This is a genomic window from Brevibacterium sp. R8603A2 (assembly GCF_023072605.1).
Classification (GTDB): domain Bacteria; phylum Actinomycetota; class Actinomycetes; order Actinomycetales; family Brevibacteriaceae; genus Brevibacterium; species Brevibacterium pityocampae.
In genome coordinates this window covers 1-57,085 of the sequence record NZ_JALLGN010000004.1, presented here as the reverse complement: position 1 = coordinate 57,085, position 57,085 = coordinate 1, and the positions used below count along the sequence as shown (strand labels likewise).

The window sequence follows — 57,085 nt, the reverse complement described above, 5'->3', positions numbered from 1 at the left end:
GGGAGCGCCTCACCGTGCTCGAGCTGCTCTCGATCTACCTCGAGCGGGCCCGCGCGCTCGTGGCCGCCGGCGACCACAGCCTCGGCTCCGACGCGTCCGCCGCGCGGGTCATCGACCTGTGGACGCGGATCCTCGCCGCCGTGGAGAGCGGGGACTTCACCGGCGTCGACACGGAGATCGACTGGGTCATCAAGTGCGGCCTCGTGCAGCGCTACCTGCAGCGCTCGGAGGCCGGGCTCGCCGACCCGCGGATCGCGCGCCTCGACTTCGCCTTCCACGACCTCACCCCGGGGTCCGGCATGCTCGCCCGCCTCGAGGCCGCGGGGCTCGCCGCCCGTGTGGTCCCCGAGGACACGGTGCGCGCCGCCGTCGACGCCCCGCCGGCCACGACGCGCGCGGCGATCCGCGGCCGGTTCGTGCGCGCGGCGCACGCGGCCCGCCGCGACTTCACCGTCGACTGGGTGCATCTGCGGCTCAACGACCAGCTCCAGCGCGCCGTCGTCCTCAAGGACCCGTTCGCGGCGTCGAACGACTCCGCCGACGCGCTCATCGCGGGGCTGGGGGAGGCTCCGGGCGCGCACTCAGTGTGAGCCGCTAGGATCGTGGGGGCTCTTCGCCCTGCCCCGCCCCTCGTGGAAAGGACGCCTTCGTGCGCACCACTCTCATCAGTGCCCTGAGCATCGCCGTGCTGGCCCTCGCCGGCTGCGGCGACTCGGGATCGGATCCGGCCGGCGAGACCCAGGCGGTCTCCACCGCCGAGGCCAAGACCACCTCGCTCGACGGCGTCACCGTCGAGGGCGAGCCCGACGCCGAGCCGACGGTGTCCTTCGAAACCCCGCTCGTCATCGAGGAGTCCGCGCACACCGTGCTCTCCGAGGGCGACGGCGAACCGGTCGCCGAGGGACAGCAGGTCACGGCGAACATGACGATGGTGTCCGGGACGAGCGGTGAGGTCATCGAGTCGAGCTATCAGGCCGAATCGCCGTCGGGCTTCCCGATGGACACCGCGCAGATCAACCAGGCGCTGTTCGACGCGCTCGTCGACGTGCCGGTCGGCTCCCGCGTGCTGCTGAGCCTCAACGGCAGCCCGCAGTCCGGGCAGCCTGCCGAGACCCTGATCTACGTCGTCGACCTGGTGAGCGCCGAGGAGATCCCGGAACCGCTCGAACGCGCCTCCGGTGAGCCGCAGGAGCCCGCCGAGGGCCTGCCCGAGGTGTCCACCGACGACGCCGGCGTCCCGAGCATCACCCAGCCCGAGGGCGACGCCCCAGCCGAGCTCGTCGTCGAGCCGACGATCCTGGGGGAGGGCGCGGAGGTCTCCGAGGGCCAGACCGTGAGCGTCCACTACTCCGGCTGGCTGTGGGACGACGCCTCGCAGACCTTCGACTCGAGCTGGGACCGCGGCGAGCCCTTCGCCGTCGAAGGCGTGGGCGCGGCCCCCGTCATCGACGGCTGGAACGAGGCGCTCATCGGGCAGAAGGTCGGTTCCCAGATCCTCGTCGTGATCCCGCCGGAGAAGGGCTACGGGGCGCAGGGCTCCCCGCCGTCCATCCCCGGCGACGCCACCCTCGTGTTCGTCATCGACATCCTGTCGGCCGTCGGCTGACCGGCAGCCGCCGCACCCATCCACCATCTCCCGTCCCGGAAGGACAGCAGACATGGCCAAGAGCAAGCCCGAGATCGATTTCCCCGGCGACCAGCCGCCCACCGAGCTCGAGATCGTCGACGACGAGATCGGCACCGGTGCCGAGGCGAAGGCCGGCGACACCGTCGCCGTCCACTACGTCGGCGTCGCCCACTCGACCGGTGAGGAGTTCGACTCCTCGTACAACCGCGGCGCCCCGCTCGAGTTCCGGCTCGGCGTCGGCATGGTCATCGCCGGCTGGGACCAGGGCGTGCAGGGGATGAAGGTCGGCGGTCGACGCACCCTGCGGATCCCGCCGCACCTCGCCTACGGCGACCACGGCGCCGGCGGCGTCATCGCCCCCGGGGAGAGCCTGATCTTCGTGTGCGACCTCGAGAACGTGCGCTGACACCGCGCTCGCAGCGGCACTGAGCCGAGACCGCGCACGGCGCCGTCGTCCGCCCCCTCCGGGCAGGCGACGGCGCCGCTGTCATCCGGCGAGCGCGCGGGCCGCCCAGCGCCCGGCGGCCGCGGCGGAGAGGAACGAGGCGGCATCCGCGGTGAGACCGCGGCCCATCGTCGACAGCCGGACGGGGGAGCCCTCGAGCGCTTCGAACAGCCCGTCGAGCTCGACGTCGACGAGCGTGTGGGCGGTGAGTTCGGCGCGCTGGGAGGCGAGCGCCTCGGCGACGATCCGCGGGTCGGGGTCGCACGCGGCCGCCACGGAGTCCGGCAGGGTGGCGAGGCCGGGCAGCGGCACCGTGCAGCCCGGTCGAGCGCCCCGGCCGACTGCGGTGAGCGTGTGATGGGAGATCCCGAAATGGCGCCCGCGGGCATCGGCGTTCGACATCCGGGCCACCGCCACGGGCAGCCCGCCGAGCAGCGCGGCGGCGTCGAGGTGGTCGCCGACGACCATGCCGGAGAACCCGAACGGGGTCCCGGTCCCGAGGTTGCCCGGGCCCTGGCTGACGATCGTGATGTCCGCGCCGGCGACGTGGCGGGCCGCGAGCAGGGCGGAGTGGACGGTGACGGCCTCGTGGTCCCCGCCCCACGCCTGGCCGACGCTCAGCGTGTCGGCGAGCCAGCCGGCCTCCTGCAGCCCTGCGACCGCCTGGGAGAACGGCAGCGGGAGCGCCGCCCCGTCGGTCATCGCATAGGCGACCCGCAGCTCCGGGTCCTCCGCCCGGATCCCGGCGAGGATCGCGGGCAGCGCCGAGTGGAGGTCGGCGACGAGCACCGGCATCCCGTCGATGCCCGTCGCCCGGGCGAGCGTCGCATGGTGCTCGGACTCCTGGTCGTCGACCCCGAGCACCATCGTCTGGGTGGGGGAGTAGCGGTCCTTGACGAGGTGCCCCGGAGCCGGAGGCGGGTCCGCGGGGAGCGCCTCGGGCAGGGCGACGACGAGCGCGAATCCGCCGGTACCGAGCCCGCGGGCGAGGGCGGAGACGTTGAGGATCACGGTGTCGCCGGGCTCCGGGGTGCCGACGAGCCCGGTGTAGGCCACTGCGTGGACCTCTCCGGCACCGGTTGCCCCCGGGCTGCCGTCAGCGCCCGGGAGGGGTTCGGTGAGGGCCGCGCGGACCTCCCTCACCCCGGGCCGATCGCTGCTCACGGACACGACATGCGCACGACGCCAGTGGATCATATGCCCACCGTACCCGGTGCGTGCCTGTAGCGTGGTGGGCGTGAACGATGCCGACAGCCGCGTGCGCGAGCAGACCGAGCGGATCCTCAACCTGCTCATCGCGCTGCGCGCCGCCTCCGGGTGGATCGACCGCGATTCCCTCAAGGCGTGCATGGACGAGTACGCCGGCCTCAGCGACGCCGCCTTCGACCGCGCCTTCTCCCGTGACAAGCGCCTGCTCCGCGACCTCGGGATCGAGATCAGCACCGCGACCTGGGACGACGAGTTCACCGGACGCAACGGCTACGGTTACCGGATCACCTCCGACGACTACGAGCTGCCCGAGATCGACCTCACCCCGCAGGAAGCCGCGGTGCTCTCCGTCGCGAGCCGCTTCTGGCAGGACTCGGCGCTCGGCGAGGCGAGCGGGCGGGCGCTCCACAAGCTCCGGGGTCTCGGCATCGACCTCGCCGAGAGCACGGACCCGCTGCCTGCCCGGATGCGGTTCGGCACCGAGACCTTCGCCGCGGCGCTGTCCGCGGTGAACGCCCGGCGCGCCGTGCGCTTCTCCTACCGCAAGCCCGGCGGCGTCGCCGGGGAGCGGCGGCTCGAGCCCTATGCGCTGCTCACCCGCGGCGACCGCGTCTACCTGCTCGGCCGCGACCTCGACAAGGAGGAGATCCGGACCTTCCGGCTCTCCCGCATCTCCGGCACCCTCTCCCGAGTGCACGGCCGGAAGGACGGGGACTACACGGTGCCGGAGGACTTCCGGCCCGGCGACTGGTTCCGGCCGGTCCACGCCTCCGGAGCGAGCACGACCGCGCACCTGCGGCTGCGACCCGGCAGCGGCGACCCGCTGCGCCGCGCCGGCACGCCCGCCGGCACCGACGATGCCGGCTGGGACCTCCTCGCACTCGGCTACGACGATCCGGAGGAGCTCGCCGCGACGCTGGTGGGCTTCGGGCGGGCCGTCGAGGTCGACTCGCCCGCCGACCTCGCCGACGCCCTGGAGCGGATGCGCGGGACCACGCTGGCGGCCCTGACCGCCGCACAGGACGCCCCCGTGGCACCGAGCACACCCGTGGAGACCGAGGCACCCGACACGGAGGAGCGCGCATGACGACGACCGCCTCGACGCGCCTCGCCCGCCTGCTCGGGCTCGTGCCCTACCTTATCGAGAACCCCGGCGCGGATCTTCACCGGACCGCCGCGGTGTTCGGCGTCACCGTCGCCGAGCTCGTCGACGACCTCGAGCTCCTCTTCGTCACCGGCCGGCCCGGCCGCATGCCCGACGACCTCATCGAGGCGAGCTGGGAGGACGGCCGCATCCACCTCGGCAACGCCGACGAGGTGTCCGTGCCCGTGCGTCTCACCCGCGATGAGTCGACGAGCCTCCTCGTCGCCCTCGACTACCTCGCCTCGCTCGATCCGGACCGCCAGGCCGCGATCGCCTCCACCCGGGACAAGATCCGCACCGCCGCCGGACTCCAGGACGAGCGGCCGAGCATCGACGTGGGCGTCCCCGAGCTCGACCGGGAGCTCGCCGCGGAGATCCGCGGCGCCGCGGCCGCCGGCACCGGCCTGGACATCCGCTACTACGTGCCCTCCCGCGACGAGCTCACCGCTCGCACCGTCACCCCGCGCTCCCTGCGGCTCACCGGGCAGTGGTACATGGACGCCTACTGCCACACCTCCGGCGGGGAGCGGTCCTTCGCCGTCGACAACATCCGCAGCGCTGCCCCGACGACAGCACCCGCCGCCCCGCCCGCGCCGACGGACGAGGCCGATGCGGGCTCCGGAGCCGGTGCCGGCCCCGATGAATCCGGCACCGCGGTCACCCTAGCGCTCGCCCCGGCGGCGGCCTGGCTCGCCGACGAGCTCGATCCGCTCGACCGCGCCCACGACACGCACGGCCCCGGCACCGTGACGATGACGCTCCGAGTGCTCTCCGACACCTGGCTCACCCGCCTCCTGCTCCAGCACGGGCGTCACGTGCTCGCCGTCTCCCCTCCCGAGGCCGCCGACGGTGCCATCTCAGCGATCGCCGGCACCGCTCCGGGCGCGGATGATTCCCACGTCGGCAGGGACTAGACTGGATCCCTGAAACCGCTTCCTGAGGAGTCCGCATGCGCCCCGAGCCGATCCACATCATCATCCTGCTCGTCGTCATCCTGCTGATCTTCGGCGCGCCCAAGCTCCCGATGATCGCGAAGAACCTGGGCAAGTCGATGAAGATCTTCAAGTCCGAGGTCAAGGATCTGCGCAACGACGACGACCGCGGCACCGCCGAGCGGCACGAGATCACCGACGCCCCCGAACGTCCCGCAGACCCGACCCGGTCCGCCGAGCGCACCGCCGAGCCCGTCGATTCCACCCGCACCCCCGGCGACGAGCAGCGCCCCCGTCCCTGACCGGTGGTGAAGATCTCCCGTCCCGGCGGTCTGCCGGGAGGCGGCCGTGCCCGTGCGGCCAACCCCGAGAAGCGGATGCCGCTGGCGGGGCACCTCGTCGAACTCCGCAACCGCGTCCTCCTCTCCGTCATCGCCCTCGGGCTCGGCGCCGTCGTGGGCTGGTTCCTCTACGATCCGGTCCTCCAGTTTCTCCAGGCCCCGGTGATGGAGGTGTCCGCGCAGGACGGCCGCGTCGCGGAGGTCAACTTCGCCGGCGTCGCCTCCCCCTTCGACATGAAGGTCAAGGTCGCGGTCTTCATCGGCTTCTTCCTCACCTCCCCGTTCTGGCTCTACCAGGTATGGGCCTTCATCGTGCCGGGCCTGACGAAGAAGGAGAAGCGCTACTCCCTGGGCTTCCTCGCCGCCGCGATCCCGCTGTTCCTCGCCGGCGCCGCACTCGCCTCGTTCGCCCTGCCGAACGCCGTGCGCACGCTCACCGCATTCACCCCCGAGGGTGCGACGAACATCATCCCGGCGCAGGACTACCTCAACTTCGTCATGCTCATCATCGTCGTGTTCGGCATCGCCTTCGTGCTGCCGGTCCTCATGGTGGGCCTCAACCTGCTCGGGCTGCTGTCGGCCGACACCATCCGCAAGTCGTGGCGCTGGGTCGTCGTGCTGATCTTCGCCTTCGCCGCGATCGCCACCCCGACCCCCGATGCGATCTCGATGTTCTTCCTCGTCATCCCCATGACTGCACTGTTCGTCCTCGCCTGGGTGCTGTGCTGGCTCGGCGACCGGCGGCGGAAGGCGCGGATGATCGCCGAGGGCACCTGGGAGGATCCCGCCGAGCTCGACGACTGAGCCGCGAGCGGCCCGGAGGGCGGCGGACGCGCACCTCGAGGCGGTAGAGTCGAGGGCATGGACGACCGCATCCCGCCTGCTCAGGCCTACGCCGCATCGCGGAAGCGCGCAGCGGAGGCGGCCACCCCGTTCGGACGCTTCACCGCCGCGCTATCCTACGGACTCGACCCGTTCCAGGAGCAGGCGTGCCGGGCGCTGGCCGACGGGAGATCCGTGCTCGTCGCCGCCCCGACCGGCGCCGGCAAGACCGTCGTCGCCCAGTTCGCGGTGCTGCTCGCCACCGAGCAGGACGTGCGCGTCTTCTACACCACCCCGATCAAGGCGCTGAGCAACCAGAAGTTCGCAGAGCTCAGCCGGGAGTACGGGGCGGACCGGGTCGGACTGCTCACCGGCGACGTCTCGATCAACCGGGACGCGCAGATCGTCGTGATGACGACCGAGGTGCTGCGCAACATGATCTACTCCGGCACCGACCTCAGCTCCCTCGGCTACGTCGTGCTCGACGAGGTCCACTACCTCGGCGACCGGTTCCGGGGACCGGTGTGGGAGGAGGTCATCATCCACCTGCCCGCCCATGTCGCACTCGTCAGCCTGTCGGCCACCGTGTCCAACGCCGAGGAGTTCGGCGCCTGGCTCCGCGAGGTGCGCGGGCACACCGAGGTCATCGTCAGCGAGCACCGGCCGGTGCCGCTGTACAGCCACGTCGCCGTCGGCACCGACCTCCACCCGCTGTTCCAGGCCGGGGCGCCCGGGCAGGTCAACCGCGACCTCGAGCTGGCGGTGCGGCCCTTCGTCTCCCGGGGCTCCCGGCGGGACCGCCGCCGGCCCATGCACGCACGCTTCCAGCGGCCCTCGCGCACCGCGCTCATCCGCGAGCTCGACGAGGACGACCTGCTCCCGGCGATCTTCTTCATCTTCTCCCGCAATGGCTGCGATGCCGCCGTCGAGCAGTGCCTCGCCGCCGGCCTCGACCTCACCGACAAGGCGGAGAAGCGTCACATCATGGCCCGCCTCGAGGAGCTCCACGACGAGCTCGGCTCCGAGGACCTCTCCGTGCTCGGCTACCACACCTTCTCCACCGGTCTCATCCACGGCTTCGGAGCACACCACGCGGGTCTGATCCCGCAGTTCAAGGAGCTCGTCGAGGAGCTGTTCGTCGACGGCTGCCTGCGCGCGGTGTTCGCCACCGAGACCCTCGCGCTCGGCGTCAACATGCCGGCGCGCACCGTCGTGCTCGAGAAGCTCACGAAGTTCAACGGCGAATCCCATGTGCAGATCACCCCGGGGGAGTACACCCAGCTGACCGGGCGCGCCGGACGGCGCGGGATCGACGTCGAAGGCCACGCCGTCGTCGTCTGGCACCCGAGCACCGAGCTCGCCGACATCGGCTCGCTCGCCTCGAAGCGCACTTACGCGCTGCAGAGCCGATTCACCCCGACGTACAACATGACGGCGAACCTGCTCGCCCGGCTGACCGAGCACGACGCCGCGAAGGTGCTCGAGACCTCGTTCGCCCAGTTCCAGGCGGACAAGGGCGTAGTCGGCCTGGCCCGGCGGGTGCGCCGCAACGAGGAGGCGCTCGCAGGCTACCGGACGTCGATGGAGTGCGAGCGCGGGGACTTCGAGGAGTACGTGCAGCTGCGCCGCACCCTGTCGGAGATGGAGAAGCGGGCCAGCCGCTCACGCACGAAGATCAAGCAGCGGGAGACGATCGAGTCGCTCGGCCGGCTCAAGCACGGCGACGTCATCGTGCTGCCCTCGAAGCGGATCGACGGCACCGCCGTCGTCATCACTCCGATGAGCAACCGGGACGGCGAGCTGCGGCTGCCGACCGTGCTCACCGAGCAGGGCAAGGTGTGGCACCTGCGGATGCACGAGATCACCGAGCCCGCCGTGGTGCTCGGACGCCTCAAGATGCCCAAGCGCTTCAACCACCGGCAGGCATCGGAGCGCCGCGCGCTGCGCGATTCCCTGCTCGCCGCGATCGCCGACGGCCGTGTCGCACAGCCCAGCGAGGCCGCGCAGCCGGCCAAGGGTGCCCGGGTCCAGTCCGAGGAGATCGCACTCGTCCGCGAACAGCTCCGCAGCCACCCCTGCCATTCCTGCCCCGACCGCGAGCACCACGCCCGGTGGGCGGAGCGGGCCGCGAAGCTGCAGCGCGACACCGCCTCGCTGACGAAGCAGATCGAAGGGCGCACGACCTCGATCGCGCAGGTGTTCGACCGGGTGCGCCGCGTGCTCACGACCCTCGGGTTCCTCCCCGACGACGCCCGAATCCTGCGCCGCATCTACGGGGAGCGGGACCTCCTCACCGCGCTGAGCGTGCGCGCCGGGCTGTGGGACCCGCTGTCGGAGCCGGAGGCCGCGGCCTTCGCCTCGAGCCTCGTCTACCAGGCCCGGCGCACCGAGGGGTACTTCAACCCGCGGATCCCCTCCGCGAGCCTCGAGCACGCGCTCGTCGAGCTGCGGAGCACCTGGCAGAACCTCTACCGGCTCGAGGTCGACGCGGACCTGCCGGTGACCCCGGAGCCCGAGTTCGGCCTCGTCGAACCGATCTTCCGATGGACCGAGGGGAAGTCGCTGTCGGCGGCACTGGCCGGATCCGACATCGCCGCCGGGGACTTCGTCCGCTGGGCCAAGCAGACCCTCGACCTGCTCGGCCAGGTCGCCGACGTCTGCGAGCCCGCGACCGCGGTGGTCGTGCGCCGCGCGGCGGACGCGATCCGCCGTGGGGTCGTCGCGGATTGAGACCCCGCGGGGCGGCTGTCAGCGACCGATGCGCCGGACCACGGACTCGATGTCGGAGCCGAAGGTCGAGTCCGTCGACAGGTAGGTCCACGTCGAGGACGGCCGCTTGAGCCCGTATGCGGGCAGGTCGATGCCCGCGTCGGTGAACTCCGCCTCCTCCACGACCTCGGTCGCGCGCTCGAGGACATCGGTCCAGAACCCGGAGAACGCGCCGATCGACTCGGAGTTGAATGCCTCGTGCGGCTTCTCCCGGGCGAGCGTGCGCAGGTGGATGCCCTCGCGCAGATCGTTGAGGAACGCGAGGTGCTCGACCCACCGGTTGTCGAGGGTGAAGAGCAGGACGTCGCGGATCGCGGCGTCGACGGTGTCCTCCCCGTGCGCCTCGTCGAGCTCCTCGACGCGCTCCGGCAGCTCCGCGCGGACCTCGGAGATCCCCGCCTCGCCCTCCCGGATCGCCTTCCGGCGCTCGAGGACGAGCTCGCGCTGCTGGGCCATGAGCTCGTTGAAGCGCCAGGTGTCGCGGTGGACCGCGGTGTTCTCGCCCTCGGCCATGCGCTGGGCGTGCTCGACGAGCTGGGCGGCGCGCTTCGAGGCGATGTGGCCGTGCTCGTCGCCTTCCTCGATGAACCGCTGGGCCTCCGGCACGCGGCTCATGAGCTCGTCCTCGAGGCTGGTGAAGAACACCGAGGAGCCCGGGTCGCCCTGGCGGCCGGCGCGGCCGCGCAGCTGGTCGTCGAGGCGGGAGGACTGGTAGCGGCCGGCGCCGATGACGAGCAGCCCGCCGGATTCGGCGACGGATTCGTCGGCGAGCCGGATGTCGGTGCCGCGCCCGGCCATCTGGGTGGACACGGTGACCGCCCCGGCCCGCCCGGCGCCGGCGATGATCTCCGCCTCTGCGGAATCGTCCTTCGCGTTGAGCACCTGCGCATCGATCCCGCGGGTGCGCAGCCGCTCGGCGAGGCTCTCGGATTCCGCCACCGAGCGGGTGCCGATGAGCACGGGACGGTCCGCGGCATGCTGCTCGACGACCTCGTCGACGATCGCGCGCTCCTTCGACTCCTGGAAGGTGTAGAGACGGTCCGGCTCGTCGACGCGGATGACCTCGAGGTGGGGGTCGACCGGCACGATCTCGAGCCCGTAGAACTCGCGCAGGTCGTCGCCCACGGCGACCGCGGTGCCGGTCATGCCGCACACCGTGTCATAGCCGTGGATGAGCTCCTCGACGGTCATCTGGTCGAGGATCTCGCCGCTGTCTGTCGTCGACAGCTGCTCCTTGACCTCGACGGCGGCCTGCAGCCCGTCGGGCCAGCGCTGAAGCTCGGCCACCCGGCCGCGGGAGTCGGAGATGAGCTTGACGGCGCCGTCGACCACGAGGTAGTCGACGTCGCGATGGACGAGCGCGGAGGCGTAGAGCGCGAGGTTGACTGCGGCGAGCGTCGCCGAGTCGTCCCCGAACAGGTCGACGTCGAGCTCCTCCTCGACCCGGTCGATCCCGGTGTCGGTGAGCGACACCGCCTTCCGGTCGGGGCTGATCTCGTAGTGCTCGCCGGCCACGAGTCCGGCGACGAGCGCGGCGATCTCCGCGTCCCCCGCCTCGTGGCTGGTGGACCCGGCGAGGACGAGCGGGACGCGCGCCTCGTCGATGAGCACGGAGTCGGCCTCGTCGACGATGACGACGTCCCGGCCGGGCACCCGGATCTCCGCGTCGTCGAGCACGAAGCGGTCCCGCAGCACATCGAACCCGACTTCGGTGACGGAGGCGTAGACGACCTCGGAGCGGTAGGCGGACCGGCGCTCCTCCTCGGTCTGGGTGCCGGAGATCGCGGCCGACTCGACACCGAGCAGATCGAACAGCGGCCTCATCCAGGCCTCATCGCGCACCGCGAGGTAGTCGTTGACGCTGACGAGGTGCACGCGGCGCCCCTGCAGGGCGTAGCCGGCGGCGGCCATCGCGCCGACGAGGGTCTTGCCCTCACCGGTGAGCATCTGCACGATCGAGCCCTCGAGCAGCCCGATGAGGCCGGTGATCTGCTCGTCGTAGGGGCGCTCGTCAAGGGTGCGCTCGGCGGCCTCGCGGGCCAGCGCGGCGAACTCGGTGAGCTGGGTCCGCCGCTCGCCGGTCTCGAAGATCTCCCCGGCCTTCACGGTGATCTCCGCGTCGCTGAGCTCGGCGTACTCCTCGCCGAGTCGTTCGATCTCCGGACGGCTCCTGCTGAGCCAGCCGATGCGCCTGTCGGCCTGGGCGCCGGGCCGGTTGAGCAGTCGGGCGAAGAATCCCATCGCGCATGTCCTCCACAGGGGTCGGGTGTCGGTCCCAGTGTACGCAGGGGACGAGGTGTCCCCGCGCATCCTCCGGGCGGTCGGGGGCGCGGTCAGGCGCTGTGCCGGGGAGCGGGTCCGCGGCGCGGCTCGAAGGGCCACGAGGGGTCGACGACGGCATTCGGACGGCCGCGCCCGCGCAGGTACTCCTGGAACGAGGCGGCCTGTTCGCGCTTCCACCCGATCTGCGCGGCGTGGAGCGCAGCGGGGGAGTGGGCGGCGATGTCGGGATGGACCGCGGCGATCGCGAGGGCGATCCGGACGGCCGCCTCGGCGTCGGCGAGGGCCTCGTGCGCCTGGGAGAGCTCGACGCCCCAGTTCTGGGACACCGCGGTGAGCGTGCGCGGCCCCCTGCGGAACTGCTGGGCCCGCTTGTCGAGGACGAAGGTGTCGATGACGGGCGGGCAGACTGCGCGCGCGTCAAGTTCGGCACCGGCGCGCTCGGCCTCGTACTGGAGGATCGTGAGGTCGTAGACGACGTTGTGGCCGACGAGCATGCCGCCGGCTCCGCGGATGGCGGCGACCTTCGCGAGGATCTCCGGCACCGCTTCGGCGACCGGCCGACCGTGGGCGCGGACGTGCTCGGGGGTGATGCCGTGGATGCGGACCGAGGCGGCCGGGATCTCCACGCCGGGATCGACGAGCCAGGTCAACCGTTCGACCGGGTCGCCGCCCGCGAATCGGACGAGCGCGGCGCTGACGATGCGCGCGGTGTGCGGATCCGTCCCCGTGGTCTCGAGGTCGAATCCCCACAGGGGGGCCTCGGTCCAGACCTCCCCGGCGGACTGCTCCCCGGTATGGGCGGCGGCCGGGACACCTGCGGGTGGGGCGACGTCTGCCGGCGGGGCACCGAGCGCGGCGAGCAGGCGCTCGGCGCTCTGCGTCAGACCGTGGCGGGCGGCGAGCTCGCGCAGGGCGACGGGATCCGGATCACCGCCAGCGGCCTCGACGAACCCGGCCACCGGGAGATCCTCCCGGCATGTCATCACCGTGTGGTTGGCCTCGACCGCGGCGCGGTGCTCGAGGATCGCCGCGGCGCGACGCGGGGACAGCCCGTGGGCCCGCTCGCCGGCTTCGGCGGCGGCGAAGATCCCCGGCAGGTCGCCGTAGCCGGAGAGCAGGGCGGCCGCGGTCTTCTCCCCGATGCCCGGCACCCCGACGAGCCCGTCGGAGGGGTCGCCGCGCAGCGCGGCGAGCGCCCGGTACTGCGCGCCGTCGACGACGCCGTAGGACCCGGGCAGGTCGGCGATGCGCAGCGTGTCCCAGACGCCGGCCTTCTTGGGCCTCATGACCACGAGATCGCGGCCCGGGGCGAGGAGGGAGAGGAGATCCCGGTCGGAGGACACGATGACGACGGATTCGTGCGCAGCGGCGGCGATCGAGGCGATGACGTCGTCGGCCTCGGTGCCGGGCACCTCGGCCACGGGGATCCCGGCGGCGGCGAGGAGGGCGGTGATGAGGGGGAGCTGGACGGCGAGGTCCGGCGGGGTCTCCGTGCCGGCGGCCTCGTCGGTGACGCGCTGCGCCTTGTACTCCGGGACGACGGCGGTGCGGAACGCCGGTCGCCAGTCCGCGTCCATCGCCGCGACGATGCGGGTGGAGCCGGTGAGCTCGACGAGGGAGGCGAGTGTCTGGGTCATCCCGCGGGCGGCGTTGATCGGCATCCCGGCGGGGTCGCGGAGCGAATCCGGGAGGGCGTGGAACGCCCGGTAGTACAGCGTCGGGGTGTCGAGGACGACGAGCGGTTGAGTCACGGTGTCACCCTACAACGGCCCTCGGACACGGGTCCGGGGGAGCATCGCGCCCCGCCCGCCGTGGCAGAATGACCGGGTGACTTCCAGGACAGTTCTGCATCACGGCGACGTCTACAGCAGCGCCGATCCCTTCGCCACCGCCATCGCCTTCGAGGGCGACACCGTGACCTGGGTGGGGTCCGATGAGGCCGCCGCCGAGCTCGGCGGGAACCAGGTCGACCTCGCCGAGGACTTCGTGACCCCGGGGTTCGTCAGCGCCGGGGTGGACCTCCGGGACGTCGAGGTGTCGCCCGCGGAGCTCCTGGCCGCCGGCATCACCACCGCGCACGTCGTGGGGGAGAGCACGACGGTGGAGAACTTCGCCGCCGCCGCGCCCCCGGGGCTCGACATCGTCGCCTACCCGCTCGGGCGCACCGACGCGACCGGCGCGGTGGGCATCGCCGAGCTCGACCCGCAGCACCTGCCGGAGCACCCGCAGTTCGCGCTCGTCGACTCCCCGGAGCAGCTCCGGACCGCCCTCGAGCTGTTCCAGGATCCCGTGGTGCGCACCCACGCGCAGCGCCACGGCTACCGGCTGCTCGTCGGCTGCCCCGTCCCTGCCTCAGGTGTGGAGAAGCTCGCCGGTCACGGCATCCCGGTCACCCTCGACCCGACCCGCCACGAGCAGCCGCTCGGCACCATGCTCTCCGCCGGAGTGCAGCTGAGCTTCGCCCTCGATCCCGCATCCCCCTGGCGCTCGCTCAGCGCAGCGGTGTACGGCGCGGCCGACGGCATCTCCGCACGCGCCGCATTCAACTGCGCGACCCGGTTCGGGCTGCGTGCGCTCGGTCGGTTCGAGGCCGGCGTGCTCGCCCCCGGCGCGCTGGCGACTGCGGTGCGCTGGGAGGTCGACGGGCTCGCGGTGCAGGTCGCCGACGAGCGGGTGGCGGCGTGGAGCACCGATCCGCGCTCCGGCACCCCGGGGCTGCCCGATCTGACCGATCCGGAATCGCTGCCCCGGCTGCGCACGGTGTGGGTGCGCGGCACCGAGGTGTGACCGCTTAGCCGAGCGGCGCGGCGCGGACATGCGCGACACGCCGGGAGTGCTGAGATTCTTCGACCTGTTTTCTGCTCCCGCAACCCGCTGTTCACCTGGGCGGATAGGCATCGTCCCAGGTCAGAGCGATTTTGCGGAACCCTGCTCGGCGGGTAGGTTCGACTCTGACGCTCCCGTTGCGGGAGCGCGACCCGGTTCCCGCCGGCATTAGAAAACGTGGGCCTCTCGGTTCCACGGTCCGAAGTCGGTGGGGCCGGGTCCATCGATTCACGCCGGAGTGCCTCACCGGCCCGCCCGCCGGTGTCCTCTAGGGTGGGGGAGTGCCTATGAAGACCCTCATCGTCATCCCCACGTACAACGAGCGGGATTCTCTCCCGCACACCATCGAGTCGATCCGCACCTGGGTGCCCGCGGCCGAGATCCTCGTCGTCGACGACGCCTCGCCGGACGGCACGGGGGAGTGGGCGGACGAGGCCGCGGCGGCCGATCCGCGCATCTCCGTGCTCCATCGCACTGCGAAGAACGGCCTCGGTGCCGCGTATGTCGCCGGCTTCACCTGGGCCCTCGAGCGCGACTACGCGGTGATCTGCGAGATGGACGCCGACGGCTCGCACCGCGGCCGCGACCTGCCGCAGCTGCTCGCGGCGATCGAGGGCGGCGCGGATCTCGTGATCGGCTCCCGCTGGATCCCCGGGGGAGCGGTGGTCAACTGGCCGCGCAACCGCCACCTGCTGTCCCGCGGGGCGAACCTCTACGTCAACGCGGCGATGGGTCTCGGGGTCGGTGACGCGACCGCCGGCTTCCGCGCGTACCGGCGGGAGGCACTTGCGGCGATCGCGCTCGACGACATCGAGTCCCAGGGCTACTGCTTCCAGATCGATATGACGAAGCGGGTGGACGAGGCCGGCTTCCGGATCGCCGAGGTGCCGATCACCTTCGTCGAGCGCGAGCTCGGGGAGTCGAAGATGCACGGCGGAATCATCTCCGAGGCGATGACAAACGTCGCCCGCTGGGGCCTCGAGCGCCGCGGGCGTCAGGTCCGGCGCCTGCTCCGTCGCTGACGCGACATCGGGCGGCGGTCGGCGACCACCACTGAATGCGACGATCCCTGAATGCAGCGATCCCGCCGAGTCCTCTCGGCGGGATCGTGCGCTTTCAGGGGGTCAGCTCTGCGGCGGGGCCTCTCCACGCCGCACTGCCAGCCGCTCGTCGAGCAGCACCTGGAGCTCTTCGAAGGAGCGGCGCTCGAGGAGCATGTCCCAGTGGGTGCGGACGTGCTTCTCCGGCTCCGCCTCGGGCTCCTCGCCGCCCACCCGCATGCCGATGCCGTGGGTTCCCGAGTCCCAGGTCGCGGGCACATCGGCCTCGACGGAGAACGGGACGGTGAAGGTGTGCCCGTCCTCGCAGGCGTACTCGACGACCTGACGCGGCGCCGGCTCGACGCCGACGTCCGATTCGAGGCTCCGCGAGCCCAACTGGGTCCCGCGCAGGCTGCGCTCACTCATTCCTGGTCCACCTTCCGGTCGTGCACGATCGAACAATCCAGTCCAACAGTCTACCGGGCGCTTTCATTCCTCAGGAACGAGGATTCCCCGGCGACGGCGGGTCACCCGCAGGCAGGTGATTCCCGAGCACGGCGAGTGCCCGGGCCGGGTGATCGGTGACGATGCCGTCGACCCCGAGCGCGGCGAGCTCGCGCATGTGCGCGGGTTCGTTGACGGTCCAGACGTGGACGAGGAGCCCGGCGGCATGAGCACGGTCGACGAAGCGGCGCGTCACGACGGTGATGCCGGACCGCCGGTGCGGTACCTGGAAGGCATCGAGGTCCGGATCGAAGCGGTGGGCGGCCCGGCGGCCCGCGAGCAGGAACGCGGCGACCTCGGCGGTGCCCGCGGAGCTGCGCACGCCCGGAAGCGCGGCACGCAGCCGGGCGAGCCGTCGGGTGGAGAACGACGCGAGGCGGATCCGGTGGCCGATGTCCATCGCGCGGATCAGGCGCACGGTGGAGGCGGTGGACCGGTCGGCCTTGACGTCGATGTTGAAGGACACGCCCGGGAGCTCCTCGAGCACGTCCGCCAGGCGGGGGAGTCGACCGCCGCCGGTGAGCTCGATCCGATCGAGGGTCCGGGCGTCGAGGTCGCCGAGGCGTTCGGGGCGGCCGGCGAGGCGCGCGAGGTCGGGATCGTGGACGGCGTAGAGGACCCCGTCGCGGGAGGCGTGCACGTCCGTCTCGATCCAGTCGAGCCCGAGGTTCGCGCAGCGTCGGAAGCCCTCGATGGTGTTCTCCGCGGCGTCGTCCCACAGTCCGCCGCGGTGGGCGATCGTCTCCGGTCCGGTCATCGCACCCACAGTAGCCGAGCGTCGACCCGCGGGCCCGCCGGTCCACCGGCGCCCGCCTGAGGATCGCCTGTGTGGGTGCGACGAAGCGCTCCCTGACGTTGACCACGGCGGCCGTGACCGGGGACAATCGGCGTATGAGCGATCATCGTGAACCCGTGGAACCGACCGAAGTGTACGACTCGACCCATCGCAGCGCCTCGGATCGCATCCGGGCCGCGGCGGACCAGGTGATCTCCGGCGGCGTGCGCGCCGCCGATGCCGCACGGCTGCGGGCGGAGTCCGCCCGCAGCGGCGTGCGCGACTTCGCCGAACAGCCCGTCGATCGGGTCCGCTCCTACTCCGAGCGCGCCCGTACGGAGAGCGCTCGGATCGGCGACCGGGCGAAGTCCCAGGCCCACCGCGCCGCCGCCCCCGGTGGACCGGTGGACTGGACCGAGACGAAGATCAACGGCCTCATCGCCGGCATCGGCACGCGCCTCTCCGACGCGGTGCGCACCGGCAAGGTCGACCGCGTGTTCCAGGTCGCGCAGGAGGGTGTCACGAAGGGCGCCGGACAGGCCCGCCGCCTGCTCCGCCGCTGACGGACCCAGCACCACCCGCCGGGCATTCAGTCGGCGGAGACGACGAAGGCCCCGATCATCCGATCGGGGCCTTCGTGCGTGCGGTCACTCGCCGCTGTCGATGTCCGGGGTGCGGCTGCCGAGCTGGCTGTCCATGCGGAGCAGTCCGGAGCCGTCGTCGCCGACGATGGTGAGGCGCCCGACGATCTCGCCGACGCTCGCCTCCTCCTCGAGCTGCTCGTCGACGAACCAGTTGAGCAGCGGCAGGATGTCGATGTCGCCCTCGGCCTGGGCGGTGCGGTAGAGCTCACGGATCGCCTCGGAGACCTTCTCCTCGTGGGCGAGAGCGGCCTCGAAGAGCTGCACCGGCGTGCGGCCGGAGAAGCTCGGCGCCTCGATGGTGCCGATCTGCGGGGCGGATCCGCGGTCGAGGGAGTGGGAGATGAACTTGGCAGCGTGGACCTGCTCCTCCTCGGCCTGGGCGCGCATCCACGAGCTCATGCCGGTGAGATCCTGGTTGTCGAGCTCGATGGCGAGCTGGAGGTAGACGATCGACGCGGTGAGCTCGAGGGTGACCTGGTCGCTGAGGGCGCGGGCCATGGTGTCGGACAGACGCATGGAGGCTTCCTTTCGGGTCCGGAACGGTGGAGCATGACGCGAGTCACGCTGTGCTCACATCGTAGTCCTGCAAGGGGAGCGCGGCATGTGTGGATAGGCTGACCTCAGCCTGGGGCCCGGATGAGCAGGCGTTGCGGGCTCCCGTTGCCATAGAAGATGTCGGAACTTCTCCGTCAGATGAGTCGGAACGTCACCCCGCACAGTTCACTATGGCGGTCACTGCGTGCGTACCGTGTCGACGACGATCGCCAGGGCGAGCAAGAGGTAGACAGCCCCGGCGAACTGGTGAAGATGGCGGCTGGCACGTCGATTCTGTGCGAAGCGGGCGGCGAAAGCGCCCGCCAGGAGGCCGATTGCCCCGTACAGCAGAACCTCGGTGGCGACGTTGACCGCGCCCAACATCGCGAGCTGCAGTTCTGGGCTCTCCGCTCTGCCGATGAACTGGGGGAGGACGGCGACGAAGAACAGGATGAGCTTGGGGTTGGTCAGGCTGATGATCACGCCCCGCACGTACCACCGGCCGGCGCGCACCTGATCGATGTCGGTGCTCCCTCGACGCGCGTCGCGCAGGCTCGTCCAGGCCATCCACACCAGAAAGGCCGCCCCGCCCAGTCGCACGGCGTCCAGGACTGCAGGGTTGGCCTGCATGAGCCTGGCCAACCCGAGGACCACCGCGGCGGCGTAGACGCTCATCCCGGTTCCGATCCCGAGGATGGCGCGGGCGGCTGCCCGCCGGCCCCCTTGCAGGCCCACGGCGATCATGTAGGTCATGTCCGGCCCGGGTGGTGCCAAGAAGGCTAGGATCACCCCGACGAAGGCGGGGAGGACCAGCAGGTCAACCACGGGCTTGCCCGTCTATCAGGATGGCCCAGGTGGCAATCGATGCGGGGGACCAGACCGTTGGCAGCCGGGTTGCCGTGAGGTGCGAGCGACAGAAGGCGGGCAGGGGCATGTTCACTCCGCTCGATAGGAACCGTCATGGGTAGTTCTAACAGCCGGTCGCCGTCCGTGCAACCAGCAATGTCGGTTCCGAATTGGTAGACTCGCAGTCATGTCGGCGACCAGATACCCGCCGTTCCGCCCGGGAACGGAACTGGCGATGTGCTTCACCGGAACACTCACCGAGCGTCACGGGGACCGCGTGGAACGCATTCCCGTGCCGTCGCGCCTTGCAGACTGGTTCATCGCCAACGGTCTTGACGTGGTGGCCTGCAGTGAGGCCGATCTTGACCGTGCTCGCGAGCTGCGCGAGGCCGTCCACGTATGCGGCACAGCGGCGGCACGGGGTGAGCCGCTTCCGCCTGAGGCTCGCGAGGTCATCAACATGGCCAGCATCAACGGGTCCGCTTCAGCTCTCCTCACTACGGAGGGTGGCCTTGGTTGGCAGTTGGGACCCGGGGGCCCAGTGGCCGGCGCCCTGGGGGTCGTAGCGCTGAGCGCGATCGGCATCATCTCCGGAGCGCGCGACGGCAGGCTCGCACTCTGCGCATCCCCGACGTGCCGGGCGGCCTTCTTCGACACCAGCCGCAGCCGGACCCGAAAATGGTGCGACATGAACACCTGCGGCAACCGCGAGAAGAAGGCACGTTTTCTGGCCAACAGGCGAAGCGCCGGCGGTTCGTCCCGCGACACGTGATCGGCAGGATCCTCCCGGGTTGAAATGATGGGATGGTGAGCTCGACCGGTCCGGGGCCCACCCCGCGGGTGCGGTTCAATGAGTCGACCTCGGGTGGTCGTTCGGGCCGTTGTGCTCGCTCCGGTGATCTCCTCGGCCCGCTCGGCGAGCATGTTCGCGTCGTTGATCCCCGTGGACACGGCCCGATTCGCGGAGCAGAGGCATCGGCCGATCTCGCAGGTGGCGTGGGCGCTGGAGTTCAACGAACGCCGGGACGGCGTTGCTCTCCCGCAAAGCCGATAATATACATTATGTTAACTCATGACGAAGAAGCGCGGGAAGAGGCGCAGACGTACCCTTCCCGGTTCCGTACGTCTGCGCCGGCCCCGCTCCCCGTTCAGCTGAACTGCGAGAAGTCGGGCTTGCGCTTCTCCGCGAAGGCGGTGAACGCCTCCTTGGCCTCCGGGCTCGTCAGACGTGCGGCGAACTCCTCACCCTCGACGCGCATGTGCTCGGTGATCGCCGTAGTGTCGCGCATGAGCTGCTTCGTCGCGCGGACCGCGCCGAGCGGCAGCTGTGCGATCCGGGCGGCGACGGCCTCGATCGTGGGCACGAGCTCGGCGGCGGGAACCGCCGTCGTGGCGAGTCCCCAGTCCACGGCCACGTCGCCCCTCACGGTCTCCCCCAGCGCGAGCATGCTGAATGCGCGCAGGTGGCCGATCCGGGCCGGCAGGAGCATGCTCGAGGCGGCCTCCGGGACCAGGCCCAGGCTGACGAACGGCGTCGAGAGCTTCGCGTCCTCGGCGATGGCGACGTAGTCGCAGTGGAGCAGCATCGTCGTCCCCACGCCGACCGCCCGGCCCTGGACGGCGGCGAGCAGCGGCTTGGGGAACTCCGCGATCGCGTGGACGAACCGGCGCACGTGGCGTGGTCCGCTGTCCGGCGTGCTCGCGGCGAACTCGCCGACGTCGTTGCCCGCGGTGAACATGTCCCCCTCACCCCGGATGACGACGACGCGGACCGCAGGATCGTCCTGGGCCGCCTCGAGAGCGTCCGCAAGGATTCCGTACATCTCGTTCGTCAGCGCGTTCTTCTTCTCGGCGCGGTCCATGACGAGCGTGAGGACGCCGTCGGATCGCTCCGTTCGGATGCTGCTGTGCTGCGTGCTGTCATTCATCGTTCTTCTCTCCTGGTGAGAATCGGGTGGTCACGGTTTCCAGCCAGCGCTCGACGAGGGCGAGCTCGCTCGCGTCGAAGCCCTCGCACAGCCGGTTGTTGATGGTGCGGGCGGTGCGGACCGCCTCGGCCCGGGCGGCCTGACCCTCCGCGGTGAGGGCGATCGTCGCGGCGCGCCCGTCGTGCGGGTCGGGACGGCGTTCGACAAGTCCGTCCCGGCTCATCCGGTCGAGCAGACCGGACAGCGCGGAGGGGCTGAGCCGCAGCTGCGCGCGGAGCTCTTTCGTCGGTCGCCCCGAATCGTCGTCCCCGACGGCGAAGAGGATGCCGGCCCGGGCGGAGTTCTGCTTCCCCGCGTCGTCGTGGAGGGCGGCCTGGAGCGAGCGTTGCGCGAGGTTGAGCAGATAGATGAAACGGGGCTTCCACTCAGGGGCGGGCGCGGATCCCGCGAATTCATTTCGCATACGAACAATACTAGGTCACATACGAAGCATCTGTCGAGCGTCGGGTCCATCATTCCGTCACCGCTGTGACGCGAGCACAGTGGTGCACGGTCATGGGCGGTGAGCCCGCACCTCCCGCCGCCTGACTGCAGGCCGAGGTCGGGCCGCCTCTCCCCCAGTCCCTCGAGGACCTCGGCCTGCGGGTGGTGCACAGCGCGTGAATGACAGAGCCCGCCCGTCCGGAGCGGGCACTGGAAGGTTCGGATCCGATCAGCGGTCGGTCGAGCGACGCGAGGACTTCTGGTCGGCCGTCGGCAGTACGACGATCGCGAGCAGGGGCAGCACCAGCATCCCGCCGATGATGGCCATCGAGAGCAGCACATCGATCATGTCTTTCACCTCCCACCGAGTCGTCGTGGACAATCCTAACCCGAGGTCAGGACTGCTCCGCACCCGCGTCCGGGCGCGTCGGCACCGCACATCCGTCCGGCCCGCACGCGGCGGCATCGGGCTCCCCCAGCGGCGTCAGTCCGACCTGCGGATGCACCTCCGCCCACACCTGCTCGAGTGCCTGGGTGAAGACCTCGGCCGGCTGAGCGCCGGACACCCCGTACTTCTGCTCGAAGACGAAGAACGGCACCCCGGAAACGCCGATCTGCTGGGCCGCGGCGAGGTCGGCCTGCACCGCGCGCATCACCGTGGGGTCGGTGAGTCCGGCGCGCACCGCGCCGGCGTCGAGGCGCTGCGCCGCCCCGATCCGCACGAGCACGTCCGCATCCGCGATGACCTCGCCGTCGCGGAAGTGCGCGTCGAACAGCGCGTCCTCCACTGCCCCGACGTCCGCACCCGTGGCCTCCGCATATTTGAGCAGCGCGTGCGCGGCGAGCGAGGACGAGGGCACCACGGAATCGAAGTCGAAGTCGAGCCCCTCCCCCGCACCGGCCTGCGCGATCTGCTGCGTCATCGCCTCGACCTGGGCGCGCGGCATGCCCTTGCGCTCGATGAGGTATTCGACCTCGGTACCGTCGTAGCGCACCGGCAGGTCCGGATCGAGGATGAAGGCGTGCCACGCGACCTCGACCTCGTCGCGGTGCGCGAACCGCGCCAGCGCCGATTCGAAGCGGGCCTTGCCGATCCGGCACCACGGGCAGGCGATGTCGGACCAGATGTCGATGCGGATGGTCATGGCGAGGCTCCTCGGGACGGAGGGTCGATGGGCGGTGGAGGAACGGACGGCTGCGGCGGTGGCGGCCGCCCCGGTCCTGCGGGTCCCGGCGAGTCGGACCGGGTGGGCACGGCACCGGCCGGGTGGAGTCCTGCGGGATCGTCCCGCCGGTACGTCAGGCGCCGGAGCAGCGCCTCGGCCGGCCCCCGCCGGCCGCGGGATTCGAGCACTCCGGCGATGACGAGCGAGAGCACCCAGACCGCGACCGCCAGTGCGTAGGCCCCTGCGGTGCCCATCCACTCCCCCATGCCGAATCCCCAGGCCGCCAGCAGCGGAGCGAAGATCAGCGACTGGAGCAGATAGAAGCTCAGCGAGCGCTTGCCGACAGCCGCGACCGCGCGCAGCGGCGACCCGACGCGGGAGCGCAGTCGCAGCGCGAGCAGACCGAACAGCGCGGCGTAGCCGACCCCGCCGGCCATGCCGGTGAGGGTGACGAGCCCCATGGTGCCCCACCACGCTGCGTCCGCCAGCGGCAGGAGGCCGAGGTACGACAGTGCCTGGGGCGCAGCGCCGAGGACTCCGATGAGGATTCCCCACAGCGCGGTGCGGCCGAGCAGACGACGGTGGCGCTCCGGGTCCTCGAGGAAGCGGTGGCGGGCGGCGAGCCACCCGAGGAGGATGCAGGCGGGCACCACGAGGCCGAGGAGCTGCCCGAACAGGCCGAGGGCGAAGAACAGCACCCGGGCACCCACCGAGATGAGGTAGTTCCCGTCCCCGCTGAGCATGCCGCGCTGGCTGCCGACGGTGAAGCCGGTATCGCCCGCAAGCTCCTCGGCGGACATGCCGGTGGCCTGCGGAAGCACCCACGAGACCATCACCGCGCCGATCAGGCTGAAGAGCGCACTGACGGCGAGTATCGCGACGACCACCCAGACGAGGATCTTCAGGGTCCGGTCGGTGCGGCGGAAGAACAGCGCGGCGAGGATGAGGCCGGCGAGTCCGTAGGCGCCGAGGATGTCACCGGCGAACAGGAGTGCGGCGTGGGCGAACCCGAAGGCGATCATCCACCAGTGGCGCCGTGCGAGCATCCGCCGGACCACCGGCTCGGGGATCCCGCGCGCCGCGCGCGAGGTCGCGAACTGCACCATCCCGTAGCCGAACAGGAAGGCGAACATCGGATAGACGCGGGCGTCGACGAAGAGGATCGCGAGTGTGGAGAGCGCCCGGTCGAGCACGGTGCCGTCGGTCGGGTGCACGACTGCGGGGTGTTCGTCGCCGCCGTAGAGGAACCACGACACATTGGCGATCGCGATGAACAGGAGCATGACCCCGCGGGCGAGGTCGGGGGCGAGAGCGCGCGCACCCGGTCCGCGGTGCGGCGTGTGCGGCGCGGGACCGGCCGCAGGAGCCAGGCCGGCCGGGCCCCGGCGGGGTTCGGGGGTGTGCATGCGATCGATGCCTTCGGTCGGGGATCGCCGGACGGGGCGGGTGCCGTCGGCAGGGCACTTCGCAGTCTATCGGGAGCCGCGGACTCAGCCGAGGAGCCGGAACCCGAGGCCGAGGACGAGCGGCAGGGTGACCATCGACAGGAGCGTCTGCACGGCGATGAGGGCGGCCATGAGCCGGGCGTTCCCGCCGAGCTGCCGGGCCATGACGAAAGCGCTCGGCGCGGTCGCGATCGCCTGGAACACGAGGCCCACCCGGGCCGCCTCGCCGGTGACGCCGAAGGCGAGCAGCGCGGCGACGGTCACCGCCGGCAGGACGAGGAGCTTGACCGCGGCGGCGACGACCAGGCCGACCCCGTGCTCACCGATCGAGATCGCACGCATCCCCGCGCCGACGCACAGCAGGCCGACCGGAAGTGCCGCGGCCGACAGCGGGTCGAGCACCTCGAGGGCGAGCCCGGGCAGCTCGACGGGGAGCAGGTTGATGACGATCCCGAGCGCGCAGCCGAGCACGAGCGGATTGAGGACCACCGTGCGCAGGAGCGAGAGCCACGAGTGCTTGTCGACGAGGAAGAGCTCGAAGGCGAGCGAGGACAGGACGTTGACGAGGGGGACGAGGATCGCGCCGATGATCGCCGCGAGCGCGAGCCCGGTGTCGGCGAACAGCGCCGCGGACAGGGACAGGCCGATGTACGTGTTGAAGCGGATGCCGCCCTGGAACACCGAGGTGAACGCCGGGGCGTCGGCCGCGACGAGCCGGTGGACCAGGCACAGGACGCCCGCCACGCCGAGCGTCGGCAGCACGAGGCCGAGTGCGAGCGGGCCGAGGTCGAAGGCGGCGATGTCGACGGTGGCGACGTTGCGGAACAGCAGGGTCGGCAGGAGGACGAAGTAGGCGAGCTTCTCCGCGCCCGCCCAGAAGTCCGCGGAGGAGAACAGCGGGGTGCGCCGCAATCCGAAGCCCAGGGCGATGAGAGCCGCCACCGGCACGAGCGCGGTGACGATGTCGGCGAATCCCATGGACCTCACTCTAGGAGATCGGTCGCGCTGCAGAACCGGCGGGCGCAGAGATGGCGGTTCGCGGGAATGATCTCGGACTTGAGTGTGTTCGACTCAATGTAAGGCTTCACCGCACATCTGAAAGGACATGCACATGGCCACCAAGTTCGATCCGATCCGCGACCTCGACCGCTTCTTCTCCGAGGTCACCCGCACCCCCAACACCGCCGCGCTGCCGATGGACCTCTACCGTGAGGGCGAGGTGTTCGTCGCCCGCATCGACATGCCCGGCGTCGACCCGGCGAGCATCGATGTCGACGTGCAGGACCGCACGCTGACCGTGCGCGCCGAGCGCACCGCGAACACGAGCACCCAGGACATCAAGTGGCTCACCCGTGAACGCCCCACCGGGACCTTCGCCCGTCAGCTCACCCTGGGCAACCGGATCGCTCTCGACCAGATCTCGGCGGACTACACCGACGGTGTGCTCCTGCTGACGATCCCGGTCGCAGAGGAGGCGCGGCCGCGCAAGATCTCGGTCGCCCACAACCAGGGCACCGACCGCAGCACCACGGTGACCACGGACCTGGGCACCTCGACCGGCACCGACTCCGGCACCTCGGGCACCGACACCTCGGTCTGAGGATCACCGGGGGCGTCCCGCGCCCCGGTGACGGCGGAACCGGCCGGGACATCGCATCACGCGATGTCCCGGCCGGTTCTTCCATGTCCGGGCGCCGGCCGGCACCTCACTCCATCGAGAGCACGATCTTGCCGAAGCGGAGGTTCGAGTCGAGCTGGGAGTGCGCCTCGGCGACCTCGTCGAGCGGGTAGACGGAGTCGATGACGGGATCGATATCCCCGTCGGACACCATCTCGAGGAACCCGGCGAAGTCCCGCGGGGACCCCATCGCGGTGCCGAGGATCCGCTTGTGCTGGAGGTAGAGGGTGCGGATGTCGAAGTCGGAGACGATGCCGCTGTCGCCGGTCCCGCCCATCGACAGCACCGCTCCCCCGCGCCGCAGCAGCAGCACGGACTCCTGGAGCGTCGATCCCACCGAGTCGAGGACGAGGTCGGCCTCTCCGATCTCGTCGCGCAGCCGCAGCTCCCAGTCCGGGACGGTGTAGTCGACGCCGACCGCAGCGCCCATCTCCTCGGCGAGCCGGAGCTTGTCCTCGCTCGAGGACGTCACCGCGACGCGCGCGCCGGCCTTGACGGCGAGCTGGAGGGCGATGAGCGACACGCCCGAGCCGGCGCCGAGGATGACGAGGGTCTGGCCGCGCCGCAGCCGCCCGACGGTGAACAGCGCCCGGTAGGAGGTGAGGCCGGACAGCGACAGCGCGCCGGCCTCCGCCCAGGCGAGGTGGCGCGGCTTGGGGAACAGGCAGGCCTCGTCGACCGCGATGAGCTCCGCGTAGGTGCCGCCGTCGGGTCCGCCGCCGAGCACCGCGAAGTCCGGTCCGGGGCAGGCGTCGTCGTCGCCCCAGCGCAGGGACGGCAGGATGATGACCTCCTCCCCCGTGTCACGGCGGATGCCGGCGCCGTCGGAGCCGAGGATCACCGGCAGGTGCGGTCGGTAGCCGGGGCCGATCCCGCCACGGATGAGCGCGTCGCGGCGGTTGATGCCCGCGGTCCGCAGCTCGACGAGGACCTGGCCGGCCTTCGGTTCCGGGTCCGGGATCCCGGTGCATCCGAGGACCTCCGGGCCGCCGTGCTCTGTCAGCAGGACTCCGCGCATTCTCGTGTCTCCTCCTCAGTCGATTCCGTTCCTCATCCTCCCACGGATGGTTCTGCCCTCATGCAGATCCGGCGTCGGTGAGACGCTGTGCGCGATAGCTGAGACAGAGGTACGGGAGGTCGAGGCGGGACCCGGGTGCCACCGGGTGCTCCTCGGCGAAGTAGCCGCGGAGGTTGGCCTCGACGCGCTCGCGGATGTGCTGCGGCGAGCGCAGCCAGTAGGAGCGGGTGGCGGCGAGGTCGACGATGTCGTCGACGCCCACCGGGGTGGTGAACTCGTCGAGGCGCGCCTCGACGGGGCCGAACCCCGGTCCGAGCTCAGGGCGCCAGTGCGGGCGGTAGACGTCGCCGGCGTGCATGATGCGGCTCAGCCGCAGCACCCAGTCGACGCGCACATCGAGCTGGTTGAGCATGATCCACAGCACTCCGCCCGGGCGGAGCACGCGGGCGATCTCCGCGGCTGAGCGCTCCGGGTCGAGCCAGTGCCAGGCCTGGGCGACGGTGACGAGGCCGACGCTGCCGTCGGCCAGCGGGATCGACTCCCCAGTGCCGAGGATCCCGCGGGCCGGATTGCGGACGAGCGCCTGCCCGTCGGGGTCGACGGCGATGACCTCGAGGCCGCGCTCGAGCAGCGGGCGCGTGAGCTTTCCGGTGCCGGCGCCGAGGTCGAGCACCGCTCCCCCGTCCGCCGCGATCGCATCGACGAGCGCGTCCGGGTAGCCGGGACGCACCGCGTCGTAGACGTCCGCGGCCGTGCCGAAGCACCTGCCGTGCGCCTCGCGGCCGGCGGCAGGCATGCGCGGGCCGGCCAATCAGACCTGCTCCGCGAGGAGGAACTCCGCTCCGGTGTCGGCGCACACGTGCTGCAGCTGACCGACGAGGGTGTCGGCCAGCGGGATCCCGTGGGCGGATCGCTCGGCGCGGATCCTGGTCTCGGGGTCGCCGGCGACCTGCACGGGATGCGCCGGGTCGACGGGCTCGAGCCCGCGCAGGGTGTCGCGCAGCTCCTTCGCGTAGTCGGCGGCCACGCCCGGGTTGATGAGCTCGGTGTCGATCGCGAGGAAGAAGTAGCCGACGTCGTGGAACCCGGCCTTGCTGCCGGGCTGGTCGGCGCCCGGGATCGCGGCGGACAGGAGCTGGATCATCGTGGCCAGCGCGTAGCCCTTGTGGCCGCCGGACAGGGTGCCGCGCCCGCCGATCGGCACGAGGCCGTGGCGGTCGTCGTGGCTGCACAGACCGGCGTACGCGGCCCCGGCGTCGGTCTCGACCTCGCCTGCGTCGTCGACGACCCACTCCGCGGGCAGCGGCTCGCCCTTGAGCCCGTAGACCTTGACCTTGTTGAGGGGGACGACGGAGGAGGCCATGTCGATGACGATCGGCTCCTCCCCGGTGACGGGGGCGGCGAAGGCGAGCGGATTCGTGCCCATGAGCGGGTGGCGGGAGCCGGTGGGGGTCTGCAGGGCCTCCCGGGTCGAGCACAGGGCCATGCCCATGAGCCCCTCCTCGGCGGCCATCCGCGCGTAGTAGCCGGCGGCGCCGAAGTGGTTGGCGTTGCCCACCGAGCCGAGCCCGATGCCCATCTCCTTGGCCTTCGCGATCGCCTCGCGCATGCCGAGGTGCGCCGCGGTGTGGCCGAACCCCCGGTGCCCATCGATGAGGCTGAAGGCCCCGGCGCTGCGGGTCACCTCGGGCACGGCGTCCGGGTCGGTGGTGCCGGCGGCGATCTCACGGTGGTAGATCGGCAGCATCGAGATGCCGTGGGAGTCGACCCCGGAGAGGTCGGTGGCGAACATGACGTCGGTGCACACGGTGCGGGTGGCGTCGTCGACGCCGAAGCCGGCCATGATGGCATCGATCTGGGAACGGGTCGAGTCCGGTGTGTATCGTTTCATGTGCCCATCATGGCACCCGCGCGGCGTCCACGATGTACTCGACGAGCACTCCGCGGTGGTCCGATCCCGGGATGTCGAGGATCCAGCCGCGGTGTGCGGTGAAGCGCTGCGGATCGAACAGCTGGTGGTCGATCGCGGCGCCGAGCCCGCGCGGCCACTCCCGGTCGCCGACGGTCTGCGGCCAGGTGCCCACGGCCCCCATGCCGAGTGCGGTGGCCGCATCGGTGCAATCGGTGTGTCCGGTCAGGGTCCGGTGGTCCGGGGTGGCGTTGAAGTCCCCGACGACGAGGGTGCCGGCCCCGGTCGTGCAGAGCTTCGCTGATTCCGACACCGAGCGCCACCAGTTGAACTGGCGGATACTGCGGTCGATCGGCGCATAGGTGTGGACCGCGTAGATGTCCCCCACATTCGTGCGCGCACCGACCGCGGCGAAGGGCAGCGGTCCTCCATCGATCTCCTCCGGCTCGAGCGCCGGGTTGACGAGGAGGATCGTCGCCGCGGTGTCGACCCCGGAGCGGATCGACACCGCCGCCACCTCATACTCCGCTGACAGTCCGGTGCGCTCGAGGACCGCTTCGACGATGGCCGGTGAGGTCTCCTGGAGGGCGATGACGTCGGCCTGCGCGGCGGCCGCTTCCCGGAGCAGATCCTCGTAGCCCGCGTTGCCGATGAGGACGTTCGCGGTGAGCACGGTGAGCCGGGACCCCGGAGCCGACCCAGGGGCCGCCGCCGGGGCAGACGGCTGGGTCTCCGCCGCGGGCACGCCCGGGTCGGAATATCCCCGGCCGAGCAGGATCCCGCCGCTGGCGAGCACGAGGACGGCGCCGAACCCGAGGAACCCGGTGAGGAACGGCCGCGACCGGCGGGAGAGCAGGCCGCCTGCGGCAACGAGGAGGATCCCGAGCGCGGCGAGCGTGACGAGGCCGCGCAGGGCACTGAGGTGCACCGCGCCGCTGAGGGTGCGCAGCCCGAGCGCGTCGGGGAACAGGGCGACGAGGCCGAGCCCGGCGGCGAGCAGCGCACCGAGCAGGACCGGGCGGAGGCGGGTCTCGGGGTCAGGGGTCACCGCACTAGGATATGTGCGGAAGGCCTCATCGACCCCGGGAAGGGCGGCTTCGCATGGCACTGGAAGATCTCTCGCAGGCGGACCTCGAGCAGGAGCTCGCGGCCGCGACCGAGGCGTACGGCGACTTCGCCGCCCGCGGGCTCGACCTCGACATCACCCGCGGCAAGCCCGGCACCGACCAGCTCGACCTGTCCGCGGGCCTGCTCACCGCGGTCGCCGGGGACGACATCCGCTCCCGCGACGGCGTCGACGTCCGCAACTACGGCGGGCTCGAGGGCCTCCCGGAGCTCCGCGAGATGTTCGGCGAGCTCTACGGCGTCCCCGCCGATCAGCTGCTCGCGCAGGGCAACTCCTCCCTCACTCTCATGCACCAGGCGCTGAGCTTCGCGCTGCTCGCCGGCACGGTCGACGGCGACGCGCCGTGGGTCGGGCAGCCGCGCCGGATCATCTGCCCCGTGCCCGGGTACGACCGCCACTTCACGCTCGCCGAGGCGCTCGGCTTCGAGCTCGTCACCGTCCCCCTCGACGACGAGGGCCCGGTGCTGTCCGCGGTCGAGGAGCTCGTCGCCACCGATCCCACGATCAAGGGCATGTGGGTCGTCCCGATGTACTCGAACCCGACCGGCATCTCGATGAGCGAGGAGCGCACCCGCGCCCTGCTCGCGATGCCGACCGCGGCCCCGGACTTCAAGCTCCTGTGGGACAACGCCTACGGCATCCACCACCTCCGCGAGCCCCACGCCCCGATGCTCGACGTGCTCGGTCTCGCCGCGGATGCCGGACACCCCGACCGGGTGTGGGTGTTCGCCTCGACCTCGAAGATCACCCATCCGGGTGCCGGGGTCGCCTTCTACGGTGGCTCGGAGGCGAACATCGGCTGGTTCACCGGCCACCTCGGCGCCGCGTCGATCGGCCCGGACAAGATCAACCAGCTGCGCCACGCCCGGTTCTTCGGCGATGCCGCCGGGGTGCGCCGGCACATGTCCGAGCACGCCGCGCTCATCGGCCCGAAGTTCGCCGCGGTCATCGAGAAGCTCGAGGCCGGCCTCGCCGGCACCGGGGCGGCGCGATGGACGGACCCGGACGGCGGCTACTTCATCACGCTCTCCGTGCTCCCCGGAACCGCCGACCGGGTGGTCAAGCTCGCCGGTGAGGCCGGTGTCAAGCTCACCCCGGCGGGTGCGACGCACCCCTACGGCCTCGACCCCGACGACGCGGTGATCCGGATCGCCCCGACGATGCCGAGCCTCGCCGATGTCACCGCCGCCACCGAGGGTCTCGCGGTGTGCGTGCGACTCGCCGCCTGCGAGAAGCTCCTCGCCCAGGACTGAGATCCCGCCGGCACGGGCGCCCACCCGCCGGCAGGAATGCGAAGGCCCCCACCGGGTTCCCGGTGGGGGCCTTCGCGTCTCCGGCCGAGGGCCGGCCGTGACGGCTCAGCGGTAGTCGTCGTAGAAGCCCTGACCGGACTTCACGCCGAGCAGGCCGGCGTCGACCATGCGGCTCAGCAGCAGCGGCGGCTTGTTCGCCGGGTCCCCGGTCTCCTCGTAGATGCTCTGTCCGACGTAGAAGCAGGTGTCCAGGCCCACCCGGTCGGCGAGCCGGATCGGGCCCATCGGGTGGGCGCAGCCGTTGATCATCCCGGTGTCGATGTCCTCCTTCGTCGCGTGCCCGGCCTCGAGCATGCGGATGGCGGAGAACAGGAACGGGATGAGCAGCGCGTTGACGATGAACCCGGGGCGGTCGTCGGAGCGGATGGTGACCTTGCCGAGCACCTCGGTGGTGAAGGCGTCGAGCTCGTCGGCCATCGCCGGGTCGGTCAGCAGCGAGGAGATGATCTCGACGAGCGGCTGCACCGGTGCGGGGTTGAAGAAGTGCATGCCGATGACGCGCTCGGGGCGGGAGGTCGCCTGGGCGAACCGCACGATCGGCATCGACGAGGTGTTCGACGCGAGGATCGCCTGCGGGTCGGTGACGATCGAGTCGAGCTCGGCGAAGATCTTCTTCTTGATCCCCTCGTTCTCGCTCGCCGCCTCGATGACGAGCTGCCGGTCGGCCATCGCCGACAGATCCGTGGTGAAGTGGAGGCGGGCGAGAGCGCCGTCGCGGTCCTCGGCGCTCATCTTGCCCCGCTCGACGCCCTTGGCGAAGGACTTCTCCACCCGGGCGCGACCGGCCTCGACGGCGGCGTCGTCGATGTCGCGGACGACGACGTCGAGGCCCTTGCGGGCGAGGATCTCGGCGATGCCGGATCCCATGAGGCCGCAGCCGATCACTCCTGCGCGTTCGATTGTCATATCAACTCCTGTAGTCATGTGCGGTGCTTGCAGTGCGGACGGGCTCGGGTGCTCCGGGCCCGATCGTGCGGGCTCAGAACCAGTCGGACTCCCGGACCGCCTTGAGGGCGGCGCGCCGGTTCTCCGGGCTCAGCCGGTCGAGGTAGACGAGTCCGTCGAGGTGGTCGACCTCGTGCTGGAGCATCTGGGCCATGAGGCCCTCGCCCCGCACGACGACCGGCTGGTTGTCCTGGTCGACGCCGCGGACCACGGCGGTCTCCCAGCGCGGGGTGGGGTACCAGAGCCCGGGCACGGAGAGGCAGCCCTCCCCGATCTCCCGCTTCTCTCCCCCGGTCTCGACGAGCTCCGGATTGACGACGTAGCCGAGCTCGCCCTCGACGTGGTAGGCGAAGACACGGCGGGTCGACCCGATCTGGGTGGCCGCCACGCCTGCCCGCCCCTCCATGCGGGTCGAGTCGAGCAGGTCGCGAACGAGCTCCCTGAGCTTCCGGTCGAACACCGTGACCGGGTCGGTCACGGTCTTGAGGACCGGATCGCCGAAGCGACGGATGGGCCTCTCAGGCATCGACCACGGCCACGAGGTCGCCGCCCTCGAGCTGCTGGACGGCGCCGATCGCGACACGGGAGACGGTGCCGGCGATCGGGGCGGTGATCGCGGCCTCCATCTTCATCGCCTCGATCGTCGCGACGGTGTCGCCGGCCTCGACGGTGTCCCCGGCCGCGACCTGCATGGTCACGACACCGGCGAACGGGCAGGCCACGTGGCCCGGCACCGAGGTGTCGGCGCGCTCGGCGGTGACGACGTCGACGTCGACGGAGCGGTCGCGCACGGAGACGGGGCGCATCTGGCCGTTGAGCGTGCACATCACGGTGCGCATGCCGCGCTCGTCGGCCGGGCCGACGGCCTGGACGCCGACGAGCAGCGCCTTGCCCTTGTCGATGACGACGGCGTGCTCCTCGCCCTCCTGAAGACCGTAGAGGTAGTCGGTGGTCTCGAGGACGGACAGGTCGCCGTAGGTCTCCCGCATCCGGTTGAATTCCTTGGACGGAGCGGCGAACAGGAGCCGGTTGAGGGTCTCCTGGCGCACCCGGCCGGTCTCCCCGAGCAGGTCGGAGTCGTGGTCGGACAGGCTCTCCGCGGGGGCGGTGTACTTGCGGCCCTCGAGCGCCTTGGAGCGGAACGGCTCCGGCCAGCCGCCGGGCGGATCACCGAGGTCGCCGGACAGGAATCCGATGACGGAGTCCGGGATGTCGAAGTGGCGCGGGTTCTCGGCGAACTCCTGCGGGTCGGCGCCCACGGCGACGAGGTGCAGGGCGAGGTCACCGACGACCTTCGACGAGGGCGTGACCTTGACGAGGTGGCCGAGGATCCGGTCCGCGGCCTCGTACATCTTCTCGATCTCCTCGAATTTCTCGCCGAGGCCGAGCGCGACGGCCTGCTGGCGGAGGTTCGAGAGCTGGCCGCCGGGGATCTCGTGGCGGTAGACGCGGCCGGTGGGGCCGGGCAGACCGGATTCGAAGGGCTTGTAGACGTTGCGCACGGCCTCCCAGTACGGCTCGAGGTCGGAGACCGCGGCGAGCGAGAGGCCGGTGTCCCGGTCGGTGTGCTCGAGTGCGGCGACGAGCGCGGACAGCGCGGGCTGGCTCGTGGTGCCGGCCATCGAGGCGCTCGCGGCGTCCACCGCATCGGCTCCCGCGGTGGAGGCGGCGAGCAGCGTGGCGAGCTGACCTCCGGCGGTGTCGTGGGTGTGCACGTGGACCGGGAGGTCGAAGTTCTCCCGCAGCGCGGTCACCAGCGTGGTCGCAGCGGCCGGGCGCAGCAGGCCTGCCATGTCCTTGATCGCGAGCACGTGGGCACCGGCCTCGACGATCTTCTCCGCGAGCCGGAGGTAGTAGTCGAGGGTGTAGAGCTCCTCCGCCGGATCGGTGAGGTCCGAGGTGTAGCACAGCGCGACCTCGGCGACGGTGGTCCCGGTGGCGAGCACGGCGTCGATCGCCGGGCGCATCTGCTCGACGTCGTTGAGGGCGTCGAAGATCCGGAAGATGTCGACGCCGGTGCGCGCGGCCTCCTCGACGAAGGCATCGGTCACCGCGGTGGGGTACGGGGTGTAGCCCACGGTGTTGCGGCCGCGCAGGAGCATCTGCAGGTTGATGTTCGGCATCGCCTCGCGCAGTGCGGCCAGGCGCTCCCACGGATCCTCGGCGAGGAAGCGCAGCGCGACGTCGTAGGTCGCACCGCCCCAGCACTCGACGCTCAGCAGCTCCGGAGTCATCCGGGCGGTGTACGGGGCGACCGCGAGCAGGTCCTTCGAGCGCACGCGGGTGGCGAGCAGCGACTGGTGGGCATCGCGGTAGGTGGTGTCCGTCACGGCGAGGGCGGACTGCTTCCGCAGGTCCGCGGCGAAGGCCGCCGGGCCGAGGTCGAGCAGCCGCTGGCGCTGACCGGCTGGGGCCTCGCCGGAGATGTCGAAGGCGGGCAGCTTGTCCTTGGGCAGCAGCGCCACCGGGGAATCGCCGTGCGGGCGGTTGACCGTGACGTCGGCGAGGAACTCGAGGAGCTTGGAGCCGCGGTCGGCACCGACCTTCGCGGCGAGCAGGTGCGGACGCTCCTCGATGAAGGTCGTGGCGACGTCGCCGCGGATGAACGCCGGGTCGTCGAGCACGGCGCGGAGGAACCCGATGTTCGTCGCCACACCGCGGATCCGGAACTCGGCCAGGGCGCGGCGGGCCCGGTTGACGGCCTGTTCGAAGGTGCGGCCGCGGGTCGTGCACTTGACGAGCATCGAGTCGAAGTGCGCGGAGACCTCGGCGCCGGCGTACACCGTGCCGCCGTCCAGGCGGACTCCCGCGCCGCCGGCGGACCGGTAGGCGGTGATGGTACCGGTGTCCGGACGGAACGAGTTCGCCGGGTCCTCGGTGGTGATGCGGCACTGGAGGGCGGCGCCCTTGACGGTGATGCTGTCCTGGCTGAGCCCGAGGTCGGCGAGCGACTCCCCGGCCGCGATCCGCATCTGGGACTGCACGAGGTCGACGTCGGTGACCTCCTCGGTCACCGTGTGCTCGACCTGGATCCGGGGGTTCATCTCGATGAAGGCGTGCTGGCCGGCCCGGGGCCCTTCGGTCTCGAGGAGGAACTCCACGGTCCCGGCGTTCTGGTAGCCGAGCGCGGTGGCGAACTTGAGCGCGTCGGTGCGCAGGGCCTCGGCGACCGCCGGATCGAGGTGGGGCGCCGGAGCGATCTCGACGACCTTCTGGTGGCGCCGCTGGATCGAGCAGTCGCGCTCGAACAGGTGGATCGCGTTGGAGTCGTTGTCCGCGAGGATCTGCACCTCGATGTGGCGCGGGCGCTGCACGGCCTGCTCGATGAAGACCGTGGGGTCGCCGAAAGCACCCTCTGCCTCGCGCATCGCGGCCTTGAGGGCATCGACGAGCTCGGACTTGCTGCCGACCCGGCGCATGCCGCGCCCGCCGCCGCCGGCGACGGCCTTGACGAACAGCGGGTAGTCCATCGACTCCGCGTCCGCGAGGAGCTCATCGAGATCCGCCGAGGGCCGCGTGGAGGCCAGCGTGGGGATCCCGGCGGAGCGGGCGGCCTCGAGCGCGTGCACCTTGTTGCCGGCCATCTCGAGGACGTCGGCCTTCGGGCCGATGAAGACGATGCCGTTGTCGGCGCAGGCCCGGGCGAGGTCGGGGTTCTCGGAGAGGAAGCCGTAGCCGGGGTACACGGCGTCGGCGCCGCACTCCTTGGCCACGCGGATGACTTCCTCGACATCGAGGTACGCGCGGACCGGGTGCCCCTTCTCCCCGATCGTGTAGGCCTCATCGGCCTTGAGCCGGTGCTCCGAGTTGCGATCTTCGTACGGGAACACGGCGACGGTGGTGGCGCCCAGTTCATAGGCGGCGCGGAAAGCGCGAACCGCGATCTCTCCGCGGTTGGCTACGAGAACCTTTGAGAACATCAGTGTTGCTCGTTTCAGCTCGGCGTCGATGGTGGTCGGCGCGGGGTCCTTTGACAGGCACAACTCTACAGACGCCCGCGGACACGTCACCGGCGGGGCGTGGAAACCCTGGATGCTGCCCCCGCCGGTACGGAGCATCGCCCGCCGCCCGACCCCGTGTCCGTCCCCGCCGATACCCTGGGCGCATGCGTATCCTCCACACCTCCGATTGGCACCTCGGGCGGTCGTTCTTCGGCGTCGACCAGCACGACGTCCACGCCCGGTTCCTCGACTTCCTCGTGGACACGGTCGAAGCCGAGCGCATCGACGTCGTCCTCGTCTCCGGCGACGTCTACGACCGGGCGATCCCGCCGCAGGAATCGCTCGAGCTCTTCGACACCGCGGTGGGCCGTCTGCTCGCCGCCGGTACCCGGGTCGTGGTCTCCAGCGGCAACCACGACTCCTTCATGCGGCTCGGGATGGGTCGAAGGCTCGTCGACACGGTAGGTCTCCACCTGCGGACCCGGCTGTCGGACATCACCTGGCCGGTCCCCCTCTCCCCCGCCGGCGGAGATCCGGAGGCCGTGGTGTACGCGATCCCCTACCTCGAGCCCGCGCTCGTCCATTCCCGGTTCGGCGTCGAGCGGACCCACACCGCCGTGCTCGGTGCTGCGATGGAGAGGATCCGGGAGCACGCGGGAGCCCACCATCCCGGGGTGCCGCTGCTCGTCATGGCCCACGCCTTCGTGTCCGGTGCCGTCGGCAGCGAATCGGAGCGCGACATCGGGATCGGCGGCGTGGGCGTGGTGCCCGCCGCGGTGTTCGCCGGCGCGGACTACGCTGCCCTCGGCCACCTCCACCGCCCGCAGTCGATCACCCCGACCGTGCGCTACTCCGGCTCCCCCGTGCCGCTGTCCTTCACCGAGGCGCTCACCCCCAAGCAGCTCGTCCTCCTCGACATCCGCGACGCCGGGATCGAGCTCAGCGCGGTGCCGGTCCCGGCGTTCTCCCGGATCGAGACCGTGCGCGGCACCTTCGCCGACGTCCTCGCCCGCGCGGCGGAGCACGAGGATGCGCTCGTCGCCGTCGAGCTCACCGACACCGAGCGCGTCGACGGGGCGCTCGGGCGGCTGCGCGCCGTGCTGCCCGGGCTCATCAGGCTCAGCTACGTCAACGCCGCCCAGCCCACCGCACTGGAAGTGCCGGACGCCGCGACGGCGGCCGCCCGCACCGACACCGAGGTGTTCTCCGCCTTCGTCGACGACGTCGCCGGACGCCCCGCGCGGCCCGGGGAGCGCACCCGGTTCGAGACCGCACTCGCCTCCTCGCGGAGGGAGGACGCATGAGACTGCACACGCTGACGCTCTCGGCCTTCGGACCGTTCGCGGAGACCGCGGAGGTCGACTTCGACGCCCTCGCCGGGGACGGCCTCTTCCTCATCCACGGGCCCACCGGCTCGGGGAAGACGACCGTCCTCGATGCCATCGTCTTCGCCCTCTACGGGACCGTGCCGGGGGCCCGCAACGACGCCGGACAGCTGCGCTCCCAGTTCGCCGCTCCGACCACCCCGACGACGGTCGTCCTCGACTTCAGTGCGCGCGGCCGGCGCTATCGGATCGAACGCAGCCCGGCCTACGAACGGCCCAAGCAGCGCGGCTCCGGCACGGTCACGCAGCGACCGGCGGTGTCCCTGCTCCAGTGGGACGGCACCGCGTGGGCCGGACTCGGCCGCACGATGAACGAGGTCCAGGCCCACGTCAATCGGGCACTGCGCCTCAACGCCGAGCAGTTCACCAAGATCGTCCTCCTCCCCCAGGGCGAGTTCGCCGCCTTCCTCCGCGCCGCACCGCAGGAGCGCGAACCCATCCTGCGGCGGCTCTTCGACACCGAGCACTTCACCGCCGTCGAACGGGTCCTCGCCGACTCCGCCCGGGCGGCGCGCACCCGGATGACCGAGGTGTCCGCCGGTCGCACAGCACTCGTCAACCGGGCGCTCGCCGTCCACGGCGAGGACCTCCCCCGCCCTGCGGTCGAGCACCCGGGCGTCGCCGATGTCGACGCCGTGCTCGGGCCGAGCACGGCGATCTGCGCCGAGCGCCGGGACCTCGCCGTGGCCGGCCGGGATCTCAGTAAGGCGGCCTGGGACCGGGCGGCGGAGGCGGCCGGTGCCGCCGCGGAGCGCCTCACCGCCCGCCGGGAGCTCACCCGGCTGCGGAAGCTCGAACAGGACTACGAGGGCGGGGCGGGCGACCGCGACCGGATCCGTGAGCAGCAGGCGCTCGCCCGGGCTGCCGGCGCGGTGCTGCCGCTGCACCGTGAGCTCCGCGCCGCCGAGCGCACGCGGGACACCCGCACAGAATCGGCGCGCGCTGAGCGCCGGCGCCTCGAGGCCGCGCTCGCGACCCTGCCGGAGGTCGACCCCGACACCTCTTGGGAGGAGCTCGCAGAGCTCGGGCGCGGGGTCGCGGAAGCGGCCCGGACGCTCGGCAGAGCACTCGAGCGCGGCGAATCCCTACGCGCTGCAGCTCGGGACTGCGAGGAGGCGATCACCACGCAGTCGGCACGGCTCCGGGAGCACGCCGAGCTCCAGCAGGCGGAGGCCCGTCGGCGCACCGAGACCGCGACCGCACTCGCCGCCGAACCCACCGTGCGCGCCGCACTCGAGAAGGAGCGCGCGAACCTCCGTCGGGCCGCGGAGCAGCTCGAGTCCGCCGAGCTCCGCGACCGCCTGGCCGACCGGCTGGCCGATGCGCGCACCGAGGTCGGATCCCGGCGCACCGATCGGGACCGCGCTCGCACGGATTACGAGGACATCCGTCGCCGCCGCATCACCGGGATCGCCGCGGAGCTCTCCGCCGCACTGGAAGCCGGGGCCGAATGCCCCGTCTGCGGATCGACCGAACACCCGCACCCGGCCGCAGCGGACTCGCATTCCGTCACCCGAGAGGACGAGGAGCGCGCCCATTCCACCTGGGAGTCGCGGCAGGCCGCACTGACCGCGGCTCAGGACCGGAGCACCCGGCTCGAGGAGCAGCACGCCGCTGCGCGGGCCACCGCCGGTGACGGCTCGGTCGACGATGCCTCCCGCGCCAGGGCCGCAGCCGCGCAGCAGGTCGAGGCGCTCGAAACGCAGACCGCCGATCTCGACCGGCTCCGCACGGAGGCCGATCGCCTCGCGACCCGCGCTGATGCGCTCGACGGCGAAGCACAGCGCCTGTCGACGGAGCTCACCCGCCTGCACGCGCGGTCCGAATCCCTCGCCGAGCAGATCGCTGAGCTCGACGAGTCCGAAGCCGCCTCCGCCCGCGAGGTCCTCCGACGCACCGGGCACGCGGTGCCGGAGTCATGGGCGGCCGCGGAGGAAGCCGCAGCGACCGGCACCGCACTCACCGCGGCCGCTCAGGCGGCCGGGCGAGCCAGTGCCGCCGCCGCGGACGCCGCGAGCGAGGTGGCCACGCGGCAGACGGAGTACGACACGGCGCTGCGGGCCTCGCCCTTCACCTCCGAATCGGAGCTCCTCAGCGCCCGCAACCTCGACCCGGATGTGCTCTCCTCCCAGGCGGCGCAGCACCAGGCTCTCCTCACCCGCATCACCGTGATGCGGGAGTCGGCGTGGTTCCCCCCTGCCTCGCGCGACACCGCACCGGAGGAGGAGCTGCTCTCCGCCTGCGCCCGCGCGGAGGACGCGGAGGTGCGGTTCCGGGAGCGGGCCCGCCGGGCCGTCGAATCCCTCGCAGTCGCCGAGGATCGCTGCCGCGATATCACCGGGCTCCGCACGACGTTCCTCGACGAGGCCGCGGTCGAGGAGGACGAGCTCGGCGAACTCCGGGCAGACGTGGCACTGGCCGGCCTCGTGCAGGCGACGAGCCCGGACAACCTGCGGCGGATCTCGCTGTCGTCCTACGCGCTCGTCGCTCTGTTCGCCGACGTCGCCGCGAACGCCTCGGAGCGGCTGCGGGTGATGAGCCGGGGTCGCTACTCCCTCGTCCACGACGACGTCATCCACCGGCGGGAGAAGCGTGCGGGACTCGGCCTGCAGGTCGTCGACGGCTTCACCCAGGAGCGGCGCGACCCGCGGACGCTGTCGGGCGGGGAGAGCTTCATGGCCGCCCTCGCGCTCGCCCTCGGGCTCGCCGACACCGTGAAGTCGACCGCCGGGGGGATCGAGCTCGATTCGCTGTTCATCGACGAGGGCTTCGGCACCCTCGACCCGGACACCCTCGCCGAGGTCATCGGGATCCTCGAGGAGCTGCGCGAGGGCGGTCGCACCGTCGGGGTGATCTCCCACGTCCAGGGGATGCAGCAGGCGATCCCGAACCAGATCGTGCTCGAGGCGTCCCCCACGGGTTCGCGCATCCGGGTCGAGATCCCCGGCTGAGCGAACCCGGTGCGCGCTCCTGCGTGCGTCGTCATGATCCGGGGTGGGATATCGGCTAACGTTGGACTGTGCTCGTCCTCAGTGTCTCCAGTCTCAAGGGCGGGGTCGGAAAGACCTCCGTCACCCTCGGCCTGGCCTCGGCCGCCTACAGCCGGGGCATCCCGACGTTGGTCGTCGACGTCGATCCGCAGGCCGACGCCTCCACGGGCCTCGACGTCCCGGTGACCACCGAGGTCGACATCGCCGACGTCCTCGCCGCACCGAAGTCGCGGATCCTCGACCGCGCGGTCGTGCCGAGCGGCTGGGTGGGCGACCGCCCCGGCCACATCGATGTCATCCCCGGCTCCCCGCGTGCCGCCGAGTTCGACCGGCCCTCGCTCACGGACCGGTACCTGCGCCGTCTCAAGGACGCGATCGCCAAGGTGTCGAGCGGCTACCGGCTCGTCCTCATCGACTGCCCGCCCTCCCTCAACGGACTCACCCGCGCCGCCTGGACGGCGAGCGACCGCGTCCTCATCGTCACCGAGCCGGGCCTGTTCTCCGTCGCCGCAGCCGACCGCGCGCTGCGCGCCACCGAGGAGCTCCGCCGCCGCAACGCGCAGAGCCTGCAGCCGCTCGGCATCGTCGTCAACCGGGTTCGACCGAACTCACGTGAGCACGCCTACCGCTTCAACGAGCTCAAGGAGATGTTCGGCCCGCTCGTCATCACTCCCCCGCTCCCGGAGCGCACCGTGCTCCAGCAGGCCCAGGGCTCGGCGCGGCCCATCCACTCGTGGCCGGGCCGTCCGGCAGCGGAACTCGCCTCCGCCTTCGACCGGATCCTCGACCGCGCGCTCCGCAGCGAGAAGATGCGCCGGCCCGGCGCCTCGCAGGGCGGGGCCGCGGACACTGCCGCTGGCGACTCCGCGCAGAACGGGCCGTCGCAGGAGAGCCCCGCGAAGGACGATGCCGCGCCGGGATCCGTCGACGCCGCAGGCGTCGCGGAGCAGACGGACGATGCGGCGGCCTCGAAGCCCTCAGCATCCACGACTCCCCCGGAACCCGGGACCGAGAAGGATGGCTCCTCGGCGGCCGACGGGAAGAAGGTCTCCACAGCGACCGAGAGGGACGACGACTCCCCCGCGACCGAACAGGACGCTGCCGGCGAACCCGGGACCGCATCCGCACCGGGGTCCGCATCCGCCACCGCCGCGTCGTCCCCGGCCGGAGTCGACGCGGCGTCTCCCCCGCGCTCCGCAGCCGGTGCTCCGCAGAGCTCGGCCCGGGGTAGCGGGAGCCGGGCGGCCGGCGAGCCGAAGAAGCCCGCCGATCCCCCATCGAGCGCCGCGCGTCCGACCTCCGGCGGCACCGGTGAGCGCCAGGCCGGCGAGCACGAGGAGAGCTTCGAGTCCCGCCGCGCCCGCCGCGCGCGGGAGAAGAAGCGGTTCTGACGCTGCACCGCCGGGCATGATGAAGGGCCGTGATGATGATCATCACGGCCCTTCATCGTCAGCGGGTCCTGCTGCTGGGGCTCTCCTGCCTCAGCTGGACTTGCGTGCGGCGCGCCGGGCGGCGAGCTCGTCGACGATCTCGACCTCGTCCTCAGGACGTTCGCTCGGGAGTTCGCACAGGGTGCCCTCGACCTCGCGCCAGACCCGGCCCACGGCGATGCCGAACACGCCCTGGCCGCCCTGCACGAGGTCGATGACCTGGTCGGCGGAGGTGCATTCGAAGACGCTCGAGCCGTCGCTCATGAGCGTGATCTGCGAGAGGTCGTCGACGCCCCGCTCACGCAGGTGGCCGACGGCCACCCGGATCTGGTTGAGGGACACACCGGTGTCGAGGAGGCGCTTGACGATCTTGAGCACGAGGATGTCGCGGAAGCTGTAGAGGCGCTGCGAGCCGGAGCCGGTCGCGGTGCGGATGCTCGGGACCACCAGATCCGTCCGTGCCCAGTAGTCGAGCTGACGGTAGGTGATGTCGACGACGCGGCAGACGGTGGGACCGCGGTAGCCGGCCTCCTCGTCGAGCACAGGCAGATCGTCGTCGAACAGCAGACCCTGCGCGGCCGGCGGCACTGCTGTGGAACGGGCCTGTTCCTGACTTGAGCGGTTCACACCGACTCCTCCTTCATGTCCCTGGGGGAAGCAGGGCCTGCGAGCACCGGATCGGTTGTCTCCAGTGATTCTACCGCACCGGGCGCTCGCGGACCCAGGGAAAGTTACACCCTTGAACTTATGCGCTGGTGCGGGCGCGGACAACGAAGCACGGGATAACGATTCGGCGTGTCGCCGTTACCGGAGTAATCGAACGCCGAGCGACCGGAATCTCTCCGCGGTGACGGCCGGTGCGCCCGCACCGGGGAGCGACCAGCATTGGCGGGTCGCCGTCACCGCGGAGCAGCCGTCGCAGGCGCCCCACCGGCGGCCTCGCCGCCGACGGATCCGCTCCCGGCGGCGTTCCCGGCGGCGTTCCCGGAGGTCTCCTCGGTCCGGTTCGTCGGCTTGGTCGAGGTCAGCAGCTTCGTCTTCACCGATGAGGCATAGGTGTCGACGTACTCCTGCCCGGACAGGCGCAGGATCTCGTACATGATCTCGTCGGTCACCGAGCGCAGCAGGAACCGGTCACCCTGCATGCCGGCGTACTCGCTGAAGTCGAGCGGCTTGCCGAACACGATCCCCACCCGACGCAGGCGCGGGATGGTCCGTCCCTCGGGCTGCACCTTGTCGGTGCCGATGAGCGCGACGGGCACCACGGGTACGCCGGCCTCCATGACGAGGCGCGCGATCCCGGTCCGCCCGCGGTACAGCCGCCCGTCGGGGCTGCGGGTGCCCTCGGGGTAGATCCCCAGGAGGTCCCCGCGGCGGAGCACCCTGAGCCCGGCGTCGAGCGAGGCCTCCGAGGCCGAGCCCCCGGACCGGTCGATCGGCAACTGGTTGGTGAGCTTGAAGAACCACCGGGTCACCGTGCCCTTGATCCCGCGGCCGACGAAGTAGTCGTTCTTCGCGAGGTAGACGACCGGCCGGGGAACCGCCAGCGGCACGAAGATCGAGTCGATGAAGGACAGGTGGTTGCCCGCGATGATCGCACCGCCGGTCTCCGGGATGTTCTCCAGCCCGCGCACCCACGGCCGGAACAGGGCACGCGCGACCGGCCCGACGACGATGGTCTTGAGCAGCCAGTAGAACACGGTGTCCCTTTCCACACGGGCGGTCGAACGGTCCGAGACTACTACACGGAGGCGTCCTCGGATCCGCTGCGATCGGCACCGCGCCCACCGCACCCACCGCACACTCGCCGCCTCTGGGCTGTGCGTCACCGACGCCCTTCCAGTGAGGAAGCACGGGCTCTCTGCGGCTGCGGCGCGGTGTGGCATTCTGGAACGCATGACGGCACCTCCCGGAAGCACGATCGCAGCCGAGCGCCCGGCCTCCGCGCTGACCTTTGACGCCCCGTCCGAGGTCGGCGTGCTGCTGCTCCACGGCATCACCGGCTCCCCCGCCGCCTGGCGGCCGATCGCCGAGCAGCTCATCGCCGACGGCACCGCGGTGCGTGTTCCGCTGCTGCCGGGACACGGCACCGTCTGGCAGGATCTCAACGCTGCCACCTGGGCCGACTGGCGCACTGCGGCGGCGCGCGAGCTCGCCGACCTCCGCGGGCGCCACTCCGCAGTCGTCGTGGCGGGCCTCTCGATGGGCGGGGCACTCGCCCTCGAACTCGCCGCAGCCGCTCCGGCAGGCGACCGGGAGGGCGCGCTCGGTGAGATCTTCGGCCTCGTCCTCGTCAATCCTGCCCTGCGGGTCGATTCCCCGCTGCGGACCGCGCTCCCCCTCCTTCAGCACCTCGTGCCGAGCGTCGCGGCGATCGGCAACGACATCGAGCTGCCCGACCAGGACGAGGTCGCCTACCCGCGCACCCCGCTGCGCGCCATCGCTTCGATGCAGCGCGGCCAGCGCTCACTGCTGCAGCGCCTGTGGCGGATCACCGTGCCCACGGTCATCTGCCAGTCGGGCACCGACAACGTCGTGGGACCGTGGTCGGCGCGACAGCTGCGCGCCCGGCTCGCCGGGCCGGTGCGCACGGTCTCCCTGCGCCGCAGTCGCCACGTCGCCACACTCGACTACGACGCGTCCCTCGTCCTCACCGAGATCCGCCGCATGCGCGACGCCGCCGCGGACTCCCCGAGGTCTCGGCCATGACCGGCTCCGGCGGCCTCCCGGGATCCTCCGGTGACCCGGATCGCGAACGCCTGCCCGACGCCGAGCGCATCCCGGATGCGGACTGGGAGTCCATGGTGTCCGGGATCGAGGCGCAGTCGGGCTTCGTCCCGGAGATGTCCATCGACGAGATCCGCGAGCGGCTCGAGGAGGACGAGGACTGGGTCCCACCGGCCCCGGAGCGGATCGGCTGGCGCAGTGCGCCCCCGCTCTTCGTGCTCTCCGTCGTCGGGCTCGTCGGCGGGGTCGGCGCTCTCCTCGTCATGGCGATCTTCTTCCGGCCCGTGCCGGGCATCGCGGTGCTCGTGCTCCTCGGCATCAGCATGGCCTCGGGCCTCATGCTCTTCCTCAACCTGCCGGCCGAGCACCGCAGCGATCCCGGCGGCGGGGCGCAGGTCTGATCAGCCGACCCGGCGGATCGCCGGAGCGAAGGGCACGTAGTCGGCCTCCCGGTCGTCCTCCCCCGGCGCCACGACCTGCGGCACGAGGCCGCAGTCGCCGAGCACCGCGAGCGCCTCGACCTCGAGACGATCGAGGCGATCCGGACTCTCGAGGATCCAGTCGGGGCGCACGGCGGGCAGTCGGTCCATCGGATCCGGACCGGAGTGGACGGCGGCGACCAGGCAGTCGGGGTCCGGGCACACGACCGCGCCCGTGCGCTCGTCCGTGCCGTGGCCGGGATCGGTGCATTCGATGATCATGAGGTCCTCCTCGATCGGTGCGCCGCGGCTGCGACGCACGGTGTCAGGTGCACGTTCCAGACCCTAGACGGAGGTGCGGACACGGCCCCGCCGGCGGCCGCCCTGCCCGCATCCCCGACCCCCGTGTCCGTCCCGCGTGGCAGGATGTCAGCCATGTCCATCCACCGCGCCCCGAGGGCTTTCGACCGGGACGAGCGGCCGCGCTCCGGGCAGCTCGACCTCAGCGATCTCGGCACCCCGCTGGAAGAGGTGACCTTCGTCGTCGTCGACCTCGAGACGACCGGCTCGACCGACATCACCGAGATCGGCGCGGTCAAGCTCCGCAGCGGCGAGGTGCTCGGCGAGTTCTCCACCCTGGTCCGGCCGCGCACGAGCACGATCTCCCCGTTCGTCGAACGACTGACCGGGATCACCAACGGCATGGTCGCCGGCGCCCCGGAACTCGATTCGGTGCTCCCCGCGTTCCTCGAGTTCGCGCGGGGATCCGTCCTCGTCGCCCACAACGCAGGCTTCGACATCGGCTACCTCAAGGCCGCCTGCAGCTCGCTCGACTACGCCTGGCCGGACCCGCCCGTGCTCGACACCGTCAAGCTCGCCCGCCAGGTCGTGCCCCGCGGAGAGGTCGTCAACCACAAGCTCGGCACACTCGCCGCGCATTTCGGCACCGCGGTGGCCCCGGACCACCGGGCACTGGCGGATGCGCGGGCGACCGGGGAGATCCTCCACCGGCTGTTCGACCGCTTCGGCACCTTCGGCATCACCACCCTCGAAGACCTCCAGCGCCTCAAGCCGGCCGGATGGCAGAAGCGCCGCACCAAGGCCCACCTCGCCACGGGGGTCCCGGAAGGACCCGGTGTGTACATGTTCCTCGACGGCTCCCGGCGGGTGCTCTACATCGGGGTGAGCCGGAACATGCGGGCCCGCGTGCGCAACTACTTCACGGCCGGGGAGACCCGCGGTCGCATGGCGGAGATGATCACCGCCGCCCAGGAGGTCAGCACGGTCCCCTGCGACACGCACCTCGAGGCGGAGGTCAGGGAGATCAGGCTCATCGGCGAGCTCGCCCCGCCCTACAACCGGCGGTCCAAACATCCGGAGCGCCAGACCTGGCTCCGGCTCACCGACGAGGAGTTCCCGCGCCTCTCTGTCGTGCGGACAGCACCGGCCTCGGCGGACGACGCCGCGCGCCGGCTCGGCCCGTTCCGGACCCACCGCCGCGCCCAGGAGGCCAAGCGCGCCCTGGACCGCCTCTTCCCGCTCAAGCAGTGCACGCAGAAGCCGCACCACGCCGCCTTCGCCCCGTGCGCCTCCGGGGAGCTCGGTCGCTGCGGCGGGCCGTGCGCCGGGAACTGGGACGCCGAGGCCTACCGGGCCGGCATCACCGGCGTCCACGATCTCCTCGTCGGCGACCCGGCGGAGTTCGTGCGGCGCTGCCGGGAGCGCATGGCCGCCCTCACCGCGGACGAGCGCTTCGAGACCGCCGCCGAGGTGCGCGACGCGATGACCGGGCTGCTCTCCTCGCTCGCCGCCCAGGAGCGGCAGGCCGGGCTCGCCGCGATCGAGGAGTGCGTCGCCGCCGTGCCGACGCCGGGGGGCGGCTGGGACCTCGCCCTCGTCCGCTGGGGCCGGCTCGCCGGGAGCGCCCGCGTGCCGGGGGGCGTCAATCCCTATCCGGCGATCGAGTCGCTGCGGCTCACCGCGGAGCACGTCGAGCAGCCGTCCGCGGATGCGCCGGCGGCGCTCGCCCAGGAGACCGCGCTGATCCACCGGCGGCTGGCCGACGGGAGCACGCGGCTGGTGCGCACCACCGGCGGCTGGAGCGAGCCGCTCACCGGCTTCGGGCGCGTCCTCGGGTCATTCGGTCCGCTCGGCGGCACCCCAGCGGTGTGACGCCTCGATCAGCTCATCGAGCTTGCGGCGGGCGGCCCCGGAATCGAGCGCCTCGGCGGCGATCCCGGACTTCGCGGCGAGCCGATCGGTCAGAGCTCCCTCGGCCTCCCGATCGGCGGCGACGAGCGCGGCCGCCGCATTGAGGATGACGACATCGCGCACCGGGGACCGCTCGCCCTCGAGCACCCGGGTCATCACCCCGGCGTTGAACTCCGGGTCGCCGCCGCGCAGATCGTCCTTGGAGACCCGCGGAAGGTCGAGGGCGGTCGCGTCGAAGGTCGAATGGACCACCGAGCCGTCGCGGACCTCCCAGACGTCGTTGACCGCGGTGGTGCTGAGCTCGTCGAGGCCGTCGCCGGACCGGAACACGAGCGCCGTGTCGCCGCGCCGGGCGAGCACCCCGGCGACGAGCGGCGCCATCGCGGGATCGGCGACACCGATCGCGGTGGCACGGGTGCGGGCCGGATTGGTGAGGGGACCCAGGATGTTGAAGGCCGAGGGCACCTTGATGGCCTTCCGCACCGGGGCGATGAACCGCATCGCCGGGTGGTAGACGTTCGCGAAGCAGAACGCCATCCCCACCTCGCGGGCGAGCCCGACGGTCTGCGCGGGCGTGAGGTCGAGGGCGAGTCCGAGCGCCTCGAGGACGTCGGCGGACCCCGAGGCCGAGGACGTGGCCCGGTTGCCGTGCTTGACGAGACGCTGCCCGGAGGCGGCGATGATGAACGAGGCGGTCGAGGAGATGTTCACCGTCTTCGCCCGGTCGCCGCCGGTGCCGACGATGTCGACGGCGTCGGAGAGCCCGTCGAGCGTCACCGCATGGGCCATCATCGCTTCGACGAGACCGCTGATCTCCTCGACCGTCTCCCCTTTCCCATGATGGGCCACCAGGAAAGCGGCCATGGTGACGTCGGGGACGTTGCCGGACATGATCTCGTCCATCGCCCACGCCGCGGTCCCGGCGTCGAGATCCTGCCGCGACATGAGGGCGACGAGCAGGTCGGGCCAGTTGCGCACATCCGAGACGACGGCAGACGCGTTCGCGGGTCGGGACTGTGCGCTCATTCGGGGGACCTCTCTCTGGGCTGCGGTGTGCGATGGGACTCCGGGTCTCACCCCGGGAAGGGGGCGGCTCCATCATGCTACGCCGCCTGTGCCGGCGCGTCCGCGGTCCGATCGGCGGGACCGACACGCGAGGGAGCGTGTTCCCGCACGTCACACGGATCCGCGAGTTCTCGGGCTTTCCGCTACACGCCGTAGAAAATGTCCCCGGCGAACCTGAGCAAAAGGTGAATTTATCCTTGGGACTGGGTAATAATGGGGGCGTGTCCACTGCCACTGCATCTCAAACAGCGCCGGTTCATCCAGTCGTCAACAGGCCGAACACGACAACCGTAGGGTTCATCGTGTGGCTGTCGAGCGAGCTGATGTTCTTCGCCGCGCTCTTCGCCATGTACTTCACGATCCGTTCGGTCGTCCCGGAAATGTGGGCCGAGGAAACGCAGAAGCTCGCGTTCTGGTTCGCGCTCGGCAACACCTCGATCCTGGTGCTGTCGTCGGTGACCTGCCAGCTCGGCGTGTTCAAGGCCGAGCACTTCCAGCCGCGCCGCACCGGCGGTCTGCTCAACGTCGGCCGCTGGGGCCTCGTCGAGTGGTACTACGCCTCCTTCTTCCTCGGCTCGATCTTCATCGGCGGCCAGGTCTACGAGTACGCCACCCTCGTCTCCGAGGGCGTTGCGATCAACTCGAACGCCTACGGCTCGGTCTTCTACCTCACCACCGGGTTCCACGGCCTCCACGTGCTCGGCGGCCTGATCGCGTTCCTGCTGGTCATCGGCCGCACCTACGCCGCCAAGCGGTTCGGTCACCGGGAAGCCGTGTTCGCGATCTGCGTGTCGTACTACTGGCACTTCGTCGACGTCGTGTGGGTCGGCCTCTTCGCCGTGATCTACATCCTCCAGTGATCGCGGTCTGAGACCCGCCCTGCCAGACTCCAGCAAGAAAAGGACAAATCTGTGAAGCTTCTAGCCGCACGACGCCGGCACCCGATGGCCCTCGTGGTCCTGCTGCTCGTCGGTCTGTTGATGACCGGCGGCGCCTACGCAGTGTTCACCACGAACAGCACCGCGTCCGCCGAGGAGTACACGGCTCAGGACGTGGAGGAGGGCGAGAAGCTCTTCGTCACCAACTGCGCGACCTGCCACGGGATGAACGCCGAGGGCACCGAGAACGGGCCCGGCCTCGTCGGAGTCGGCGCGGCAGCCGTGGACTTCCAGGTCGGTACCGGCCGCATGCCGCTGCAGATGAGCGGCCCGCAGGCACAGGTCAAGACTCCGCAGTTCAGCGAGGAGCAGATCTCGCAGATGTCGGCGTACGTCGCCTCGCTCGGCCCCGGACCGGCAGTTCCGGAGGACGAGTACCTCGACGCCTCGCAGGGCGACCCGGCCGCAGGCGGCGGACTCTTCCGCACCAACTGCGCGATGTGCCACAACGTCGTCGGCTCGGGCGGCGCCCTGACCCGCGGCAAGTATGCCCCGAACCTCTCCGAGGTCTCCGAGAAGCACCTCTACGAGGCCATGCAGACCGGTCCGCAGAACATGCCGATCTTCAACGATGCCAACCTCACCCCCGAGCAGAAGCGCGACGTCATCGCCTACGTCCGCGAGGTCTCGGAGCAGCCGTCCGCCGGTGGAGCCAAGCTCGGCTCGCTCGGCCCGGTCGCCGAGGGCCTGTTCATCTGGTTCTTCGGTCTCGCTGCAGTCATCGGCATCACCGTATGGCTCTCGGCGCGGTCCAAGTGACCACCACCGTTCTCATCCGTATCGAGTAAAAGACGAGGAAGCGAATGACCTCGAAACAGCACACTGCCGAGCACGGCAGCCAGCTCGAGCAGGTGAACGGGTTCACCAATCCTGGTACTCCCGAGCACAAGCCCCGAGTCACCGACAGCAGCCCCGCTGCTGAGCGCATGGCCGAACGGCAGATCGCGGGATGGTTCATCCTCTCGATGATCGGAACCCTGTGGTTCATCGTGTCGTACTTCCTCTTCCCGATCGAGGACGGCTCGATGGGGTCGATCCGACTGCAGAACGCGATGCTCGGGCTCGGCGCGACGCTCGCGCTGTTCTCCATCGGAGTCGGCATCGTCCTGTGGGCCAAGACCCTCATCACCGACGTCGAGGTCGTCGAGTCCCGTCACGACATCGCCGGGTCCGAGGAGGACCAGGCGATCGCGCTCGAGATCATCAACCAGGCCAAGGAGGAGTCGGGCATCGCCCGTCGCCCGCTGCTGCGCAACACCCTCATCGCAGCCGTCGCGATCGCTCCCCTGCCGGCGCTGCTCGTGTTCCGCGATCTCGGTCCGCTCCCGGGCGACTCGCTCTTCAAGACCCTCTGGGGTCCCGGCGTGCGCCTCGTCCAGGACCCGGGCATGGTGCCCCACGAGGACCGCTACATCCGTGCCGAGGACGTCACCATCGGCTCCGCGTTCCACGTGATCCCGGAGAAGATGTACGAGTCCGAGCACCCGCTCAACGAGAAGGCCAAGGCCGCCGTGCTCCTCATGCGGATCGATCCGCAGGAGCTCAACACGGATCCGGCGAAGGAGGACTGGGGTGTCGACGGCATCGTCGCCTACTCCAAGATCTGCACCCACGTCGGCTGCCCGGTCGCCCTCTACGAGCACCAGACCCACCACCTCCTGTGCCCGTGCCACCAGTCGACCTTCGACGTGACCAACCACTGCGCGGTCATCTTCGGCCCGGCCAAGCGTCCGCTTCCGCAGCTTCCCATCGCCGTCGATGACGAGGGCTACCTGGTCGCCCAGCGCGACTTCGTGGATCCCGTCGGCCCGACGTTCTGGGAGATCAACACCAGGGAGACCTCCGAGCAATGAGCACAGCACCCGCGACGACCGCTGTCGGAAAAGCGGCACAGTTCACCGAGAGCCGCGTAGGCGCCTCGAAGATGGTGAAGGAGTTCGGTCGCAAGATCTTCCCTTCCCACTGGTCCTTCATGCTCGGTGAGGTGGCCCTCTACACCTTCATCATCCTCATCCTCACGGGCACCTTCCTCACGTTCTGGTTCAAGCCGGCGATGGGCGAGCTCCACTACGAGGGTCCGTACATCCCGCTCAAGGGCGTCGAGATGTCCGAGGCCTACGCCTCGACGCTGGCGATCTCCTTCGAGATCCGCGGCGGCCTGTTCATCCGCCAGATGCACCACTGGGCGGCTCTGCTGTTCATGGCCGCGGTGAGCATCCACGCGCTGCGCATCTTCTTCACCGGTGCGTTCCGCCGCCCGCGCGAGATCAACTGGCTCATCGGCATCGCTCTCATCGCGCTCGGCATGGGTGCCGGCTTCACCGGCTACTCGCTGCCCGACGACCTGCTCTCCGGCAACGGCCTGCGGATCATCGACGGCCTGCTCAAGGGCATCCCGCTCGTCGGCACCTATGTGTCGTTCTTCCTGTTCGGCGGCGAGTTCCCCGGCATCGACATCGTGTCGCGCCTCTACTCGCTCCACATCATGATCGTCCCGGCGCTGCTCATCGCTGCCATCGGCGTCCACCTGATGTTCGTCGTCATCCACAAGCACACGCAGTGGCCGGGCGCCGGGCACACCGAGAAGAACGTCGTCGGCGAGCCGGTGCTCCCGACCTTCGCGGCCAAGGGCGGCGGGTTCTTCTTCATGATCTTCGGCCTGCTGGCGCTGATCTCCGGCTTCTTCACCATCAACCCGGTGTGGAACTACGGGCCGTACGATCCCTCCCCCGTCTCCGCCGGCACGCAGCCGGACTGGTACATCGGCTGGATGGACGGCTTCCTCCGCATCATCCCGGGCTGGACCGAGTTCTACATCTTCGGATGGCCGATCAGCTTCAACATCTTCTCCGCGCTGCTCATCGCCGCGCTGCTGTTCGGTGCGATGGCCGCCTGGCCGTTCGTCGAGGCGTGGGTCACCAAGGACCACCGCGAGCACCACATCCTCGACCGCCCGCGCAACAACCCCACGCGCACCGCCTTCGGCATGGCGGCGGTCGTCTGGTACGCCGTGATGTGGGCAGCTGCCTCCGGTGACCTCATGGCGGTGTTCTTCCACATGTCGCTCAACGACATGATCTACATCTTCCGCTTCCTGTTCTTCGCCGGCCCGATCATCGCGTACATCGTGACGAAGCGGATCTGCCTCGGACTGCAGCGGAAGGACCGCGAGATCATCCTGCACGGCTACGAGAGCGGCGAGATCATCCGCCTGCCCCACGGCGAGTACCAGGAGCGCCACAAGGTGCACACCGATCACGAGGTGTGGGCGCTGAGCTCCTTCGAGTCCCCCGAGTACGTCCCCGCCGAGCCGGACCCCGATGGGAAGATCTCGAAGTGGGAGCGTCGCCGAGCAGCGATCTCGAAGTTCTTCTACGAGGATCGCGTCGCCCCGGTGACCAAGGACGAGCTCGATGCCGCTCACCACGATCATGGTGACCACGGCGTCGACGCCGGATCGCACTCCGGTGGAGAGCTCCCGCGCGGACACTGAGCGGAGATCCGCTCGCACGAGGCCGAGGGCCGGACTGTTACCGACAGTCCGGCCCTCGGCCGTTCACCCGGTCCTGCGAACGGCTGCTCGCCGGACTGCTCGTCCGATCACATGCAGGCCCCCAGTCCCCTCCCCCGAGGCTCCGTCCGAGCGGACGAGGCGTCCGGCACGTCACGGCTGGCCTTCGCGCTCGACCGTCAATCGCAGCCCATCACTCGCCGGCTCCGGCTCACTGAGTTCAGCGCTGGTTCGCCCTCGTCTCACACCCCAGAGAGATCGCAACGGAAACTGCTGCCGCAGTCGCAGACTGCGCAGTCCACGAGTCCACGACCGCCACAGCAGTCTGCGTTGTTGCGGACACGTATCGAAGTCGGCCGCGGTGCTGGGTTTCTGAGCGAGAGCAGGGGGGTTCGGCGCCGCCTCGGACAGCGCCGCCGCGACTGCAGCGATCCGGGCCTCATGAGGTTCGCCGCTGCGGATAGTCGGTGGTCGTGGCGTAGCCCCCACGCCAGATCGAGCATCCGTTGGAGTCCGATGCAGTGCGGTCTCGGAGGAACGAACCGATCGTCGGGGAGTTGCTGGACACCATCGCTTCCTGGAGCGCAGTGTGAATATTCGCGTTTCTGAGGTCCAGCGGTAGTGCCGATCGGAGCCGGTTGCCGTTCTGCCGGTTATTGCGGTTCAGAGCCGGCGCTGATGCCGGTCAGAGCCACCCGGTTAGGCTCCTTCCACCATGTGAGGGCACGTGGTGGAAGGAGCAATTTCAATGGTAAGGAAAATCAAGGCGAAGACGATACTGAGTCTTCGCGCCGACGGATTGTCCGGCAGAGCGATCGCGGCCTCCCAGGGAATCTCGCGCAACAGCGTGGCAGCCGTGCTGGAAGCCGCTGACCGACTCGGCCTCAACTGGGACGAGGTGCGGGACCGATCCGAGGCTGAGGTGTACGCGCTGGTGTTTCCCGGCCGTGGGGAGCATCAGAGCGTGTTCGCCCAACCGGATTGGGATCAGGTGCACCGGCAGCTTGCCCGGGTCGGGGTGACGCTGAAGCTGCTCCATGGCGAGTACGCCGACGAATGCAGCGCCGCCCGGCAGCCGGCGATGAGCTACGACCGGTTCTGCAAGACTTATCAGCGCCACGTGCTGATCATCGGGGCAGCGTCGAGGGTCGGGCACAAGGCCGGTGTGAGCGTTGAGGTCGACTGGTCGGGCCCGACAATGCAGCTGCACGACCCAGCGACAGGCAAGAGCACGAGGGTGTACCTGTTCGTGGCATGTCTGCCGTTCAGCCGGTACGCGTTCGTCGAGCCGTGCCTGGACATGAAGCAGGAGACGTGGTTGCGGGCGCATGTGGCGATGTTCGAGTTCTTCGGCGGTTCGGTGCCGCGGATCGTGCCGGACAACCTCAAGACCGGAGTCATCTCCCATCCGAAGGAGGGCGAGATCGTCCTCAATGGCGCCTACCGGCAGCTGGCCGCCCATTACAGCGCGGCGGTGCTGCCGGGCCGGGTGAAGCATCCGAAGGACAAGGCCAGCGTGGAGAACACCGTCGGGCATGTCGCCACCTGGGTAATCGCCGGGCTGCGGGACCAGCGGTTTACGACCCTGGAAGCCCTGCGAGCAGCGATCGGTGAACGGGTCGATGCGTACAACCGGGAGCCGTTCCAGAAGCGGGCCGGCTCCCGCACGGGCGTGTTCATCAGCGAGGAACAGCCGTTGCTGCGGCCGCTGCCGGCGGTGGCCTACGAGATCAGCACGTGGGCTTACGGGCGCAAGGTGGCGAAGAACAGCTACGTCGCGTGGAAGCGGAACTTCTACTCCGTGCCGTTCGCCCATATCGGGGCCGCAGTGGATCTGCGGATCACCGACACGATGCTCGAGGTCTACCGCAGTGACGAACGGCTGACCAGTCACCGGCTCATCGCCGCCGGTGAGGTCAACCAGTATCGGACGAACGAGGCCGACCTGCCCGAAGGGCGTAAGTGGCGCGAATGGGACCGCCCCCGGGTTAGCGCGTGGGCCGAACGGATCGGCCCTTCGACGGTGACCGTGGTCGAGCGGATCTTCGAATCCGTCACGATCGACGAACAAGGCCTGAACGCAGCGCTGGCGGTGGTGCGGCTATCGCGGCGCTACTCGCCGGCACGGGTTGAGGCCGCCTGCCGGCTGGCCCTGCGCAGCCAGGTCCGATCACCCAGATACGCGCATTTGCGGCCGATCCTGGACACCGGCCAAGACAAGACCGAACTGCCAGACGACGTCCAAGCACCGAGCGAACCGGCAGGCTACGTCCGCGGGGCCGCCTACTACGCGGGAGGCACCAGATGAGCCGGGTCGACATCGAAACCAAACGCAAACTGCGGGAGATGAATGCCGGTGACCTACTGACCGCGATCGAGGGACAAGATGAGACGCTGAGCATAGGCCTGGCGTTCGAGGAACGGCTGCGGCTGGTCGTCGACGAGGCGTATTCGTCGTTCACCCACTCCAAGGTCACTGGGCTGATCCGCCGGGCCGGACTGCGCTACCCCAACGCCGACCTCAGACAGGTCGACCTGATCGAGGAACGCGGACTCGACCGGAGCGTGCTCACACAGCTGGCCACCTGCTCGTTCGTCGATCGGCAGCAGAACGTCGTGTTCCAAGGCTTCACCGGCTCCGGCAAGTCCTACCTGGGATGCGCGCTGGCCAAGCAGGCCTGCCAGCACCGGATCCGGGCCCACTACATCCGGATGCCCGACCTGGAAGAGGCCTGGACGCTGGCCCAGGACAAACCCTCCGGGGCGACGAAGTTCCTGAAGAAGTACGCCGCATTCACCGTACTCGTCATCGACGAGTGGCTGCTGGACACCCCATCAGAGGGAATCCGCAGCATGCTGCTCGAGCTCATGGAACGCCGCTACGACCACGCATCCACCGTGTTCTGCACCCAGTACCCGCAGAAGGACTGGCACCAGCGACTCGGCTCAGGCGTCCACGCCGATGCCATCATGGACCGGATCATCCACAACACCATCTGGATCGAAACCGGCACCTACAACATGCGCGAACACACCACCGCGCACAAGTAGACCACCCAAGAGCGCCAGTGGCTCCCGCCAACGCCGGTCACTGGCGCTCAACGGCAATAACAGCGGAACCCAACGGCGATATCCACATGCTCCCAAGACATCAAATACTCACAGTGAAGCTGTACTCCTCGGGAACGGGGCACCGGCGGTCGCAGGATCGCCGATTTCAGCTGGTCGTGCTGATACCTTCGCCGCACCCTTCACCGCTGCGCACGTGTACCGCCTGGGCCTTCTTCCTGGCCGCAGCAGTGTTCGCCTGAACCCGTCGAACTCTCCTGCACGCCCGATCACCGCAGTTCGTCGCCCGTGCGCCCAGAGGATCGAGTATCCTACCGCGGATCACGCACTCGCTCGGTTCCAATTCCCCCGGAACAAGCAATCACGGGAGGCGCCCCCGGGTCGCCTGAAGGCACACGCAGAGAAGCGGGGCCGGGACATGAGTCCCGGCCCCGCCTCAGCGTGCCTGCGCTATGCGCCTGCGCTCAGTGCGCGTGGTTGCCGCGATCGTATTCGTAGACGAGTCCGACGAGTCCGACCAGGGCGATGAGTCCTCCGAACGGAACGATCCACCATCCGACGGCCACGCCGACGAAGCAGATCCCGGCACCGGTGGCGACGGTGATCGGCCACCAGCTCCACGGGCTGTAGAAGCCGTACTCATAGGCTTCATCGGAGATCTCGCCGTCGAGGTCGTCGGCGGCGATCCGTCCGATGCTCCTGTCGTGGAGGAAGAGGTACCCGCCGATCATCAGGGACATGAGCCCGACGAGGAGGATCGCCGGGAATCCGACGAGCTCCTGGAAGTCGGTGAGGAACCCGTAGATGAAGGCGATCGGGAGGAAGAACAGGATGCCCGAGCTGAAGATGATGGCTGATGTCTTCACTTCTTCGTCCTCTCCACCACTGCGTACGCGTCACGATCGTAGCCGGCCAGCTCGAGCAGCTCCGGGTGGTTCGCGTCGAACGCAGGGCGCTCGGAGCGGATCCGGGGCAGCGAGGTGAAGTTGTGGCGCGGCGGCGGGCACGAGGTCGCCCACTCGAGGGAGGAGCCGTAGCCCCACGGGTCGTTCACCGTGACCTTCGGTGCCCTGCGGGCGGTGACCCAGACGTTCCAGAAGAACGGGATCATCGACAGACCCAGGATCAGCGAACCTACGGTGGAGATCTGGTTCATCCACGTCCAGCCGTCCTGCGGCAGGAAATCCGCGTACCGACGCGGCATGCCATCGGCACCCATCCAGTGCTGGATGAGGAACGTCATGTGGAAGCCGATGAACAGCAGCCAGAAGTGGATCTTGCCGAGCGACTCGTTGAGCATCCGCCCCGTCCACTTCGGCCACCAGAAGTAGAACCCGGCGAACATCGCGAACACGACCGTGCCGAAGATGACGTAGTGGAAGTGGGCGACGACGAAGTACGAATCGGACACCTGCTGATCGAGGACCGGGCTGGCGAGGATGACCCCGGTCAGCCCGCCGAACACGAACGTCACGAGGAACCCGAGGGACCAGAGCATCGGAGTCTCGAAGGTCAGGGAACCGCGCCACATCGTGCCGATCCAGTTGTAGATCTTCACACCCGTCGGCACCGCGATGAGCATCGTCATGAACGCGAAGAACGGGAGGAGGACCGCACCGGTGACGTACATGTGGTGGGCCCACACGG

The 57,085-nt window shown here is 70.5% G+C and carries 50 protein-coding genes and 1 pseudogene (1 of these 51 cut by a window edge); 26 read left to right on the top strand and 25 right to left on the bottom strand.

Going from position 1 to position 57,085, the window contains the following annotated elements; all coding sequences use genetic code 11:
• The 3 genes in view from pafA to MTQ12_RS04980 are tightly spaced (at most 59 nt apart) and all read left to right on the top strand, a layout consistent with a single transcriptional unit that may run on beyond the window.
• On the top strand, positions 1-590 hold the 3' end of the coding sequence (gene pafA, locus MTQ12_RS04990) for a Pup--protein ligase (RefSeq protein WP_247424615.1). The gene continues 883 nt to the left of window position 1, outside the view; the window shows 590 of its 1,473 coding nt (coding positions 884-1,473); the start codon falls outside the window, past its left edge; the stop codon is at positions 588-590.
• A gap of 59 nt (positions 591-649) precedes the next feature.
• Entirely contained in the window at positions 650-1,606 is a 957-nt protein-coding gene (locus MTQ12_RS04985) for an FKBP-type peptidyl-prolyl cis-trans isomerase (protein WP_247424612.1), read from the top strand.
• Positions 1,607-1,658: 52 nt separating this feature from the next.
• Positions 1,659-2,033 (top strand): FKBP-type peptidyl-prolyl cis-trans isomerase, encoded by a 375-nt coding sequence (locus MTQ12_RS04980; RefSeq protein ID WP_247424609.1) that lies wholly within the window; start codon positions 1,659-1,661, stop codon positions 2,031-2,033.
• Positions 2,034-2,114: 81 nt separating this feature from the next.
• Here MTQ12_RS04980 and MTQ12_RS04975 read toward each other — a convergent pair whose 3' ends face one another.
• The gene (locus MTQ12_RS04975; RefSeq protein ID WP_247424606.1) at positions 2,115-3,269 is read right to left on the bottom strand and encodes a DUF3866 family protein; all 1,155 of its coding nucleotides are present in this window, start codon (positions 3,267-3,269) and stop codon (positions 2,115-2,117) included.
• A 40-nt stretch (positions 3,270-3,309) separates the two neighbouring features.
• On the opposite strand from MTQ12_RS04975, the gene MTQ12_RS15150 reads away from it, so the two are divergent.
• The 5 genes from MTQ12_RS15150 to MTQ12_RS04950 are packed head-to-tail and all read left to right on the top strand — an operon-like array spanning position 3,310 to position 9,250.
• Positions 3,310-4,368, top strand: coding sequence for a WYL domain-containing protein (locus MTQ12_RS15150; RefSeq protein WP_247424603.1), 1,059 nt, complete (start codon positions 3,310-3,312; stop codon positions 4,366-4,368).
• Positions 4,365-5,339: a WYL domain-containing protein gene (locus MTQ12_RS04965; RefSeq protein WP_247424601.1), complete on the top strand. Its 975-nt coding sequence runs from the start codon at positions 4,365-4,367 to the stop codon at positions 5,337-5,339. The genes MTQ12_RS15150 and MTQ12_RS04965 overlap by 4 nt, the downstream gene beginning before the upstream one ends.
• Positions 5,340-5,374: 35 nt before the next feature.
• Positions 5,375-5,659, top strand: coding sequence for a Sec-independent protein translocase subunit TatA (gene tatA, locus MTQ12_RS04960; protein ID WP_247424599.1), 285 nt, complete (start codon positions 5,375-5,377; stop codon positions 5,657-5,659).
• A 6-nt stretch (positions 5,660-5,665) separates the two neighbouring features.
• Positions 5,666-6,502 (top strand): twin-arginine translocase subunit TatC, encoded by an 837-nt coding sequence (gene tatC, locus MTQ12_RS04955; RefSeq protein ID WP_265809336.1) that lies wholly within the window; start codon positions 5,666-5,668, stop codon positions 6,500-6,502.
• A 57-nt stretch (positions 6,503-6,559) separates the two neighbouring features.
• On the top strand, positions 6,560-9,250 hold the full coding sequence (locus MTQ12_RS04950) for a DEAD/DEAH box helicase (RefSeq protein ID WP_247424596.1): 2,691 nt from the start codon (positions 6,560-6,562) through the stop codon (positions 9,248-9,250).
• An 18-nt stretch (positions 9,251-9,268) separates the two neighbouring features.
• Here MTQ12_RS04950 and secA2 read toward each other — a convergent pair whose 3' ends face one another.
• The gene (secA2, locus tag MTQ12_RS04945) at positions 9,269-11,530 is read right to left on the bottom strand and encodes an accessory Sec system translocase SecA2 (protein ID WP_247424593.1); all 2,262 of its coding nucleotides are present in this window, start codon (positions 11,528-11,530) and stop codon (positions 9,269-9,271) included.
• Between the two features lie 92 nt (positions 11,531-11,622).
• Positions 11,623-13,323: an exonuclease domain-containing protein gene (locus MTQ12_RS15145; RefSeq protein WP_247424590.1), complete on the bottom strand. Its 1,701-nt coding sequence runs from the start codon at positions 13,321-13,323 to the stop codon at positions 11,623-11,625.
• 76 nt (positions 13,324-13,399) lie between these two features.
• On the opposite strand from MTQ12_RS15145, the gene MTQ12_RS04935 reads away from it, so the two are divergent.
• Positions 13,400-14,359 (top strand): metal-dependent hydrolase, encoded by a 960-nt coding sequence (locus MTQ12_RS04935; RefSeq protein ID WP_247424587.1) that lies wholly within the window; start codon positions 13,400-13,402, stop codon positions 14,357-14,359.
• 326 nt (positions 14,360-14,685) lie between these two features.
• On the top strand, positions 14,686-15,420 hold the full coding sequence (locus MTQ12_RS04930) for a polyprenol monophosphomannose synthase (RefSeq protein WP_247424584.1): 735 nt from the start codon (positions 14,686-14,688) through the stop codon (positions 15,418-15,420).
• A 102-nt stretch (positions 15,421-15,522) separates the two neighbouring features.
• Here the strand turns inward: MTQ12_RS04930 and MTQ12_RS04925 are convergent, their stop codons facing one another.
• A complete protein-coding gene (locus MTQ12_RS04925) occupies positions 15,523-15,864 on the bottom strand; it encodes an RNA polymerase-binding protein RbpA (RefSeq protein WP_247424582.1) in 342 nt (113 codons plus the stop codon).
• A 70-nt stretch (positions 15,865-15,934) separates the two neighbouring features.
• Positions 15,935-16,699, bottom strand: coding sequence for a glycerophosphodiester phosphodiesterase family protein (locus MTQ12_RS04920; protein WP_247424578.1), 765 nt, complete (start codon positions 16,697-16,699; stop codon positions 15,935-15,937).
• 134 nt (positions 16,700-16,833) lie between these two features.
• Between MTQ12_RS04920 and MTQ12_RS04915 the strand changes: the two genes are divergently transcribed.
• Positions 16,834-17,280, top strand: coding sequence for a hypothetical protein (locus MTQ12_RS04915; RefSeq protein WP_247424575.1), 447 nt, complete (start codon positions 16,834-16,836; stop codon positions 17,278-17,280).
• Positions 17,281-17,364: 84 nt separating this feature from the next.
• Here the strand turns inward: MTQ12_RS04915 and MTQ12_RS04910 are convergent, their stop codons facing one another.
• Together MTQ12_RS04910 and MTQ12_RS04905 are read right to left on the bottom strand one after the other, a co-directional pair.
• Positions 17,365-17,877, bottom strand: coding sequence for a ferritin (locus MTQ12_RS04910; RefSeq protein ID WP_247424572.1), 513 nt, complete (start codon positions 17,875-17,877; stop codon positions 17,365-17,367).
• A gap of 216 nt (positions 17,878-18,093) precedes the next feature.
• Positions 18,094-18,720 carry a LysE family translocator gene (locus MTQ12_RS04905; protein ID WP_247424569.1) on the bottom strand — a complete coding sequence of 209 codons (627 nt, stop codon included), beginning with the start codon at positions 18,718-18,720 and terminating at the stop codon, positions 18,094-18,096.
• A gap of 208 nt (positions 18,721-18,928) precedes the next feature.
• Between MTQ12_RS04905 and MTQ12_RS04900 the strand changes: the two genes are divergently transcribed.
• The gene (locus MTQ12_RS04900; RefSeq protein ID WP_247424566.1) at positions 18,929-19,513 is read left to right on the top strand and encodes an ABATE domain-containing protein; all 585 of its coding nucleotides are present in this window, start codon (positions 18,929-18,931) and stop codon (positions 19,511-19,513) included.
• Positions 19,514-19,889: 376 nt separating this feature from the next.
• Here MTQ12_RS04900 and MTQ12_RS04895 read toward each other — a convergent pair whose 3' ends face one another.
• The 5 genes from MTQ12_RS04895 to MTQ12_RS04875 all read right to left on the bottom strand — a co-directional run bounded on the left by MTQ12_RS04895 (position 19,890) and on the right by MTQ12_RS04875 (position 24,741).
• Positions 19,890-20,669: an enoyl-CoA hydratase gene (locus MTQ12_RS04895; protein ID WP_247424563.1), complete on the bottom strand. Its 780-nt coding sequence runs from the start codon at positions 20,667-20,669 to the stop codon at positions 19,890-19,892.
• On the bottom strand, positions 20,662-21,132 hold the full coding sequence (locus MTQ12_RS04890; protein ID WP_247424560.1) for a MarR family winged helix-turn-helix transcriptional regulator: 471 nt from the start codon (positions 21,130-21,132) through the stop codon (positions 20,662-20,664). Before MTQ12_RS04890 ends, MTQ12_RS04895 begins: the two co-directional genes overlap by 8 nt.
• Before the next feature lie 415 nt (positions 21,133-21,547).
• Positions 21,548-22,297, bottom strand: a complete 750-nt coding sequence (locus tag MTQ12_RS04885; RefSeq protein WP_282599185.1) for a DsbA family oxidoreductase — start codon at positions 22,295-22,297, stop codon at positions 21,548-21,550.
• Entirely contained in the window at positions 22,294-23,724 is a 1,431-nt protein-coding gene (locus tag MTQ12_RS04880) for a DUF418 domain-containing protein (protein WP_247424558.1), read from the bottom strand. The genes MTQ12_RS04885 and MTQ12_RS04880 overlap by 4 nt, the downstream gene beginning before the upstream one ends.
• Before the next feature lie 84 nt (positions 23,725-23,808).
• A complete protein-coding gene (locus MTQ12_RS04875) occupies positions 23,809-24,741 on the bottom strand; it encodes an AEC family transporter (protein WP_247424555.1) in 933 nt (310 codons plus the stop codon).
• A gap of 133 nt (positions 24,742-24,874) precedes the next feature.
• Here MTQ12_RS04875 and MTQ12_RS04870 point away from each other — a divergent pair, with 133 nt between their 5' ends.
• Complete coding sequence (locus MTQ12_RS04870) at positions 24,875-25,363, top strand: Hsp20/alpha crystallin family protein (RefSeq protein ID WP_247424552.1); 489 nt, start codon at positions 24,875-24,877, stop codon at positions 25,361-25,363.
• A gap of 106 nt (positions 25,364-25,469) precedes the next feature.
• Here MTQ12_RS04870 and MTQ12_RS04865 read toward each other — a convergent pair whose 3' ends face one another.
• The 4 genes from MTQ12_RS04865 to MTQ12_RS15140 are packed head-to-tail and all read right to left on the bottom strand — an operon-like array spanning position 25,470 to position 29,416.
• Positions 25,470-26,459, bottom strand: coding sequence for a zinc-binding dehydrogenase (locus MTQ12_RS04865; RefSeq protein WP_247424548.1), 990 nt, complete (start codon positions 26,457-26,459; stop codon positions 25,470-25,472).
• A 58-nt stretch (positions 26,460-26,517) separates the two neighbouring features.
• The gene (locus MTQ12_RS04860; RefSeq protein ID WP_247424545.1) at positions 26,518-27,255 is read right to left on the bottom strand and encodes a class I SAM-dependent methyltransferase; all 738 of its coding nucleotides are present in this window, start codon (positions 27,253-27,255) and stop codon (positions 26,518-26,520) included.
• Between the two features lie 15 nt (positions 27,256-27,270).
• Positions 27,271-28,350 carry an Ldh family oxidoreductase gene (locus MTQ12_RS04855; RefSeq protein WP_137319664.1) on the bottom strand — a complete coding sequence of 360 codons (1,080 nt, stop codon included), beginning with the start codon at positions 28,348-28,350 and terminating at the stop codon, positions 27,271-27,273.
• A gap of 7 nt (positions 28,351-28,357) precedes the next feature.
• Complete coding sequence (locus MTQ12_RS15140) at positions 28,358-29,416, bottom strand: endonuclease/exonuclease/phosphatase family protein (protein ID WP_247424543.1); 1,059 nt, start codon at positions 29,414-29,416, stop codon at positions 28,358-28,360.
• Between the two features lie 53 nt (positions 29,417-29,469).
• Here MTQ12_RS15140 and MTQ12_RS04845 point away from each other — a divergent pair, with 53 nt between their 5' ends.
• Positions 29,470-30,747 (top strand): aminotransferase class I/II-fold pyridoxal phosphate-dependent enzyme, encoded by a 1,278-nt coding sequence (locus MTQ12_RS04845; protein WP_137319662.1) that lies wholly within the window; start codon positions 29,470-29,472, stop codon positions 30,745-30,747.
• A 105-nt stretch (positions 30,748-30,852) separates the two neighbouring features.
• Here MTQ12_RS04845 and MTQ12_RS04840 read toward each other — a convergent pair whose 3' ends face one another.
• From MTQ12_RS04840 to MTQ12_RS04830, 3 genes are all read right to left on the bottom strand, one after another.
• Positions 30,853-31,713, bottom strand: coding sequence for a 3-hydroxybutyryl-CoA dehydrogenase (locus tag MTQ12_RS04840; RefSeq protein WP_137319661.1), 861 nt, complete (start codon positions 31,711-31,713; stop codon positions 30,853-30,855).
• A 73-nt stretch (positions 31,714-31,786) separates the two neighbouring features.
• Entirely contained in the window at positions 31,787-32,278 is a 492-nt protein-coding gene (def, locus tag MTQ12_RS04835) for a peptide deformylase (protein WP_137319660.1), read from the bottom strand.
• Complete coding sequence (locus MTQ12_RS04830; protein ID WP_247424539.1) at positions 32,271-35,672, bottom strand: pyruvate carboxylase; 3,402 nt, start codon at positions 35,670-35,672, stop codon at positions 32,271-32,273. Before MTQ12_RS04830 ends, def begins: the two co-directional genes overlap by 8 nt.
• Positions 35,673-35,857: 185 nt before the next feature.
• Here MTQ12_RS04830 and MTQ12_RS04825 point away from each other — a divergent pair, with 185 nt between their 5' ends.
• The 3 genes and pseudogenes from MTQ12_RS04825 to MTQ12_RS04815 all read left to right on the top strand — a co-directional run.
• Complete coding sequence (locus MTQ12_RS04825) at positions 35,858-36,997, top strand: exonuclease SbcCD subunit D (protein ID WP_247424535.1); 1,140 nt, start codon at positions 35,858-35,860, stop codon at positions 36,995-36,997.
• A complete protein-coding gene (locus MTQ12_RS04820) occupies positions 36,994-40,029 on the top strand; it encodes an AAA family ATPase (protein WP_247424531.1) in 3,036 nt (1,011 codons plus the stop codon). Before MTQ12_RS04825 ends, MTQ12_RS04820 begins: the two co-directional genes overlap by 4 nt.
• 68 nt (positions 40,030-40,097) lie before the next feature.
• Positions 40,098-40,880: pseudogene (locus MTQ12_RS04815) on the top strand (ParA family protein); the annotation flags it as partial.
• A 669-nt stretch (positions 40,881-41,549) separates the two neighbouring features.
• On the opposite strand, the gene MTQ12_RS04810 reads toward MTQ12_RS04815, so the two are convergent.
• Both MTQ12_RS04810 and MTQ12_RS04805 read right to left on the bottom strand, forming a co-directional pair.
• Positions 41,550-42,125, bottom strand: coding sequence for a MerR family transcriptional regulator (locus MTQ12_RS04810; RefSeq protein WP_137319656.1), 576 nt, complete (start codon positions 42,123-42,125; stop codon positions 41,550-41,552).
• 272 nt (positions 42,126-42,397) lie between these two features.
• Positions 42,398-43,198, bottom strand: coding sequence for a lysophospholipid acyltransferase family protein (locus tag MTQ12_RS04805; protein ID WP_137320475.1), 801 nt, complete (start codon positions 43,196-43,198; stop codon positions 42,398-42,400).
• 196 nt (positions 43,199-43,394) lie between these two features.
• Between MTQ12_RS04805 and MTQ12_RS04800 the strand changes: the two genes are divergently transcribed.
• Both MTQ12_RS04800 and MTQ12_RS04795 read left to right on the top strand, forming a co-directional pair.
• Positions 43,395-44,207, top strand: coding sequence for an alpha/beta fold hydrolase (locus MTQ12_RS04800; RefSeq protein WP_137319655.1), 813 nt, complete (start codon positions 43,395-43,397; stop codon positions 44,205-44,207).
• The gene (locus MTQ12_RS04795) at positions 44,204-44,626 is read left to right on the top strand and encodes a hypothetical protein (protein WP_247424527.1); all 423 of its coding nucleotides are present in this window, start codon (positions 44,204-44,206) and stop codon (positions 44,624-44,626) included. Before MTQ12_RS04800 ends, MTQ12_RS04795 begins: the two co-directional genes overlap by 4 nt.
• Here MTQ12_RS04795 and MTQ12_RS04790 read toward each other — a convergent pair whose 3' ends face one another.
• Positions 44,627-44,926 (bottom strand): hypothetical protein, encoded by a 300-nt coding sequence (locus tag MTQ12_RS04790; protein ID WP_247424524.1) that lies wholly within the window; start codon positions 44,924-44,926, stop codon positions 44,627-44,629.
• Positions 44,927-45,079: 153 nt separating this feature from the next.
• Between MTQ12_RS04790 and MTQ12_RS04785 the strand changes: the two genes are divergently transcribed.
• A complete protein-coding gene (locus tag MTQ12_RS04785; protein WP_247424521.1) occupies positions 45,080-46,816 on the top strand; it encodes a DEDD exonuclease domain-containing protein in 1,737 nt (578 codons plus the stop codon).
• On the opposite strand, the gene trpD is transcribed toward MTQ12_RS04785, so the two are convergent.
• Positions 46,781-47,881 carry an anthranilate phosphoribosyltransferase gene (gene trpD, locus MTQ12_RS04780; RefSeq protein WP_247424519.1) on the bottom strand — a complete coding sequence of 367 codons (1,101 nt, stop codon included), beginning with the start codon at positions 47,879-47,881 and terminating at the stop codon, positions 46,781-46,783. The genes MTQ12_RS04785 and trpD overlap by 36 nt on opposite strands.
• 362 nt (positions 47,882-48,243) lie before the next feature.
• Here trpD and MTQ12_RS04775 point away from each other — a divergent pair, with 362 nt between their 5' ends.
• The 6 genes from MTQ12_RS04775 (at position 48,244) to MTQ12_RS04750 (ending at position 55,420) form a co-directional block, all read left to right on the top strand.
• Positions 48,244-48,780: a heme-copper oxidase subunit III gene (locus tag MTQ12_RS04775; RefSeq protein ID WP_247424982.1), complete on the top strand. Its 537-nt coding sequence runs from the start codon at positions 48,244-48,246 to the stop codon at positions 48,778-48,780.
• 51 nt (positions 48,781-48,831) lie between these two features.
• Positions 48,832-49,617 carry a cytochrome c gene (locus MTQ12_RS04770; protein ID WP_137319649.1) on the top strand — a complete coding sequence of 262 codons (786 nt, stop codon included), beginning with the start codon at positions 48,832-48,834 and terminating at the stop codon, positions 49,615-49,617.
• A gap of 44 nt (positions 49,618-49,661) precedes the next feature.
• The gene (locus MTQ12_RS04765) at positions 49,662-50,711 is read left to right on the top strand and encodes a Rieske 2Fe-2S domain-containing protein (protein ID WP_247424517.1); all 1,050 of its coding nucleotides are present in this window, start codon (positions 49,662-49,664) and stop codon (positions 50,709-50,711) included.
• Complete coding sequence (locus MTQ12_RS04760) at positions 50,708-52,351, top strand: ubiquinol-cytochrome c reductase cytochrome b subunit (protein ID WP_137319647.1); 1,644 nt, start codon at positions 50,708-50,710, stop codon at positions 52,349-52,351. The genes MTQ12_RS04765 and MTQ12_RS04760 overlap by 4 nt, the downstream gene beginning before the upstream one ends.
• A gap of 766 nt (positions 52,352-53,117) precedes the next feature.
• A complete protein-coding gene (gene istA / locus MTQ12_RS04755) occupies positions 53,118-54,677 on the top strand; it encodes an IS21 family transposase (RefSeq protein WP_247424515.1) in 1,560 nt (519 codons plus the stop codon).
• Entirely contained in the window at positions 54,674-55,420 is a 747-nt protein-coding gene (locus MTQ12_RS04750) for an ATP-binding protein (RefSeq protein WP_247424512.1), read from the top strand. The genes istA and MTQ12_RS04750 overlap by 4 nt, the downstream gene beginning before the upstream one ends.
• A gap of 482 nt (positions 55,421-55,902) precedes the next feature.
• Here MTQ12_RS04750 and MTQ12_RS04745 read toward each other — a convergent pair whose 3' ends face one another.
• Positions 55,903-56,304, bottom strand: coding sequence for a cytochrome c oxidase subunit 4 (locus tag MTQ12_RS04745; protein ID WP_137319646.1), 402 nt, complete (start codon positions 56,302-56,304; stop codon positions 55,903-55,905).
• A partial coding sequence (locus tag MTQ12_RS04740) for a cbb3-type cytochrome c oxidase subunit I (protein ID WP_247424511.1) occupies positions 56,301-57,085 on the bottom strand: 785 nt, incomplete at its 5' end. The genes MTQ12_RS04740 and MTQ12_RS04745, both read right to left, overlap by 4 nt.

Coding starts and splice junctions, on each gene's coding strand:
- MTQ12_RS04930 (WP_247424584.1), top strand. CDS start 14,686: ATGAAGACCCTCATCGTCATCCCCACGTACAACGAGCGGGATTCTCTC.
- MTQ12_RS04800 (WP_137319655.1), top strand. CDS start 43,395: ATGACGGCACCTCCCGGAAGCACGATCGCAGCCGAGCGCCCGGCCTCC.
- MTQ12_RS04980 (WP_247424609.1), top strand. CDS start 1,659: ATGGCCAAGAGCAAGCCCGAGATCGATTTCCCCGGCGACCAGCCGCCC.
- MTQ12_RS04915 (WP_247424575.1), top strand. CDS start 16,834: ATGAGCGATCATCGTGAACCCGTGGAACCGACCGAAGTGTACGACTCG.
- MTQ12_RS04795 (WP_247424527.1), top strand. CDS start 44,204: ATGACCGGCTCCGGCGGCCTCCCGGGATCCTCCGGTGACCCGGATCGC.
- MTQ12_RS04950 (WP_247424596.1), top strand. CDS start 6,560: ATGGACGACCGCATCCCGCCTGCTCAGGCCTACGCCGCATCGCGGAAG.
- secA2 (WP_247424593.1), bottom strand. CDS start 11,530: ATGGGATTCTTCGCCCGACTGCTCAACCGGCCCGGCGCCCAGGCCGAC.
- MTQ12_RS04910 (WP_247424572.1), bottom strand. CDS start 17,877: ATGCGTCTGTCCGACACCATGGCCCGCGCCCTCAGCGACCAGGTCACC.
- MTQ12_RS04965 (WP_247424601.1), top strand. CDS start 4,365: ATGACGACGACCGCCTCGACGCGCCTCGCCCGCCTGCTCGGGCTCGTG.
- MTQ12_RS04775 (WP_247424982.1), top strand. CDS start 48,244: ATGTTCTTCGCCGCGCTCTTCGCCATGTACTTCACGATCCGTTCGGTC.
- MTQ12_RS04845 (WP_137319662.1), top strand. CDS start 29,470: ATGGCACTGGAAGATCTCTCGCAGGCGGACCTCGAGCAGGAGCTCGCG.
- def (WP_137319660.1), bottom strand. CDS start 32,278: ATGCCTGAGAGGCCCATCCGTCGCTTCGGCGATCCGGTCCTCAAGACC.
- MTQ12_RS04885 (WP_282599185.1), bottom strand. CDS start 22,297: ATGACCATCCGCATCGACATCTGGTCCGACATCGCCTGCCCGTGGTGC.
- MTQ12_RS04900 (WP_247424566.1), top strand. CDS start 18,929: ATGTCGGCGACCAGATACCCGCCGTTCCGCCCGGGAACGGAACTGGCG.
- MTQ12_RS04895 (WP_247424563.1), bottom strand. CDS start 20,669: ATGAATGACAGCACGCAGCACAGCAGCATCCGAACGGAGCGATCCGAC.
- MTQ12_RS04820 (WP_247424531.1), top strand. CDS start 36,994: ATGAGACTGCACACGCTGACGCTCTCGGCCTTCGGACCGTTCGCGGAG.
- MTQ12_RS04865 (WP_247424548.1), bottom strand. CDS start 26,459: ATGCGCGGAGTCCTGCTGACAGAGCACGGCGGCCCGGAGGTCCTCGGA.
- MTQ12_RS04880 (WP_247424558.1), bottom strand. CDS start 23,724: ATGCACACCCCCGAACCCCGCCGGGGCCCGGCCGGCCTGGCTCCTGCG.
- MTQ12_RS04860 (WP_247424545.1), bottom strand. CDS start 27,255: ATGCCTGCCGCCGGCCGCGAGGCGCACGGCAGGTGCTTCGGCACGGCC.
- trpD (WP_247424519.1), bottom strand. CDS start 47,881: ATGAGCGCACAGTCCCGACCCGCGAACGCGTCTGCCGTCGTCTCGGAT.
- MTQ12_RS04855 (WP_137319664.1), bottom strand. CDS start 28,350: ATGAAACGATACACACCGGACTCGACCCGTTCCCAGATCGATGCCATC.
- MTQ12_RS04790 (WP_247424524.1), bottom strand. CDS start 44,926: ATGATCATCGAATGCACCGATCCCGGCCACGGCACGGACGAGCGCACG.
- MTQ12_RS04825 (WP_247424535.1), top strand. CDS start 35,858: ATGCGTATCCTCCACACCTCCGATTGGCACCTCGGGCGGTCGTTCTTC.
- istA (WP_247424515.1), top strand. CDS start 53,118: ATGGTAAGGAAAATCAAGGCGAAGACGATACTGAGTCTTCGCGCCGAC.
- tatA (WP_247424599.1), top strand. CDS start 5,375: ATGCGCCCCGAGCCGATCCACATCATCATCCTGCTCGTCGTCATCCTG.
- MTQ12_RS04875 (WP_247424555.1), bottom strand. CDS start 24,741: ATGGGATTCGCCGACATCGTCACCGCGCTCGTGCCGGTGGCGGCTCTC.
- MTQ12_RS04975 (WP_247424606.1), bottom strand. CDS start 3,269: ATGATCCACTGGCGTCGTGCGCATGTCGTGTCCGTGAGCAGCGATCGG.
- MTQ12_RS04920 (WP_247424578.1), bottom strand. CDS start 16,699: ATGACCGGACCGGAGACGATCGCCCACCGCGGCGGACTGTGGGACGAC.
- MTQ12_RS04765 (WP_247424517.1), top strand. CDS start 49,662: ATGACCTCGAAACAGCACACTGCCGAGCACGGCAGCCAGCTCGAGCAG.
- MTQ12_RS04750 (WP_247424512.1), top strand. CDS start 54,674: ATGAGCCGGGTCGACATCGAAACCAAACGCAAACTGCGGGAGATGAAT.
- MTQ12_RS04890 (WP_247424560.1), bottom strand. CDS start 21,132: ATGCGAAATGAATTCGCGGGATCCGCGCCCGCCCCTGAGTGGAAGCCC.
- MTQ12_RS04870 (WP_247424552.1), top strand. CDS start 24,875: ATGGCCACCAAGTTCGATCCGATCCGCGACCTCGACCGCTTCTTCTCC.
- MTQ12_RS04925 (WP_247424582.1), bottom strand. CDS start 15,864: ATGAGTGAGCGCAGCCTGCGCGGGACCCAGTTGGGCTCGCGGAGCCTC.
- MTQ12_RS04830 (WP_247424539.1), bottom strand. CDS start 35,672: ATGTTCTCAAAGGTTCTCGTAGCCAACCGCGGAGAGATCGCGGTTCGC.
- MTQ12_RS04760 (WP_137319647.1), top strand. CDS start 50,708: ATGAGCACAGCACCCGCGACGACCGCTGTCGGAAAAGCGGCACAGTTC.
- MTQ12_RS04840 (WP_137319661.1), bottom strand. CDS start 31,713: ATGACAATCGAACGCGCAGGAGTGATCGGCTGCGGCCTCATGGGATCC.
- MTQ12_RS04785 (WP_247424521.1), top strand. CDS start 45,080: ATGTCCATCCACCGCGCCCCGAGGGCTTTCGACCGGGACGAGCGGCCG.